General features: G+C 74.4%; 46 protein-coding genes and 1 pseudogene (1 of these 47 only partly in view). 20 read left to right on the top strand and 27 right to left on the bottom strand.

From position 1 onward, the window contains the following. Window positions 1-392 carry the 5' portion of a hypothetical protein gene (locus ACFW6A_RS11550; RefSeq protein ID WP_386640102.1) on the bottom strand. It extends 1,600 nt beyond the left edge of the window, so 392 of the gene's 1,992 nt are visible here — the first part of the coding sequence; the start codon lies at window positions 390-392; its stop codon lies beyond the left edge, outside the window. Window positions 393-570: 178 nt separating this feature from the next. Here ACFW6A_RS11550 and ACFW6A_RS11545 point away from each other — a divergent pair, with 178 nt between their 5' ends. Continuing rightward, complete coding sequence (locus ACFW6A_RS11545; RefSeq protein WP_386640099.1) at window positions 571-2,073, top strand: PP2C family protein-serine/threonine phosphatase; 1,503 nt, start codon at window positions 571-573, stop codon at window positions 2,071-2,073. Window positions 2,074-2,179: 106 nt separating this feature from the next. Here ACFW6A_RS11545 and ACFW6A_RS11540 read toward each other — a convergent pair whose 3' ends face one another. Beyond that, window positions 2,180-3,670: a hypothetical protein gene (locus ACFW6A_RS11540; protein WP_351843189.1), complete on the bottom strand. Its 1,491-nt coding sequence runs from the start codon at window positions 3,668-3,670 to the stop codon at window positions 2,180-2,182. Window positions 3,671-3,905: 235 nt separating this feature from the next. Between ACFW6A_RS11540 and ACFW6A_RS11535 the strand changes: the two genes are divergently transcribed. From ACFW6A_RS11535 to ACFW6A_RS11525, 3 genes are all read left to right on the top strand, one after another. Continuing rightward, entirely contained in the window at window positions 3,906-5,039 is a 1,134-nt protein-coding gene (locus ACFW6A_RS11535; protein WP_386640096.1) for an aminoglycoside phosphotransferase family protein, read from the top strand. Between the two features lie 307 nt (window positions 5,040-5,346). Next, the gene (locus tag ACFW6A_RS11530) at window positions 5,347-7,296 is read left to right on the top strand and encodes an N-acetylmuramoyl-L-alanine amidase (protein WP_386640093.1); all 1,950 of its coding nucleotides are present in this window, start codon (window positions 5,347-5,349) and stop codon (window positions 7,294-7,296) included. A gap of 161 nt (window positions 7,297-7,457) precedes the next feature. Beyond that, window positions 7,458-9,692, top strand: coding sequence for a germacradienol/geosmin synthase (locus ACFW6A_RS11525; RefSeq protein ID WP_386485112.1), 2,235 nt, complete (start codon window positions 7,458-7,460; stop codon window positions 9,690-9,692). 40 nt (window positions 9,693-9,732) lie between these two features. Here the strand turns inward: ACFW6A_RS11525 and ACFW6A_RS11520 are convergent, their stop codons facing one another. From ACFW6A_RS11520 to ACFW6A_RS11510, 3 genes are all read right to left on the bottom strand, one after another. Continuing rightward, window positions 9,733-10,098, bottom strand: coding sequence for an RNA-binding S4 domain-containing protein (locus ACFW6A_RS11520; protein ID WP_386640090.1), 366 nt, complete (start codon window positions 10,096-10,098; stop codon window positions 9,733-9,735). Between the two features lie 17 nt (window positions 10,099-10,115). Next, on the bottom strand, window positions 10,116-10,613 hold the full coding sequence (locus ACFW6A_RS11515) for a hypothetical protein (protein WP_030494979.1): 498 nt from the start codon (window positions 10,611-10,613) through the stop codon (window positions 10,116-10,118). 77 nt (window positions 10,614-10,690) lie between these two features. After that, window positions 10,691-13,720, bottom strand: a complete 3,030-nt coding sequence (locus tag ACFW6A_RS11510) for an ATP-binding protein (protein WP_386640087.1) — start codon at window positions 13,718-13,720, stop codon at window positions 10,691-10,693. A 313-nt stretch (window positions 13,721-14,033) separates the two neighbouring features. On the opposite strand from ACFW6A_RS11510, the gene ACFW6A_RS11505 reads away from it, so the two are divergent. Beyond that, window positions 14,034-16,295 (top strand): alpha-N-acetylglucosaminidase, encoded by a 2,262-nt coding sequence (locus tag ACFW6A_RS11505; protein WP_351843176.1) that lies wholly within the window; start codon window positions 14,034-14,036, stop codon window positions 16,293-16,295. Between the two features lie 37 nt (window positions 16,296-16,332). Here the strand turns inward: ACFW6A_RS11505 and ACFW6A_RS11500 are convergent, their stop codons facing one another. From ACFW6A_RS11500 to ACFW6A_RS11485, 4 genes are all read right to left on the bottom strand, one after another. Beyond that, the gene (locus ACFW6A_RS11500; protein ID WP_351843174.1) at window positions 16,333-17,499 is read right to left on the bottom strand and encodes a thiolase domain-containing protein; all 1,167 of its coding nucleotides are present in this window, start codon (window positions 17,497-17,499) and stop codon (window positions 16,333-16,335) included. Further along, window positions 17,496-18,554, bottom strand: a complete 1,059-nt coding sequence (locus ACFW6A_RS11495) for a thiolase domain-containing protein (protein WP_386640084.1) — start codon at window positions 18,552-18,554, stop codon at window positions 17,496-17,498. The genes ACFW6A_RS11500 and ACFW6A_RS11495 overlap by 4 nt, the downstream gene beginning before the upstream one ends. Continuing rightward, on the bottom strand, window positions 18,551-19,522 hold the full coding sequence (locus ACFW6A_RS11490; RefSeq protein ID WP_386640081.1) for a Zn-ribbon domain-containing OB-fold protein: 972 nt from the start codon (window positions 19,520-19,522) through the stop codon (window positions 18,551-18,553). The genes ACFW6A_RS11495 and ACFW6A_RS11490 overlap by 4 nt, the downstream gene beginning before the upstream one ends. A gap of 387 nt (window positions 19,523-19,909) precedes the next feature. Beyond that, on the bottom strand, window positions 19,910-20,710 hold the full coding sequence (locus ACFW6A_RS11485) for a crotonase/enoyl-CoA hydratase family protein (RefSeq protein WP_351843168.1): 801 nt from the start codon (window positions 20,708-20,710) through the stop codon (window positions 19,910-19,912). 165 nt (window positions 20,711-20,875) lie between these two features. Between ACFW6A_RS11485 and ACFW6A_RS11480 the strand changes: the two genes are divergently transcribed. Then, the gene (locus tag ACFW6A_RS11480) at window positions 20,876-22,513 is read left to right on the top strand and encodes an acyl-CoA synthetase (protein WP_351843166.1); all 1,638 of its coding nucleotides are present in this window, start codon (window positions 20,876-20,878) and stop codon (window positions 22,511-22,513) included. A gap of 117 nt (window positions 22,514-22,630) precedes the next feature. Here the strand turns inward: ACFW6A_RS11480 and ACFW6A_RS11475 are convergent, their stop codons facing one another. Both ACFW6A_RS11475 and ACFW6A_RS11470 read right to left on the bottom strand, forming a co-directional pair. Further along, window positions 22,631-24,085: a Mucin-2 gene (locus tag ACFW6A_RS11475; protein ID WP_386640077.1), complete on the bottom strand. Its 1,455-nt coding sequence runs from the start codon at window positions 24,083-24,085 to the stop codon at window positions 22,631-22,633. A 256-nt stretch (window positions 24,086-24,341) separates the two neighbouring features. Beyond that, window positions 24,342-25,589, bottom strand: a complete 1,248-nt coding sequence (locus ACFW6A_RS11470) for an alpha/beta fold hydrolase (protein ID WP_386640074.1) — start codon at window positions 25,587-25,589, stop codon at window positions 24,342-24,344. A 200-nt stretch (window positions 25,590-25,789) separates the two neighbouring features. Here ACFW6A_RS11470 and ACFW6A_RS11465 point away from each other — a divergent pair, with 200 nt between their 5' ends. Then, the gene (locus ACFW6A_RS11465; protein ID WP_386640071.1) at window positions 25,790-26,605 is read left to right on the top strand and encodes a pentapeptide repeat-containing protein; all 816 of its coding nucleotides are present in this window, start codon (window positions 25,790-25,792) and stop codon (window positions 26,603-26,605) included. A gap of 30 nt (window positions 26,606-26,635) precedes the next feature. On the opposite strand, the gene ACFW6A_RS11460 is transcribed toward ACFW6A_RS11465, so the two are convergent. Further along, window positions 26,636-30,052, bottom strand: coding sequence for a BTAD domain-containing putative transcriptional regulator (locus tag ACFW6A_RS11460; protein WP_386640068.1), 3,417 nt, complete (start codon window positions 30,050-30,052; stop codon window positions 26,636-26,638). A gap of 183 nt (window positions 30,053-30,235) precedes the next feature. Here ACFW6A_RS11460 and ACFW6A_RS11455 point away from each other — a divergent pair, with 183 nt between their 5' ends. After that, window positions 30,236-31,765, top strand: coding sequence for an MFS transporter (locus ACFW6A_RS11455; RefSeq protein WP_386640065.1), 1,530 nt, complete (start codon window positions 30,236-30,238; stop codon window positions 31,763-31,765). 107 nt (window positions 31,766-31,872) lie between these two features. Next, entirely contained in the window at window positions 31,873-32,328 is a 456-nt protein-coding gene (locus tag ACFW6A_RS11450; RefSeq protein WP_351843154.1) for a hypothetical protein, read from the top strand. A gap of 300 nt (window positions 32,329-32,628) precedes the next feature. Here the strand turns inward: ACFW6A_RS11450 and ACFW6A_RS11445 are convergent, their stop codons facing one another. Both ACFW6A_RS11445 and ACFW6A_RS11440 read right to left on the bottom strand, forming a co-directional pair. Beyond that, entirely contained in the window at window positions 32,629-33,024 is a 396-nt protein-coding gene (locus tag ACFW6A_RS11445) for a GNAT family N-acetyltransferase (protein WP_351843152.1), read from the bottom strand. 664 nt (window positions 33,025-33,688) lie between these two features. Next, window positions 33,689-34,228: a GNAT family N-acetyltransferase gene (locus ACFW6A_RS11440; RefSeq protein WP_386640061.1), complete on the bottom strand. Its 540-nt coding sequence runs from the start codon at window positions 34,226-34,228 to the stop codon at window positions 33,689-33,691. A gap of 429 nt (window positions 34,229-34,657) precedes the next feature. Here ACFW6A_RS11440 and ACFW6A_RS11435 point away from each other — a divergent pair, with 429 nt between their 5' ends. Beyond that, window positions 34,658-35,257: a TIGR04222 domain-containing membrane protein gene (locus ACFW6A_RS11435; protein WP_386640058.1), complete on the top strand. Its 600-nt coding sequence runs from the start codon at window positions 34,658-34,660 to the stop codon at window positions 35,255-35,257. Window positions 35,258-35,356: 99 nt separating this feature from the next. On the opposite strand, the gene ACFW6A_RS11430 is transcribed toward ACFW6A_RS11435, so the two are convergent. The 4 genes from ACFW6A_RS11430 to ACFW6A_RS11415 form a co-directional block, all read right to left on the bottom strand. Next, the gene (locus ACFW6A_RS11430; RefSeq protein ID WP_351843146.1) at window positions 35,357-35,698 is read right to left on the bottom strand and encodes a DUF5713 family protein; all 342 of its coding nucleotides are present in this window, start codon (window positions 35,696-35,698) and stop codon (window positions 35,357-35,359) included. Between the two features lie 63 nt (window positions 35,699-35,761). After that, window positions 35,762-36,538: a GNAT family N-acetyltransferase gene (locus ACFW6A_RS11425; protein ID WP_386640055.1), complete on the bottom strand. Its 777-nt coding sequence runs from the start codon at window positions 36,536-36,538 to the stop codon at window positions 35,762-35,764. Window positions 36,539-36,611: 73 nt separating this feature from the next. Continuing rightward, window positions 36,612-37,151, bottom strand: coding sequence for a cupin domain-containing protein (locus ACFW6A_RS11420; RefSeq protein ID WP_351843270.1), 540 nt, complete (start codon window positions 37,149-37,151; stop codon window positions 36,612-36,614). Between the two features lie 30 nt (window positions 37,152-37,181). Continuing rightward, the gene (locus ACFW6A_RS11415; RefSeq protein ID WP_351843142.1) at window positions 37,182-38,402 is read right to left on the bottom strand and encodes a cytochrome P450; all 1,221 of its coding nucleotides are present in this window, start codon (window positions 38,400-38,402) and stop codon (window positions 37,182-37,184) included. A 364-nt stretch (window positions 38,403-38,766) separates the two neighbouring features. Between ACFW6A_RS11415 and paaK the strand changes: the two genes are divergently transcribed. Beyond that, window positions 38,767-40,086 carry a phenylacetate--CoA ligase PaaK gene (gene paaK, locus ACFW6A_RS11410; RefSeq protein WP_386640052.1) on the top strand — a complete coding sequence of 440 codons (1,320 nt, stop codon included), beginning with the start codon at window positions 38,767-38,769 and terminating at the stop codon, window positions 40,084-40,086. 109 nt (window positions 40,087-40,195) lie between these two features. Continuing rightward, the gene (locus ACFW6A_RS11405) at window positions 40,196-40,813 is read left to right on the top strand and encodes a hypothetical protein (RefSeq protein WP_386640049.1); all 618 of its coding nucleotides are present in this window, start codon (window positions 40,196-40,198) and stop codon (window positions 40,811-40,813) included. Here ACFW6A_RS11405 and ACFW6A_RS11400 read toward each other — a convergent pair. After that, the gene (locus ACFW6A_RS11400; protein ID WP_386640046.1) at window positions 40,810-41,286 is read right to left on the bottom strand and encodes a DUF4345 domain-containing protein; all 477 of its coding nucleotides are present in this window, start codon (window positions 41,284-41,286) and stop codon (window positions 40,810-40,812) included. The two genes, ACFW6A_RS11405 and ACFW6A_RS11400, sit on opposite strands and share 4 nt — an antisense overlap. 82 nt (window positions 41,287-41,368) lie before the next feature. Here ACFW6A_RS11400 and ACFW6A_RS11395 point away from each other — a divergent pair, with 82 nt between their 5' ends. Further along, the gene (locus ACFW6A_RS11395; protein WP_386640043.1) at window positions 41,369-41,986 is read left to right on the top strand and encodes a TetR/AcrR family transcriptional regulator; all 618 of its coding nucleotides are present in this window, start codon (window positions 41,369-41,371) and stop codon (window positions 41,984-41,986) included. Window positions 41,987-42,008: 22 nt separating this feature from the next. Here ACFW6A_RS11395 and ACFW6A_RS11390 read toward each other — a convergent pair whose 3' ends face one another. The 3 genes from ACFW6A_RS11390 to ACFW6A_RS11380 all read right to left on the bottom strand — a co-directional run bounded on the left by ACFW6A_RS11390 (window position 42,009) and on the right by ACFW6A_RS11380 (window position 44,140). Beyond that, window positions 42,009-42,548: a MerR family transcriptional regulator gene (locus tag ACFW6A_RS11390; RefSeq protein WP_386640040.1), complete on the bottom strand. Its 540-nt coding sequence runs from the start codon at window positions 42,546-42,548 to the stop codon at window positions 42,009-42,011. Between the two features lie 18 nt (window positions 42,549-42,566). Continuing rightward, window positions 42,567-43,568, bottom strand: a complete 1,002-nt coding sequence (locus ACFW6A_RS11385; RefSeq protein WP_386640037.1) for an MDR family NADP-dependent oxidoreductase — start codon at window positions 43,566-43,568, stop codon at window positions 42,567-42,569. A gap of 215 nt (window positions 43,569-43,783) precedes the next feature. Further along, a complete protein-coding gene (locus tag ACFW6A_RS11380; RefSeq protein WP_386480681.1) occupies window positions 43,784-44,140 on the bottom strand; it encodes a winged helix-turn-helix transcriptional regulator in 357 nt (118 codons plus the stop codon). A 98-nt stretch (window positions 44,141-44,238) separates the two neighbouring features. Here ACFW6A_RS11380 and ACFW6A_RS11375 point away from each other — a divergent pair, with 98 nt between their 5' ends. After that, window positions 44,239-45,138 (top strand): NAD(P)-binding domain-containing protein, encoded by a 900-nt coding sequence (locus ACFW6A_RS11375; RefSeq protein ID WP_351843126.1) that lies wholly within the window; start codon window positions 44,239-44,241, stop codon window positions 45,136-45,138. 5 nt (window positions 45,139-45,143) lie between these two features. Here the strand turns inward: ACFW6A_RS11375 and ACFW6A_RS11370 are convergent, their stop codons facing one another. Next, the gene (locus ACFW6A_RS11370) at window positions 45,144-46,640 is read right to left on the bottom strand and encodes a fatty acyl-CoA synthetase (protein WP_386640034.1); all 1,497 of its coding nucleotides are present in this window, start codon (window positions 46,638-46,640) and stop codon (window positions 45,144-45,146) included. 172 nt (window positions 46,641-46,812) lie between these two features. Here ACFW6A_RS11370 and ACFW6A_RS11365 point away from each other — a divergent pair, with 172 nt between their 5' ends. Then, a complete protein-coding gene (locus ACFW6A_RS11365; RefSeq protein WP_386640366.1) occupies window positions 46,813-49,236 on the top strand; it encodes a penicillin acylase family protein in 2,424 nt (807 codons plus the stop codon). A 6-nt stretch (window positions 49,237-49,242) separates the two neighbouring features. On the opposite strand, the gene ACFW6A_RS11360 is transcribed toward ACFW6A_RS11365, so the two are convergent. Beyond that, window positions 49,243-50,343: an ionic transporter y4hA gene (locus ACFW6A_RS11360; RefSeq protein ID WP_351843266.1), complete on the bottom strand. Its 1,101-nt coding sequence runs from the start codon at window positions 50,341-50,343 to the stop codon at window positions 49,243-49,245. Between the two features lie 83 nt (window positions 50,344-50,426). Next, a complete protein-coding gene (locus ACFW6A_RS11355) occupies window positions 50,427-50,831 on the bottom strand; it encodes a MarR family winged helix-turn-helix transcriptional regulator (protein WP_351843264.1) in 405 nt (134 codons plus the stop codon). Window positions 50,832-50,953: 122 nt separating this feature from the next. Between ACFW6A_RS11355 and ACFW6A_RS11350 the strand changes: the two genes are divergently transcribed. Then, window positions 50,954-51,445, top strand: a complete 492-nt coding sequence (locus ACFW6A_RS11350; RefSeq protein WP_386640031.1) for a nitroreductase/quinone reductase family protein — start codon at window positions 50,954-50,956, stop codon at window positions 51,443-51,445. A 79-nt stretch (window positions 51,446-51,524) separates the two neighbouring features. Here ACFW6A_RS11350 and ACFW6A_RS11345 read toward each other — a convergent pair whose 3' ends face one another. Further along, a complete protein-coding gene (locus ACFW6A_RS11345; RefSeq protein WP_386640028.1) occupies window positions 51,525-51,935 on the bottom strand; it encodes a RidA family protein in 411 nt (136 codons plus the stop codon). Between the two features lie 78 nt (window positions 51,936-52,013). Between ACFW6A_RS11345 and ACFW6A_RS11340 the strand changes: the two genes are divergently transcribed. From ACFW6A_RS11340 to ACFW6A_RS11325, 4 genes are all read left to right on the top strand, one after another. After that, on the top strand, window positions 52,014-52,385 hold the full coding sequence (locus ACFW6A_RS11340) for a helix-turn-helix domain-containing protein (protein ID WP_351843118.1): 372 nt from the start codon (window positions 52,014-52,016) through the stop codon (window positions 52,383-52,385). Window positions 52,386-52,631: 246 nt separating this feature from the next. Continuing rightward, entirely contained in the window at window positions 52,632-53,552 is a 921-nt protein-coding gene (locus tag ACFW6A_RS11335) for a LysR family transcriptional regulator (RefSeq protein WP_386640025.1), read from the top strand. An 844-nt stretch (window positions 53,553-54,396) separates the two neighbouring features. Then, entirely contained in the window at window positions 54,397-55,215 is an 819-nt protein-coding gene (locus ACFW6A_RS11330; protein WP_386640022.1) for an inositol monophosphatase family protein, read from the top strand. Between the two features lie 42 nt (window positions 55,216-55,257). Beyond that, the gene (locus tag ACFW6A_RS11325) at window positions 55,258-55,854 is read left to right on the top strand and encodes an NADPH-dependent F420 reductase (protein ID WP_386640019.1); all 597 of its coding nucleotides are present in this window, start codon (window positions 55,258-55,260) and stop codon (window positions 55,852-55,854) included. A 147-nt stretch (window positions 55,855-56,001) separates the two neighbouring features. On the opposite strand, the pseudogene ACFW6A_RS11320 reads toward ACFW6A_RS11325, so the two are convergent. Continuing rightward, a pseudogene (locus tag ACFW6A_RS11320) lies at window positions 56,002-56,100 on the bottom strand (IS5/IS1182 family transposase); the annotation flags it as partial.

Here is a 56,100-nt window from a genome sequence, read left to right as displayed (position 1 = left end):
CAGGGCAGGGCCGTGTAGCGGAGGGCGGCCGAGGTGCTGCGGGCGAGGGCGAGGTGGGGCAGCTGCTGGCGGCGGTCCAGGTGGAGCTGGCCCGCGAGGTAGAGGACCAGCGGGCCGGGGCTCTGCGCGGCGGCGCGCAGCCGGGTGAGGACGGTCTGCGGGTCGACGGGGTCGGCGAGTTCGACGAGCGTCGCGGTCGCCGTGCCGGTGAGAACGCCGGGCGGGACCGCCGCGAGCGAGGGCAGCACGGAGGCCGCGTCCATCGCGCGGCCGCGCCCCGCGGGGGCCGCCGCGAGCAGCACGGCCGTGCCCGCCGCGGGGCCCGAAGTCACCGCCGTCTCCCCCGTGTCCGTGCCCACCGTGCCGGCCGTACCGTTCAGCTCGTCGCTCACCACCCGTGCACCGTAACCCGTGGGGGCGCGGCCGGTGACGGCCGGGCCTCGGGCATATGCCAGAAGCACCACCGGATCGAGTGTTGCCAAATCCCTTACGGCCGCTCGGACCCTGTGCCACAGTCGTCTCAAGGTCCGTTCCCACACGGGCCGCGCCGCGCCTGTATCGGAGTACGACATGCCGTCCCCTCTGTTCGCGGACCGTCCCGCCCAGCCTCCCGAGCCGGGTGCGGTGGACGCGCTGATCTCGCAGGCGAGTCGCCTGCGCGGTGAGGTCGACGCCGTCCGCCGGGACGCCGCTGCCCACGACGACGACCCCCGGCGGCGCTGGCAGCGCGCGCTCTGCGACCTGGCGGTGCATCAGCTCGACGAGCTGCGGGCGCAGTTCGGGCAGCTCCGCGACGGCGCCCCGGCCGCGACCCTGCCCGCCCGGCAGGTCCTCGGGCCCGAGGACGCCGCGCCCGAGGAGGACGACCTCCCCTTCGACGGATCGTTCACCAGTGACGCCGGAGCCGCCTACGGCGAGGCCCCGGCCCGCACCGGTTCGCTCCTCACCCGCGTCGGCAGCGCCGAGTGGAACCTGCTGACCGACGAGGTGAGCTGGTCCGAGGAGCTGTTCCAGATCTTCGGCCGCCCGCGCGAGCGGGGGCCCATGTCGCTCGACGAGATGCCGACCGTGGTCCACTCCGAGGACCAGCCCCTGCTCCAGGCGATGGTGACGGACTGTCTGATCGACGGAAAGCCGATCGACGGCGAGTTCCGGATCGTCCGCGCCGACGCCAAGGTCCGCACCGTGCACATGACCGGTGAGCCGGTGCTCGACGCCGACGGCTGCACGGCCTCCATGTGGGCCGTCCTGAGGGACGTCAGCGAACTGCGCCGCAGCGAGCGGGCCGTCCGCGAGAGCCGGGACCGCCTGGAGCACAGCCGGCAGGTCGAGCGCACCGAGCGCCGGGTCGCCGTCGAGCTCCAGGAGGCGGTCCTGCCCCCCTGGCGCGGATCGCTCCGCTTCGCCCACGACGGCCCCGCCCCGCTCGACGTCGCCGGACACTACCTCCCGGCCGCCTCCACCAACCTGATCGGCGGCGACTGGTACGACGCGCTCGCGCTGCCCGCCGGCGACGCCCTGCTCACCGTCGGCGACCTCACCGGCCACGGTGTGGCGGCGACGTCGTCGATGGCGATGCTGCTCGGCGCGCTGCGCGGCATGGCCGTGGCCGGAATCCGGCCCGGCGCCCTCATGGGCCACCTCAACCAGCTCCTGGAGACCTCCGGCCGGCCCGCGCTCGGCAGCGCGATGTGCTGCCGCTACGACCCGGTGGCGCAGACGCTCACCTGGGCGCAGGCAGGCCACCCCGCCCCGCTGCTCTTCCGCGGCGGGGCGGGCCGCCCGCTGCGCCGCCCGGAGGGCGTGCTCCTCGGGGCGACGCCGAGGACCGCGTACGAGGAGACCGAGACCCGGCTCCTCCCCGGCGACGTGCTCGTGCTGCACACCGACGGGCTGACCCGGACGGCGGGCGCGCTCGACGACGGGACCGGACTCGCCCGGCTGCTCGACCTCGCCCCCCGCCTGGCGGAGGCCCGGGACGCGCAGGAGTGCCTGCGCTCCGTCCTGGAGGAGTTCGGCGAGGAGGCGCGTGAGGACGACGCCTGCCTGATGGTCGTCCGCGTCGGCTCCTGAACCGGCGCGCCCTCCCGGGGCGGCGTCCGTCTGCGTCCGGGACTCCGGGACCGCGTGCGCTCCCCGGTCGGCACCGCGTGCCGCGTCCCGGGGCCGTGCCCCGCGCTCAGGCCTGGCCCGTTCTCGGGGCCTCCGGTGACCGGGGCAGCTCGACCTCCAGCTCGGCGCGCAGGTCCTCGATCTTCGAGTAGCCCGCGTACTGGCCGGTGAGCCGGTACATCTCGCGCAGCCGGTGCCAGGTGCGGTGCGAGGAGGTCTCGCCCATGGAGATGAGGGCGAGCCGGGCGTAGCGGTCGGCCTGCTCGGGGTCGTCGGCGATGAAGCAGGCCGAGGCCATCGAGATGCGGTCGAAGAGCTTGGAGCGGTCGTGCCCGTCGCGCCGCAGGTCCAGGGCGAGCTTCGCGTGGTGCTGCGCGGTGACCGCCGCCGCCGGGTCGTGGTCGGCGAGGGTGCGGTAGGCGAGGGCCTGCATGCCGTGCAGGTCGGCCTCGTCGAAGCTCTGCATCCAGTTCGGCGTCTCCTCGTTCTTGTCGGAGACGAAGAGGTCCTCGGCCTCGCCCAGGGTGCGGCGCATCGCCTGGCCCCGGCCCATCGACGCCTGCGCCCACGCCTCGATGGTGTGGAACATCGCCCGGGTGCGCGGCAGCAGCCGCTCGCCCGCACCGGACTTGGCCAGCTCCATCAGGTCGAGGGCGTCGTCGGGACGGCCCAGGTGGACCATCTGGCGGGCGGCGCGCGAGAGCGCCTCGCCGGCGCGCGGCCGGTCGCCGCTCTCGCGGGCCGCGTGGGCGGCGATGAGGAAGTAGCGCTGCGCGGTGGGTTCGAGGCCCACGTCGTGGGACATCCAGCCGGCCAGGACGGCGAGGTTGGCGGCGACGTCCCACAACCGCCGCTGGAGGTGGTCGGCGTGGCGGTAGGCGAGCATGCCGCCGACCTCGTTGAGCTGGCCCACCACGGCCTTGCGCTGGAGACCGCCACCCCGGGAGGCGTCCCAGGCGCGGAAGATCTTCACCGACTGCTCCAGCGCCTCGATCTCCTCGGAGCCGATGGGGGCGGCCTCGTAGCGGTCGAAGCCGGCGGGGTCGGCGTGGTACGGATCGGTGGCGCGGGGGACCGCGGCGGGGCGGGTCGGCTCGGTCCTGAGCCAGTCGTTCAGGGAGCTGTTGAGTGCGGATCCGGCGGTGAGCGCGATTCCCGCGCCCATCAGGCCGCGTCGGTTGAGCATGAGGTCCATTCCCGTGAATTCGGTGAGGACCGCAGCCGTACGGTCGGGAGCCCAGGGCATTCCGTCAGGGTTCTCTTCCTTGTTCCTGACGGCCTGCCGTGTTCCGGCACGCCCGCGTCGTACGAACCCGAGGTCCTCGATGGTCACGACACGACCGAGTCGCTCGGTGAACAGGGCGGCCAGCACCCGGGGGACGGGATCGCGCGGGGTCTCTCCCCTGTCGATCCAGCGCCGCACCCGCGAGGTGTCGGTCGACAGCTGGGGGTGGCCCATGGCCGCCGCCTGCCTGTTGACCAGTCTCGCGAGTTCGCCCTTGGACCAGCCGGCGAGGCCGAAGAGGTCCGCCAGGCGGGTGTTGGTCTGCCCTGTCACGTCTAAGCCCCCAGGTTCTCGGCTGAGTTGACAGTAGCCCGCTGTCATAGGGCTGGCGACTATTCGCCAGGGTTCGCCAGGGTGCGCTCGATGTTCCGCCACCCGCGCGCGGGTGTCAGGTAGGTATGCGCCACCCCGCCCCGTCGACCGGCCCTCATTTTCCCCAGGGTGCGGACCGGGGGCGGGCGGGGCGACGCACGCGATACGTCGGACCACGAAGGGATCTGTCACCTCCATGTACACAGCATCGTCCTCCGTGTCCGCCCCGCCCCGGCCGCAGACCCGCCTGGTGCCGGCCGGTGGGCCGTACCTCGCCCCCGCACCGCGGGCCGCGCGTCCGCGGTCCTGGGCGGCCGGGACCGGCACCGGACCCGGCACCCGGGTCAGCGGCAGGATCGACCTGTCCGGCCCGCAGGGGGCGCAGCTGAAGGCCGCCATCGCCTCGGTGCAGCGGATCTGCCCGGAGTTCAACCCGGTGCAGGTGCTGCGGCGCAGCGGCCGTTCCGTCCTGATCGTCGGGACGACCGGACGCACGACGGCGGTGGCGAAGTGTTTACTGGACCACTCCCCCGCGTGGGTCGAGCGGTTCCGGCACGAAATAGCTTCCTACCGCTCCTTCGTACGCCACCGTCCGCCGGTGCGCGCGCCGCGGCTGATCGCCGCGGACCCGGAGAACTGCACGCTGGTGATCGAGCGGATGTCCGGGCGGGCCGCGGCCCTCTCGCGCCACCCCGTGGAGGCCCCGCCGCGGGCCGACGTGCGGGCGGCACTCGGGGCGATCGCCCGGCTCAACGCCTGGCGGCCGCCGGCCGGGACCTTCGACGCCCCACTGGACTACGGCGCGCGGATCGCCCGCTACCACGAGCTGGGCCTCTTCACCGACCGGGACCGCGACGACCTGCAGAAGCTGCTGCACGGCCTGGCCCACGCGGGCGGCCGGCAGGGCATGGGGCAGTTCTGCCACGGTGACGCCCTGCTCTCCAACATCCTCCTCTCCCCCGCCGGTCCCGTCCTGGTCGACTGGGAGCACGCCGGCTGGTACCTGCCCGGCTACGACCTGGCGACACTGTGGGCGGTGCTCGGCGACGCGCCGCTGGCCCGGCGCCAGATCAGCCAGATGGCGCAGCAGCAGGGTCCGGCGGCCAGGGACGCCTTCCTGGTGAACCTGATGATCGTGCTGACGCGGGAGATCCGCACGTACGAGACGGCCGTGCAGCGGACCATCAAGGAGGCCCCGCCGGCGGGTTCGGTGCCGGCGGTCTCGGGGGCGCTGGCACCCGGGGAGGAACAGCGGCTGCTGCTGAGGCGGCTGCACGACGACTGCGCCATGGCACGGCGGGCCGTGCGCGCGGCGGTGGGGACGCGCTGAGCGTTCCCACCGCGGGACGGGGGTGTGCGCCGCGCACCCGGTGCCGACACACCGGGAGTGCGGCGCTTCGCCGTTCCCGGCGCCCTCCCGGGAGCGGCGCCGGGCGGCCCCATTGGTCGAGACCACCGACGCGTCGCCGGTGGGCGGGCCGTCACCGCGAAAGTCGGCCCGCGCGGCCCGCACGACCGCGCTGACGTGGGAACTCGCCTTCGGCGCGGGGTGATTGACGGATGGTCGGGGAGCGGCTACCCCTGTACGGGTCCGGTACCGCACGCCCCCGTGTCACCCCCCGTCCCAGGAGGCCGTCTTGCTCCGTACCGCGTCCCGAGGTCGCGTGCTCTCCGTCGCCGCGTCCGCCGCCCTGCTCCTCCCGCTGCTGTCGGGCGCGCCGCCGGCCGGTGCCGACGCGCCGGCGGCGGACTCGCTCCAGCGCCAGTTCGCGGCGGCGGCCGAGCGCCACGGCGTGCCCGAGAGCGTGCTGCTCGCCGTCTCGTACCTCCAGTCGCGCTGGGACGGGCACGCCGGCGCGCCCAGCGTGACCGGCGGCTACGGGCCGATGCACCTCACCGACGCGGCGACGGCGCTGGCCCGTTCCGTACCGCACCACTCGGAGGACGGCGAGGACGCGCGCGGCGACGGCGCCCGGCCCGCCAGGACCGGGGCCGGCACCCACCTGCCGGCGCCCGACGAGCTGCCGGCCCGGCTGCGGACCCTGGAGCGGGCCTCGGCGCTCTCCGGGATCCCGGCGGAGGAGCTGCGGAGCTCGACGGCGGCGAACATCGAGGGCGGCGCGGCGCTGCTCGCGGCGGCCCAGCGGGAGGCCGGGCGGGCGCCGAGCGCGGACCCGGCCGACTGGTACGGGGCGGTGGCCCGGTACTCGGGCGCCGACGACACGGCCACGGCGGCGGCGTACGCGAACGACGTCTTCGACGTGATCCGGACCGGCGAGGCGCGGGTCACGGACAGCGGGCAGCGGGTCGCGCTGCCGGCCGCCCCGGCGGTGGCGCCGGACACCGGGCAGGTGGCGGGGCTGGGGCTGCGCGCGCCGACGCGCGGTCCGGTGGAGTGCCCGACGACGGTGGCGTGCGAGTGGATCCCGGCGCCCTACGAGGAGTTCGGCGACGGCGACTACGGCAACCACGACAAGGCGGACCGGCCGGTCTCGCAGAAGATCGACTACATCGTCGTGCACGACACCGAGGCCACCTGGGACGTCACCCTGAAGCTGGTGCAGGACCCGACGTACGTCTCCTGGCAGTACTCGCTGCGCTCCTCGGACGGGCACGTCGCCCAGCACCTGCCGCTGAAGGACGTCGGCTGGCACGCGGGGAACTGGTACGTGAACGCCAAGTCGGTGGGCCTGGAGCACGAGGGCTTCCTGACGGCCCCGGACTCCTGGTACACGGAGGCGATGTACCGCAGTTCGGCCCGGCTCGTGCGGTACCTGGCGAAGCGGTACGACATCCCGCTGGACCGGCAGCACGTCATCGGGCACGACAACGTGCCGGGCACGGTGACGTCGTCGATCCGCGGCATGCACACCGACCCGGGTCCGTACTGGGACTGGGCGCACTACTTCCGGCTGCTCGGCCGGCCGCTGACGCCGAGCGCGGGTCCGCGGGCGGCCGTGGTGACGATCCGCCCGGAGTACGGCGGGAACCGGCCGGTGTACACGGGGTGCGCGACGACCGGGGAGGCGTGCGCGCCGCACGGCAGCGGCGCCGTGCGCCTGCACACCGCTCCGAGCGCCGACGCGCCGCTGGTGAAGGACATCGGACTGCGGCCCGGCGGGCAGGACTCCACGACCGGGGTCAACGACACGGGCGCGCGGGCGACGACGGGGCAGAGCTACGCGGTGGCGGAGCGCCGGGGCGACTGGACGGCGATCTGGTACCTCGGGCAGAAGGCGTGGTTCCACGACCCGGAGGCGGAGCCGACGGCGGTGGGCGCGCGCGGGCTGCTGCTCACGCCGCGGGAGGGCCTGACGGAGGTGCCGGTGTACGGGCGGGCCTATCCGGAGGCGTCGGCGTACCCGGCGGGGGTGCCGGTGCAGGCGGTGTCGCCGCTGCCGTACCGGCTGCTCGCGGGGCAGCGGTACGTGGTGGGGCACAAGACGCCCGGGGAGTACTACTACGCACCTGTGTTCGACAGCGCGAACCATCGGGTCGTGCGCGGCCAGGAGGAGTACTACCAGATCCAGTTCGGCCACCGGATCGCCTTTGTGAAGGCCGCTGACGTGCGGGTTCTCCAGGGCTGAGCGGGCTTGGCCGAAAGCTGCGGGGTGGCGCCGGGATTCCCTCCCGACGCCACCCCTTCCCGTGTTCGTACGACTATTCCCGAGCGCGGGTTCCCGGCCGGGGACAGGGGTAAGGCTGGGCCGGAACAGCACCCCTCTCCATCGGAAAGGCCCGCCCGCACATGCCTCAGCCCTTCGTCATGCCGGATTTCTACGTCCCGTATCCGGCGCGCCTCAACCCCCACGTGGAGGCCGCCCGGACGCACACCCGGGACTGGGCCCGCGCGATGGGCATGCTGGAGGGCTCCGGGGTCTGGGAGACGGCCGACCTCGACGCGCACGACTACGCGCTGCTCTGCGCCTACACCCACCCCGACTGCGACGAGGACGCGCTGAACCTGGTCACCGACTGGTACACGTGGGTCTTCTTCTTCGACGACCACTTCCTGGAGGTCTTCAAGCGCACCCAGGACCGGGCGGGCAGCAAGGAGTACCTGGACCGGCTGCCGCACTTCATGCCGGCCGACCCCGCGGCCGGCATGCCCGAGCCGGTCAACCCCGTGGAGGCCGGCCTCGCCGACCTGTGGCGGCGCACCGTCCCCGCGATGTCCGACGGCTGGCGGCAGCGCTTCGCCGAGGCCACCGAGGCCCTCCTCTACGAGTCCCTGTGGGAGCTCGACAACATCAACGACGGCCGGATCGCCAACCCGCTCGAGTACATCGAGATGCGCCGCAAGGTCGGCGGCGCCCCCTGGTCCGCCGGACTCGTCGAGTACGCCGCCGGGGCCGAGGTCCCCGACCGGGTGGCCCGCTCGCGGCCGCTGAGGGTGCTGCGCGACGCCTTCTCGGACGCCGTCCACCTGCGCAACGACCTCTTCTCGTACCAGCGCGAGGTCGAGGACGAGGGCGAGAACAGCAACGGCGTGCTCGTCCTGGAGCACTTCCTCGGCTGCTCCACCCAGGAGGCCGCCGACGCCGTCAACGACCTGCTGACCTCACGGGTCCAGCAGTTCGAGAACACCGCGCTCACCGAGGTGCCCGCGCTGGCCGTGCGGGAGGGCCTCGACCCCCGGGAGATCGCGGCCATCGGCGCCTACACCAAGGGGCTCCAGGACTGGCAGTCCGGCGGCCACGAGTGGCACATGCGCTCCAGCCGGTACATGAACGAGGGCATGGCCGACGCGTCCGCCGGAGCCCCGGCGCTCGGCATGTCGGTGCTCGACGTCCGGAGCCTGCTCGGCGGCCGGGCCGGCGAGGCGCGGCTGCGGAGCCTCACCCACACGCCCCACCGGATCACCGGCCCCTCGCCGCTGCCCGACTTCGACCTCCCCTACCCGCTCTCCCTCAACCCGCACCACCAGGAGGCCAAGCGGCGCTCCGAGGACTGGGCCGACGCGATGGGGCTGCTCGACGACATCTGGGACCGGCCGCTGATGGAGGGCTTCGACCTCGCCCTCTGCTCGGCCGGCCTCGACCCCGACGGCACGCTGGAGGAGCTGGAGCTCAGCGCCCTCTGGCTGACCTGGGGCACCTACGCCGACGACTACTACCCGATGGTCTTCGGCCGCCCCCGCGACCTGGCCGGGGCCCGGGCGCAGACCGCCCGGCTGAAGGCGTGCCTGCCGGTGGACGACCCCGCCTCCGCCCCGGAGTTCGCCGGGAACGCGCTGGAGCGGGCGCTCGCCGACGTGTGGGCGCGGACCGCGGCGCCGATGGGCCCGGAGGCCCGTGCGGAGCTGTGGACCGCGCTCGACGCGATGCTGGAGAGCTGGATGTGGGAGCTGCACAACCAGGCGCAGCACCGCGTGCCGGACCCGGTCGACTACGTCGAGATGCGCCGCAGCACCTTCGGGTCCGAACTCACCATGCTGATGGCCCGGCTGCGCCGGGACGGCACCCTGCCGCCGGAGGTGTTCCGCTCGGGCACCGCCCGCGCGCTGGAGAACGCGGTGGCGGACTACGGCGCGCTCGTCAACGACCTCTTCTCCTACCAGAAGGAGGTCGAGGTGGAGGGCGAGCTGCACAACGGCGTGCTCGTCCTGGAGAAGTTCTTCGACGTCGACCGGGACACGGCCGCCGGCATGGTGCACGAGCTGATGCGCGGGCGGCTGCGCCAGTACGAGCACCTGAAGCGGCGTGAGGTGCCGCTGATGTACGACCACTTCGGGCTCGACGAGGCCGGGCGGGCGGCCTTCGGGGCCTGGCTGCGGGAGCTGGAGGACTGGCTCGCGGGCGTCCTGCACTGGCACCGGACCGTACGGCGCTACGGTGCCGGGGACGTCCACGCGGGCGCCGGGACGCCACTGCTGCGCGACCGGTCCGGCACGGCCGCGACGGCACCGGACTGGACCGTGCCGCGCGGGCTCGGCACCACGGCGGCGCGCGTCGCGACCGCCTTCGCCGGCGCCCCGTCCTGACGCGCGCGGAGGGGCCGCACCGGAGCCCGGGGCGGTTCCCTCAGGGGCGGCGGCCGCGCAGCTCGTCCAGCTCGCGGCGTTCGCGCTTCGTGGGGCGGCCGGCGCCGCGGTCGCGGACGGCGGCGAGGGCGACGTGCTCGCGCGGCGGCGGGGGCGGGCTGTTGTCGACGTACGCCTCGGCGGCGGCCGGCGGGCCGACCCGCTTGGTCAGTGGCTCCTTGACCTCGACGATCCGCTCCCGGCCCGCCACGTAGACGCGGACCTCGTCGCCCGGCTTCACGGACTGGGCGGGCTTGGCCCGCTCGCCGTTGACCTTGATGTGTCCCGCCCGGCAGGCCGCGGCGGCCTGCGAGCGGGTCTTGGTCAGCCGGACCGCCCAGATCCAGGCGTCGACGCGTGCGCTCATCGGCCCCCGCCTCCCGGTCAGCCCTGCTGGAACAGCTCGGCGGGCAGCGGCTTGAGCAGCGCGTAGAGGTCGTCGGTGATCGGCCGGTCCCAACTGGCGATCGTCACCAGGACGTTGTCGCTGCGGTCGAACTGCACGCAGGAGATGCGGCTCTCGGAGAGCTTGAGGCGGCGCACGATGAGGAGGTTGTCGCCCTGCATGACGGGGACGTCCTCGGTGTCGAGGACCTCGACCGGCTCGTCGTTCTCGAGGGCGGCGAGGAGCTGGGCGACCTCGAAGGGGATCTGGCCCTCGGCGAGCTCCCGGGCCGGGGAGCCCTCCGGGAGGTTGCCGATGATCATCGCGGGGCCGCGGCCGCCGAAGAGGTCGTAGCGCAGGAAGACGCCCTGGCAGGAACCGTCGGGGGCGGGGAGCAGACCGGCGCCGAGATTGCCGGGCCAGTCGCCCGGGTCCATGGCGAGGACGTCGAAGTCCGGGCCAGCGGGAGTGGCGCTGCGGCGGCGGAGGAAGGACATACGGCCATGGTACGTGCCCGGGCGCGCGGTGCGGCGCCGGGCTCCGTCCTTCCGGCGCCGCTCCCGCCCTCCGGGGCTCAGTCCGCCGGGTCGGCCGCTCCGGGCGTCTGCTCCGGCCCGTCCGGCGCGGCGGGGTCGCCGAGGGCGTGGGCGAGGCCGGAGCGGTCGGTGCCCAGCTTGCGGTAGACGGCGGAGAGCAGCCGGGCGGCGGTGGCGGGGTCGACGCCGAGGACGGCGGCCGGGTCCAGGCCGCGGACGGCGGCCCCGGCGGCGGCCCGCTCACGGGCGGTGAGGGAGTTGCCGTCGGCGGTGTGCAGGGCGCGCGGGCGCAGGCCCGCGGCGGCCAGCTCGGCCCGGGCCTCCTCGACGAGGCCGTCGGCCCCGCAGTCCTGGGCGGTCTCCAGGCCCCGGTACAGGTGCTCGGCGGCCTCGGCGTGGCGCTCGGTCCGGCGGAGCGCCGCGCCGAGGGCGACCAGGGAGCGGGCCAGCTCGTACGCGGCCGGGGACTGGTCCAGCCAGTCGACGGACTCCTCCAGGAGCTTGATCCGGTCGGCGCCCTCGGAGACCTCGGCGGTCACCCGGAGCGCCTGGCCGATCGCGGAGGGCGCGCCGTACTGGCGGGCGCGGGCGACGGCCTCCTGGGCGGTCGCGAGCGCCTTGACCGGGGAGGCGGTGGCGGCCTCGGCGAGGGCCAGGTGGAGCTGCCAGGGGCTGCACGACGGGTTGCGCTTGCCGCGCGGCTCCAGACGGCGGCCGATGTCGGCCAGCGCGGCGGCGGCCTCCTCGGCGCGGCCGGTGGCGAGGAGCAGCTCGGCGTGGACGGTCTCGCAGTCGGGGATGGTGACGGTGGCCGGGAAGGGCTCGCCGAAGTCGTGGTCGCGGGCGACCCGCTCGGCCTCCTCCGTGCGGCCGCGGGCCAGGAGGACCTCGATCATGACGCCGGTGGCGTACCAGAGGGCGGGGGTGCGGGGGCCGACGCGCTCGGCGAGGCGCAGGCCCGCGCGGGCGAAGTCCTCGGCCTCCATGAGCCGGCCGCGGCGGAAGCGGATGTACCCCAGGAGGGTGTAGGCGAAGGAGAGGTGGGCCCCGCGCCAGCCCTGCTTCTCGAACTCCGCGGTGCCGGCGGCGAAGAGTTCCTCGGCGCGGCCGGGCCGGTCGGCGTAGAGGTGGATGAGGGCGACGAGGACGGGGACCTCGAAGCCGCGGCTCTCGTCGGCCCAGCTCAGGCCGCCTTCGAGGGCCCGCTCGGCGTGCCGGAGGGCGACGGTGGCGGGTTCGGCGCGCAGGGTGGCGTCCCAGGCGCGCAGCCCGATGATGTACCGCTCGGTGAGGTCGCGGCCGGTGAGCCGGTCGGCGAGGGTCGCGAGGCGGCGGGAGCGGGCGGGCGACTCCGGCTCGTCGGAGCGGAGCGCATCCCACATGAACCGCTCGGCCTGCATGCGGAGGCGGCTGCGGGAGTCGGTGGTCAGCCGGCTCTCGTGCTCCAGGAGCTCGGAGGCCTCGACCAGGCGGTCGCTGTGGGCGAGGACCTGGGAGAGGCGGTAGACGATGCCGTGGCGCAGGGCCTGGTCGGAGATCGGCTCCTCCAGGGCGGCGCGCAGGTGGTTGACCGTGGTGGCGGGCTCGGTGAGCAGCGAAGCGGAGCTGAGCTCGAAGAGGACGGCGGCGCGCTCGTCGGCGGTGGGAGGTTCGCGCAGGGCGCGGGCCAGGTGGCGGCGGGCGGCGTCGGGGGCTCCCGCGCGGAGGTTCTCGCGCGCGGCGGCGCGCAGCTGGGCGACGACCGAGGGGTCGCCCTCCGGGTGGGTCTCCAGGAGGTGGCGGGCCGCGGCGGCCGGGCCGAGTCCGGCGTCGATGACGCAGGCGGCGGCCTGGCCGTGGAAGGCGACGCGGATGCCGTCGGGGATGGCGCGGTAGACGGCGCTGGCGATGAGCGGGTGGACGAATTCGAGCGGGCCGTCGGGGTCGCCGGTGTCGGCGAGGACCCGGGCCTCGCGGAGGCGTGCGGCGCAGTCGGCCACGGCCTCGTCGCCCAGTCCGGCGAGGGATCCGGCGAGCGCGGGCGAGATCTCGGTGCCGAGGACGGCGCAGGCCCAGGCGAGCCGGACGGTGGTGGAGCCGAGCCGTTCGAGGCGGCTGATGAGGCCGCTGCCCTTGAGGGCGGCGGCGAGGTCGCGCAGTTCGTGGGCGCCGTCGGCGGTGGGGTCGAGGCCGCGGTCGCGGACCTTGGCGGCGAGTTCGACGGTCTCGAAGGGGTTGCCGGAGGTGACGGTCCAGAAGTCGCGGCAGAAGGCGTCGTCGGCGTGGGCGCCGATCCGGTCCCGGACCAGCTGGGCGACCGCTTCGGGGGTGAGCGGGGCGAGGCCGTGCGGGCGCTGTCCGGAGCGGTGGCCGGTGAACTCGGCGCCTTCTTCCGGGAGTTCGTCGGGCCGGTAGGCGACGACGAGGAGCATCGGGAGGTCCTCGGCGCGCGGGGCGAAGGAGGCGAGCCAGCCGAGGGACTCGGGGTCGGCCCAGTGGGCGTCGTCGAGGACGACGACGAGCGGGGCGCGCCGGACGGCGAGGTGGGTGAGGATCCAGTCGAGGCCGTCCCGCAGGCCCTGGGGGTCGGGCGAGGAGCCGGCGGTGGCGGCGCGCAGGCCGAGGGCGGGGCCGACGATGTCGTACCAGGAGCCGAGCCGTTCGCGGAGTTCGGCGTCGGAGGAGTGGGCGAGCTGGGGCTGGAGGAGCTGGCGGGCGACGTGGAAGGCCACGCGCTGCTCCTGGTCGCCGCCGCGGGCCGAGAGGACGGTGCAGCCGCGGGCGCCGGCCCGGCGGCGGATCTCGGCGAGGAGGGTGGTCTTGCCGAGTCCGGCGGGTGCGGCGTAGACGAGGACTCCGCCGCGGGCGGTGGGCGGTTCGGCGGCGCGCGGGGCCTCGGTGGCGGAGCGGGCGGCGTGGAGGGGGACGACGCGGGCGTCGCGCGGGGCGGGCACGCGCGCGGGCGGGGACGGGGGCTCGGGTGCGAGGCCGGTGAGCAGGTCGAGCGCCTCCTCGGCGGCGTCGAGCGCGGCCTCGCGTTCGAAGAGGCCGAAGCCCAGGCGGGCCGGCCTGCCGTCCTGTCGTGCCACGTTCCACCCCCACACAGGGGGCGCGCGCCCGGCGCACGGTCGGGGCGCCGGGGCGATCACCCCGCGAAAGGTCCAGCGTACGCCGGAACGAGCCCTGTGTAACGGCATTCTTCCAAGCAGTTCGGGTGGTCTTGGCGTGGTGGGCGCCCTCGGCGCCCCGCAGGTCGGGGGGTGTTCGACGGACAGATGTGCGGAGTCGGAGAGGCGGCGCGCGGCGCGTGTCGTCCTTGACCGGAATCCCTGCGAATACTCCCATATGACGGACGGTCAGTTCATGATCGTCACACGGTCCTGACGAGGGGATGAGCCGACCATGAGACCTCCCATTTCCCGTGCGCGGTCCTGGGCCGCGCGCTCGGTGTGTTCCCTCGCCCTGTGCGCCACGGCGCTGACCGCGCTGCCGACCTCCGGGCCGGCCTCGGCGGAGCCCGCCGGGACCGCCGCACCGGCGGCCGGCGCGGCGGGCGCCCCGGCGGCCGCGCCGTACTCGGTGAGCGCGGCGCGGGCCGCGCTGGCGCGGCTGCTGCCCCGGCACGCGAGCCAGTTCGAACTGGCGCTGGTCCCCCGCTCCGGCTCCGCCGACCGGTTCACGGTGTCGGGTTCGACGGGGCGGATCGTCGTCACGGGCTCCACGCCCGCGGTGCTGCTGCGCGGGGTGCACTGGTACCTCTCCTACACGGTGGGCGTGGACCTCGGTTCGCCCGGGGACAGCCTCGCGGCGCTGCCGGACCGGCTGCCCGGCCCGTCCGGCACGGTCAGCAGGTCGGCGTCGGTGCCGCACCGGTTCGCGCTTAACGACACGGACGACGGCTACTCGGGGGCGTACCGGAACTGGGACGCGTACGAACGGCAGATCGACCTCCTCGCCCTGCACGGGGTGAACGAGGTGTTCGTGCAGATGGGCGCGGAGGCGGCCTACCACGCGGCGTTCCAGGAGTTCGGCTACACGGGCGCGGAGCTGCGGGAGTGGATCCCCGGACCCGCGCACCAGCCGTGGTGGCTGATGCAGAACATGTCGTCCTTCGGCGGCCCGGTCACCGAACAGCTGATCGCCCGGCGGGCGGCGCTGGGCAGGCGGATCGTGGACCGGCTGCGGGAGCTGGGCATGACGCCGGTGCTGCCCGGCTACTTCGGCACGGTGCCGCCGGGCTTCGCGGAGCGCAACCCGCAGGGCCGGGTGGTGCCGCAGGGCCGCTGGATCGGCTTCGCCCGGCCGGACTGGCTGGATCCGCGCGGGCCGCTCTTCCCGCGCGTCGCCTCGGCCTTCTACCGGCACCAGGCGCGGCTGCTCGGCACCACCACGATGTACAAGATGGACCTGCTGCACGAGGGCGGGAACGCCGGTGACGTGCCGGTCGGCGAGGCCGCCGCACGGGTGATGGAGACCCTGGACGACGCGCGGCCGGGCGCGACCTGGGTGCTGCTCGGCTGGCAGCGCAACCCGAAGGCCGAACTGCTCGCGGGCGTCGACACCTCGCGGCTGCTGGTGGTGGACGGGCTCTCCGACCGGTACGACGGCCTGGACCGGGAGGCGGCCTGGTCCGGGACGCCGTACGCCTTCGGCACCATCCCCAACTTCGGCGGGCACACCACGATCGGCGCCAACACCTCGGTGTGGACGGACCGGTTCGAGGCGTGGCGGACCAAGCCGGGCAGCGCGCTGCGCGGCATCGCCTTCCTCCCGGAGGCCACCTCCGCCAACCCGGTGACCTTCTCGCTCTTCACCGAACTGGCCTGGCGGGACGCCCCGGTGGACCACCCCGGCTGGTTCGCGCAGTACGCGGCCCGCCGCTACGGCGCCCCCGACCCGCACGCGGCCCGGGCGTGGGAGTGGCTGCGGAAGGGGCCGTACGGCACCCGGTCGAACGGCTGGAGCGAGTCCCAGGACAGCCTCTTCACGGCCCGGCCGAGCCTGACCGTGCGGACCTCGGCCTCCTGGGGGCCGAAGGCGATGCGGTACGACGCGGCGACCGTGGAGCGGGCGCTGACCGAGCTGCTGCAGGTGGCGCCGGCGCTGCGGACCACCGACGCGTACCGCTTCGACCTGGTGGACACCGCCCGGCAGGCGCTCACCAACCGCAGCCGGGTGCTGCTGCCCCGGATCAAGGCCGCGTACGAGGCGAAGGACCTGGTGGCCTTCCGGGCGCGGGCGGCGGAGTGGCGGAGCTCCATGGCGCTGCTCGACGCGGTGCTCGCCACCGACCGGCGGTTCCTGCTCGGGCCGTGGCTGGAGGGCGCCCGCTCGTGGGCGCGTTCGGACCGGGAGCGGGCCGCCCTGGAGTTCGACGCCCGCTCGCTGATCACCACGTGGGGGCACCGGGCGGGCAGCGAGGCCGGGCTGCACGACTACGCCAACCGCGAGTGGTCCGGCCTCGTGTCGGGCTTCTACGCGCCCCGCTGGTCGGCCTACCTGGACTCGCTGGAGACCTCGCTGGTCACCGGGCGGGCGCCCGCCGCGATCGACTGGTTCTCCTGGGAGAACGCCTGGAACCTGCGGCGGGACTCCTATCCGGTGACCCCGAAGGGCGACCCGGTGGCGCTGGCGGTACGGGTGCGCGACAGCCTGCGCGCCTGACCGGCGGGGCCGGCGCGGCGCGTCGGTCCGGCCGGGTTCAGCCCGTCGGCGGTTCGGCGCCCACCAGCCACATGGAGAAGAACTGGGCGCCGCCGCCGTAGGCGTGTCCGAGGGCCCGGCGGGCGCCGTCCACCTGGTGCTCGCCGGCCTCCCCGCGCACCTGGAGGGCGGCCTCCGCGAAGCGGATCATGCCGGAGGCGCCGATCGGGTTGGTGGAGAGGACGCCTCCGGAGGGGTTCACGGGCAGGTCGCCGTCGAGTTCGGTGACGCCCGCCTCGGTGAGCTTCCACCCCTCGCCCTCGGCGGCGAAGCCCAGGTTCTCCAGCCACATCGGCTCGTACCAGGAGAACGGCACGTACATCTCGACGGCGTCGATCTGCCGGCGCGGGTCGGTGATCCCCGCCTGCCGGTAGACGTCGGCGGCGCAGTCGGAGCCCGCCCTGGGCGAGACGAAGTCCTTGCCCGCGAAGAGGGTCGGTTCGCTGCGCATGGCACCGCCGTGCACCCAGGCCGCGGGGCGCGGGGCCCGGCCGGCGCCGGCCCGGTCGGTGAGGACCATGGCGCAGGCGCCGTCGGAGGACGGGCAGGTCTCGGAGTACCGGATGGGGTCCCACAGCATGGGGGACGCCTGCACCTTCTCCAGGGTGAGGTCGTGCTCGTGGAGGTGCGCGTAGGGGTTCTTGAGGGCGTTGCGGCGGTCCTTGTAGGCGACGAGGGAGCCGATCGTGTCGGGGGCCCCGGTGCGGCGCATGTAGGCGCGGACGTGCGGGGCGAAGAAGCCGCCGGCGCCGGCGAGCAGCGGCTGCTGGAAGGGCACCGGCAGGGACAGGCCCCACATGGCGTTCGACTCGGACTGCTTCTCGAAGGCGAGGGTGAGGACCGTCCGGTGGACGCGGGCGGCGACCAGGTTGGCGGCGACGAGCGCGGTCGACCCGCCCACCGAACCGGCGGTGTGGACCCGGAGCATGGGCTTGCCGACGGCGCCGAGGGCGTCGGCGAGGTACAGCTCCGGCATCATGACGCCCTCGAAGAAGTCGGGCGCCTTGCCGATGACGACGGCGTCGACGTCCGCCCAGGTCAGCTCGGCGTCGGCGAGGGCCCGCGCGGCGGCCTCGCGGACGAGCCCGGCGAGGGAGACGTCGCGGCGGGCGGCGACGTGCTTGGTCTGGCCGATGCCGACGATCGCGACGGGCTCTTTGCTCATCGGGGGTCCCCTTCCAGGACGGCGACCAGGTTCTGCTGGAGGCAGGGCCCGGAGGTGGCGTGGGCGAGGGCGCGGTCGGAGTCGCCGCGGTGCACGGCGGCGGCGGCCTCGCCGAGCCGGAGGAGTCCGGCGGCCATGACGGGGTTGGCGGCGAGCGCGCCGCCCGAGGGGTTGATCCGGACGCCGTCGCCGAGGCCGAGGGCCTTGGCGAGGACGACCTCCTGGGAGGTGAAGGGGGCGTGCAGCTCGGCGGTGTCCACGGGCCGGTCGAAGGCGCCGGCGCGCTCGGCGGCGAGCCGGGTGGACGGCGAGTCGGTGAGGTCGCGGACGCCGAGCGCGTGGGCCTCGATCCGGTGGTCCATGCCGCGGATCCAGGCGGGCCGCTCGCACAGCTCGCGGGCGCGGTCGCCGGCGGCCAGGATCACGGCGGCGGCGCCGTCCCCGATCGGCGGGCAGTCGCCGGTGCGCAGCGGCGCCACCACGTAGTCGCCCTGCGGGCGGGCGCCGGTGACCTGGGCGTGCGGGTTGGCGGCGGCGTCGGCGCGGCGGCGGGCGGCGAGCGCCGCGAGGGCCGCCTCGTCGGTGTGCCCGGCGTCGACGAGGGCCTGGGCCTGGAGGGCGGCGAGGGCGACCGAGTCGGGCCAGAGCGGGGCCACGTAGTAGGGGTCGAGCTGGCGGGTCAGCACGTCGCGGACGGAGCCCGGCGAGGACTTGCCGTAGGAGTAGACGAGGGCGGTGTCGGCCTCGCCGGTGAGGAGCTTCACCCAGGCCTCGTAGAGCGCCCAGGCGCCGTCCGTCTCGACGTGGGACTCGGAGATCGGCGGCCAGGCGCCGACGCCGTCGAGGGCCATGGTGAACGAGAAGGCGCGGCCGGCGAGGTAGTCGGAGGAGCCGGAGCAGGTGAAGCCGATGCCGGAGGTCTTCAGGCCGGTCTGCCGCAGGACCTCGTGGAGCACCGGCATCACCATCTCGGCCTCGGACAGGTCGTCGGTGCGGCGGCGGTGGTCGCTCTGGGCGAAGGCGACGATCGCCACGTCGCGGCCGGGGGCGCTCATAGCAGCTCCTTGTACGTGTCGTAGTCGGCGTCCGGTTCGCCGGTGGGCCGGTAGTGGTCGGGGTAGCGTCCGTCGTCGCTCCACACGGGCTCGACGCGCAGGCCCATCCGGACCTGGTCGTAGGGGATGCCGCCGATCCGGCCGTGCAGCGCCAGGCCGGCGCCGTCGAGGGCGATGTGGGCGTAGACGTACGGGACCTCGATGTCGAGGTTCTTCGCCTTGATGTTGACGATGCAGAAGGTGGTGACGGTGCCGCGGGGGCCGACCTCGACCCGGTCCGTGGTGGCGACGCCGCAGGTCGGGCAGGCGCCGCGGGGCGGGACGTACACCTTCGCGCAGGAGGGGCAGCGCTCGCCGACGATGCGGCGCTCGGAGAGCGCGTGGAGGTAGCGGGTCTGGGCGCGGCCGGGGCTGTAGGTGTAGTCGAGGCGGGCCGGCGCGACGATGCCGGTGACTGGGTTCTCGAACTCTCCGCTGTGCGGGGCCGGTTCACCGACTCCGCCGCCTTCGGCGTCTCCCCCGTACGGCTCGAAGCAGGCGATGTCCGTGATGGCGCCGGCCCGTTCGGCCGCCCAGCGGATCCGGACGCGCATGCCGGTGCGGACGGCGTCCGGGCCGGGGGCGTCGAGGGCGTGCAGGAGGGCGGTGTCGGCGCCGTCGAGGCGGACGAGGACCCAGGCGAAGGGCGAGGCGAGGGGCTGGCCGCTGCGGGGCTCGGGGTTCCAGGCCCAGGTGGTGACGGTACCGGTGGGCGCGACCTCGACGAGTTCGCGCAGCTCGGCGGCGGTCTCGGGGTCGTACTCCACGGGCGGGACGAGAACCCGCCCGGCCTCCGTCCGGACCCCGAGGACGGTGCGCTCGCGCAGTCCGGTGAGGAAGGCGGACTGGACGGGGCCGAGGGAACGGGTGAAGGGGAACTCGACGACGAGGGGGGCGCGGAGGACTTCGGGGGGCGGGGTGAGGGTCATGGGCGGGGGCGCTCCTTGGGGGACGGGGGGTGCGGGCTCGCGGGGCGGACAGGTAGGGGTGGGTGTGGGGGTGGGTGCGGGTGCGCGGGTCGGCCGGGTACGGGTACGGCTCGGTGCGGGTGCGGGGTGGGCCGCCGCGCGGGGCTTTCCCCCACCCCGCCCCTTCCCGTAACCGGGGCTCCGCCCCGGGCCCCGGCGGCCTCCGGCCGTGTCCTCACACGCCGGACGGGCTGAAATCAGCCCCGCCGGCGCGTGAGGCGCGGGGTCCGGGGTGGAGCCCCGGGTCCGGCCCGCAGGCGTTCGGGGCGGGGGGCCGGGGGCGGAGCCCCTGGTTTCGGGAAGGGGCGGGGTGGGGGAGGCCCCGCGCAGCGGCCCGGCCCCCGCCCCTCACTCGCGTCGGTACACCGCCGGCCGCTTCTCCGCGAAGGCCCTCGCCCCCTCCTTCGCATCGGCCGTGTCGAAGATCGGCCAGCCCCGCTTGAGCTCCGCCGCCAGCCCCTCCGTCTCCGTCATCTCGGCCGTCTCGTAGACGGACGCCTTGACGGCCTCGACGGCGAGGGGCCCACAGGCGTTGATGCGTTCGGCCAGGTCGAGGGCGGTGTCGAGGGCGGTGCCGTCGGGGACGACCCGGCCGATCAGGCCGATGCGGGCGGCTTCCTCCGCGGTGTAGGGGCGGCCGGTGAGGAGCATTTCGAGGGCGTGGGTGCGCGGGATCTGGCGGGGCAGCCGGACGGTGGAGCCGCCGATGGGGAAGAGCCCGCGCCGGACCTCGAAGAGGCCGAACAGGGCGGAGGTTCCGGCGACCCGGATGTCGGTGCCCTGGAGGATCTCCGTACCGCCGGCCACGCAGGCGCCCTCGACGGCGGCGATGACGGGCTTGCGGGGGCGGTGGTGGCGGAGCATCGCCTTCCAGTGCAGGTCGGGGTCGGCCTTGAGCCGGTCCCGGTACCGCTCGCCCTCCATGCCCTTCCCGGCGAGCGCCTTGAGGTCCATGCCGGCGCAGAAGGCGCCGCCCGCTCCGGTGAGGACGATCGAGCGGACGCCGTCGTCGGCGTCGGCCTCGGTCCAGCCGTCGTGGAGGCCGACGAGCATCGGCAGCGACAGGGCGTTCTTCGCCTCGGGGCGGTTCAGGGTGAGGACGAGCGTGGCGCCTTCGCGCCGCACGGTGAGGTGTTCGGTGCCGGCCATGGGCATCTCCCGTCTCCAGTTCTGGAACAGGTTGCAGGAGTGGCGTGGGCAGTTCAATAGTTTTCTGACACTCAGTCAGATTCTTTGACGCGCCCCCTTCCCACCTCGGCCCGTCGGTGCTCTGATGACCGCCCGAGTCCGAACGCGCCGAGGTCAGGAGGAACGGTGGAGTACAACCTTGCCGACCTGTTCGAATCGGTCGTGGACGTGGTGCCGGACCGCGAGGCGCTGGTCTACGTCGACCACCCGGGGACCGGCGCCGAGCGCAGGCTCACCTACGCCGGACTCGACGAGGCGGCCAACCGGCTGGCCCACCACCTGCTCGACGCGGGCGTCCGCCCCGGCGAGCACCTGGGACTCCACCTCTACAACGGCGTCGAGTACCTCCAGACCGTCCTCGCCTGCCTCAAGGCGAGGATCGTGCCGGTGAACGTCAACTACCGCTACGTCGAGGAGGAGTTGGTCTACCTCTACCGGGACGCCGACCTCACCGCCCTGGTGTACGACGCCGAGTTCACCGACCGCGTGGCGGCGGCCCTGCCGCGGTGCGGGAAGCTGCGGCACCTCGTGCGGGTGGGGACCCCGCCCGAGGGCGCCGCGGCCCTCGGAGCCGTACCACTGGAGGAGGCGGAGGCGGCCGCGGAACCCGGACGCGGCTTCGCGCCCCGGTCCGGCGACGACCTCTTCATCATCTACACCGGCGGCACCACCGGCATGCCCAAGGGCGTGCTCTGGCGCCAGGAGGACCTGTTCTTCGCCGGGCTCTTCGGCGGCGACCCCTCCGGCGAGCCGGTCAAACGCCCCGAGGAGCTGGCCGAGCGGGTGGCCGCCGGCGGCGCCGGCCTGACCTTCTTCCCCGCGCCGCCGCTCATGCACGGCACCTCCACGCTCACCACCTTCATCGCCTTCAACTACGGCCAGCGGGTGGTGCTGCACCGCAAGTACGTGCCCGAGGAGGTGCTGCGGACCATCGAGAAGGAGAAGGTCTCCAGCATCTCCCTCGTGGGGGACGCGATGCTGCGCCCGCTGATCGACGCGCTCGCCGGACCGCTCCGCGGCACCGACCTGTCCGCGCTGTTCAGCCTCTCCTCCTCCGGCGCGATCATGTCGGAGACCGTACGGGCGCAGCTGCGCGAGCTGATGCCGAACGTCATCCTGCTGAACAACTTCGGCTCCACGGAGTCCGGTTCGAACGGGCGGGCCACCGACGACTCGGGCCCCGAGAAGGGCTTCCGGCTGCACGTCAACGAGCGCACGCAGGTCGTCGACCCGGCCACCCTCGCCCCGGTCGGCGCCGGCGCGATCGGCCGGCTCGCCCAGCGCGGGCACGTACCGCTCGGCTACTACAACGACCCGGAGAAGACGGCGGAGACCTTCTTCGAGCGGGACGGCGTGCGGTGGGTCCTGCTCGGCGACATGGCCACGGTCGACGCGGACGGCGTGGTGACCGTCCTCGGCCGCGGCTCCCAGTGCATCAACACCGGCGGCGAGAAGGTCTACCCGGAGGAGGTCGAGCAGGCCCTCAAGTCGCACCCCGACGTGTACGACGCGCTGGTCGCGGGCGTCCCGGACGCCACGTGGGGCAACCACGTGGCCGCCGTGGTGCAGCAGCGCGAGGGCTCCGCGCCGCTGGACCTGGCGGCCGTCCAGGACCACTGCCGCCGCCACCTCGCCGGCTACAAGGTGCCCCGGCAGCTGGTCCTCGCCGACCGCATCCAGCGCTCCCCGAGCGGCAAGGCGGACTACCGCTGGGCGAAGGCGGTGGCGACGGAGGCGGACGCGGAGGAGCGGGCACGGCCGTGACCGGCGGCCGCGCCGGACCGGTCCCGGCCGTCCGCCGTGTGCGCTGCGTGCGCCGTGTGCGCCGCGAGCGAGCGGCCGGCCGGTTTCGCCTTGTGTCCGGACGGTTCCGCCCGGCGGTCAGACGGTTGCGTCCGGCGGGCGGGCGGTGGTGCCCGGCGGGCGGGCGGGAACGCCGGCCCGGTCCAGGACGGCCGCCATCTCGTCCTCGGGGAGCGCCGGGTTGGCGCCCGCGCTGGAGGCCAGTTCGGTGTCGTGGAGCGCCTCGCGGAGCCGGCGGAGCGGGAGGCGCGGGTCACCGGCCGCCGCCTGCCGCGTCCAGACCGCGGGGTCGTGGCTGAGCCGTTCGATCAGCTCCGGCGTGGCAGCCGGGTCCCGGACGGCCAGCCGACGGTAGTTCCCGTCCGGGTGGTCGGCGTAGCGGGCGGCAAGACCCTGGCGGGGGAAGCGGGGGTGCGTCTCCGCCATCCAGGCGGAGAACGTCCCGCCGAGCCGCGCGAACACGCGCATCAGGACCTCCTCCGGGGTGTCGGGGTGGTAAATGCCCAGGAGGTTCTCGAGCACCGGGTCCTCGACGCGTGCCAGGACGCGCAGCAGGTCGGGCGGCAGGTGGGGGCTCCGGGCGGCGGCGCGCCGGAGCAGCGGGTGGGCGGAGGTCGCGGCCCGGCGCAGCGCCTCCGGGTCGCCGAGCCCCTCCCGTACCCACCGCACCCTGTCCCCCCGGTCGAACTCGGCGGCCGTGAAGTCGATCGCCATGCGCCGCGTCTCGTCCAGCTCGGGCCGAAGGGAGACGGCGAGTCGGACGGCCTCGTCGGGGTCGACGGCGAGTCGCTCCACGAGGTCGGCGGGCAGCGAAGGGTTCTCGGCGAGGGCCGGCAGGTGCGTCCGTTCGGCGACGCACCTCTCGGCGTCGGCTCGGGTGAGGAGTCCTCGGCGCAGCACCTCGGCGGCGGGCTCCGGCTCGCGGAGGAGTTCGGCGGTGAGGTGCGCGTCCCGTCGGCATTCCCCCAGCGCGGCGGCCCTCCTCACCTCCGGGTCGGGGTCGGCCAGCAGCGCCGCACGCTCGCCCGGCGCCAGGATCTCCCCCACGCGCACTGCGCTCCGGCGCGCCGCCGGATCGCGGTGCGCGGCCAGGGAGGCGAGGAACGACGGCGCGAGATGGGGCGATTCCAGCAGGGCCGACCGCACGAAGGGGGCGGGGTCGTCCAGCAGGCGGGCGCACACGTCGTCCGGCAGCGGCGCGACCGTCGTCCGCGGGTCGTACACCTCGGGTCCGTACGCGAGGGCGGCCCGCACCTTGGGGGAAGGGTCGTCCACGAGCCGGGCCCGCTGCGCGGGCTCCGCCCCGGCGCTCGTGGCGAAGCCGATCCGGGCGCCCGGGTTCGGGTGGGCCAGGATCACCGCGACGGCCGGCTCGGGGAGTCCGGCCCGCTGCAGGGCGCGGCGGGGCGGGCCGTGACCGTCGCCGTCGCCGTCGCCGTCGCCGTCGAAGGCGAGCAGGCGCAGCAGCAACGGTGTCGGCAGCGCCGGGTTGCCGGCGACTCCCTCCAGCGCGGACGCATGGAACGCGACCATGATTCCCCCTGCCCCCTCTGTGTCTCCGCCACGTCTCCGTCGGCTGGTCCGCCACGTCTCCGTGGGCCGGTCCGCCGCGTCTTCGCCGGACGGTCCACTGTGGCTTCGCCGGACGGTCCACTGTCTCTCCGTCGACTGGCCCTGACCGTGGCCCCCCGCCGTCAGGGCGTGCGCCGGACGGGCCGCCATGACCGGCCGGACAGCGTACAGCGCCCGCCCCACCAGCGGTGTCCGCCCGGTGTGGCGGTCCCCGCGCTCAGCCCGTGCCGAACTCCCTGACCGCGGCGAGGAAGGCGGCCGGGCGGGCCTCGTGGACGAGGTGGCCCGCCTCGACGGTGACCAGGCGGGCGTCCGGGATCGCCTCGGCGAGACCGGCCGGCTGCTCCTGCGGGATGTGACTGGACGGGCCGCCGGCCAGGACCAGGGTGGGGGCCGTGATCGCGGGGAGCCCGGCGCGCCAGGCCGGATCCGGGGCGTTGAGCTGGGCGTCGGTGGCGGGGACGATCCCCCAGTCGAAGGCGAGGCGTCCCTCGGGGCGCCGGGCCGGCGGGCGGGGCGGGTCGAGCGGCACGAAGGCCGGCGGCTCCTCCAGGACGAGCCGGCCGACGAGGGCGGGCTCGCGCTGGGCGAGGAGGCACGCGGCGCCGGCGCCCATCGAGTGGGCGACGACGGTCGCGCCGGTGAGGCCGAGGGCCTTGAGGAAGCCGCCCAGCTCGTCGCGGAAGACGTCGAAGCCGTAGCCGCCGGGCCGGTCGCTGAGGCCGTGCCCGCGCAGGTCCACCGCGTACACCCGGTGGTCGGCGGCCAGGTCCTCCATGACCGGGCCCCAGGTCGTGGAGGACTCGCCGCGCCCGTGGACCAGGACGAGGGGCCGGCCGTCCCCGGGTCCCGCGACCCGGTAGGCGAGCCCCACGCCGTCGACGGTGACCGTGCGGACGGCGGGGTCGAGGAAGGCGACGACCGCGCGGACGAGGGCGGCCCCGGGCGCGCGTTCCAGGACCAGGACCGGGGCGGTGGACCCGCCGAACGCCCGGCGGGCCCTCTCCGGGGCGTGGGCGGGGACGGGTTCCGGGGCGGGGCCGGGGGTGACGAGGACGAGCGAGCGGACGCGGTGGGGGTGCGCGGCGGCGTACCGGACGGCGAGGTCGCCGCCCGCCAGGTGGCCGAGGAGGTCGATCCGCTCCAGGCCGAGGTGGTCCCGGAGCGCCTCGACCACGCCGGCCGGGAGGAGCCGCCCGTCCGCCGTGCGGGCGGGCAGGACGACGAGGGTCCGGTGCGCGGCGAGCCCCTCGAACTCCTCCGGGCCCTCGGGCCCGCCCCGCAGGCCCCGCGTATCCGTTTCGCCCTTCCCGTCGTGCTCGCCCTTCCCTCCGGACCGGCCGGGCCGGCCGGGTTCACGGGGTTCACCGGGTTCGCCCGTCAGGCAGACCAGGGGCCGCCCCCGTCCCTCCCCCAGGATCCGGTAGGCGAGCGCGACTCCGTCGTGTGTCGTGAACGTCGGCATGCCGCCGATCCTCACCGGCCCCCGGGGGTGGTGCAATCGGTTTCGCCGGCGGCGTGACGGCCACGCCGGCGCCTTCGGTCGCGAGGCGCCATCGGTCGCAGGGCTGCTTCGGCGGGCCAGGCGGCTTCGGCTGCGGCCGGGTACCGGGGGCGCGATACGGTGGGGGGATCGTCTCCGAGCTGCTGAGGAACCGTTCCACCGTGCCCGAAACCCGGGATTCCGCCCTGCGCGGCGACTGCGCGCAGTGCTTCGGCCTGTGCTGTGTGGCGCTGCCCTTCGCGAAGTCGGCCGATTTCGCCGTGGACAAGTCCGCCGGCGATCCCTGCCGCAACCTCCAGGACGACTTCCGGTGCGGGATCCACGCGCGGCTGCGGCCGAGCGGTTTCCAGGGCTGCACGGTGTACGACTGCTTCGGCGCCGGGCAGCAGGTCTCCCAAGTGACCTTCGGCGGCGTGTCCTGGCGGGAGGCGCCGGAGACCGCCCGGCAGATGTACGAGGTGTTCCCGGTGGTGCGGCAGCTCCACGAACTGCTGCGCTACCTCACCGAGGCCCTGGAGCGGCCCGCCGCCCGCCGCCTCCACGGCGAGCTGCGCACGGCCCTCCGGCGGGTCGAGGAGCTGACCGCGCTGCCGGCCGCCGACCTGGAGAAGCTGGACGTCGGCCCGGTGCGCGCCGAGGTGAACCCGCTGCTGCTGCGGACCAGCGAGCTGGTCCGCGCCACGGCCGGCGGCAAGCCGCGCGGCCGGCGCGGCGCCGACCTCATCGGCAAGCGGCTGCGCGGCGCGAAGCTGCGGGGCACCGACCTGCGCGGCGCGCTGCTGATCGCCGCCGACCTGACGGGCGCGGACCTCACGCTCACGGATCTGATCGGCGCCGACCTGCGCGACGCGGACCTGTCCGGAGCGGTCCTGACGGACGCCCTGTTCCTCACCCAGCCGCAGCTGAACTCGGCGCGCGGCGACGCCGCGACCGTCCTCCCGCCGGGCTTCGACCGCCCCTCGCACTGGACGTCCTGAGCCCTGCGGGGCCGGCCGGCCCGACCGGGTTCAGACCGGCTCCTCCGGCGCCGTCACCGTGCCGCGCCCGTACTCCGCCTCGTACTCCTCCGGGCCCAGTGCCGCCCGGACGCGGGCGGTGACGCGGACGACGTCGTCCTGCTCGCCCTCCGGGAGGGGCACGCCGACCCCGGCGCGGGCGGTCGCCGCCGCGCCGAGGAGCCGGGCCGCGCGGGCGGCGTCGCCGGCCAGCGAAACGGCGCCCGCGAGGCCCTCCAGGCCGAGCGCGAGCGCGCGGGGGTCGCCGGTCGCCCGCGCGGCGGCGAGACCCGAGCGCTGGAGTTCCAGGGCGCGGTCGGCGTCGCCGCGCAGTTCGGCGGCGAAGCCCAGCTCGGCGAGGATCAGCGCGGGCATGCCCGGCTCGTAGCCCATCCGCCGGTGGGTGTCGAGGACGTTGCGCATGTGGGCCTCCGCGGCGTCGAGGTCGCCCTCCCTGCGGGCGCCCATGCCGAGGCCGATCTCCGCGTACTGCTCGCCGAAGCTGTCGGTCTGCTCGACGGCGATCCGCCGGGCCCGCTCGTGGAAGTCCCGTGCCCGCCCGTACTCCCGGGTGAGCAGCGCGATCCGGCCGAGCCCGGAGAGCTGGAAGGAGACCTCCCGGCGCAGGTCGAGCCGGACCGCCATGTCCAGGCAGATGTGGTGGAGTTCGCGGGCGTGGTCGTACTCCCCCACGATCTCGGCCCGGGTCTGGAGCGGCACCATGGCCTGCAACTGGCCCCACTCGTCGCCGAGTCCGCGGAAGAGCTCCAGGCTCCGCTCGCCGTCCCGCAGCAACGCCCCGAAGTCGCCGCGCAGTTTGGCGTGGAAGGAGCGGGTGGCGAGGGCCGCCGCCACGCCCCAGGAGTCGCCGATCTCCTCGAAGCGGGCCAGGGCTCCGTCGACGAGGGCGGCGCTCGCGGAGGCGTTCTTGATGCCGTAGAGGTGCGAGCCGAGGAACCACGCCGCGCGGGCCTGTTCCAGGGGGTCGTGCACGTGCTCGTAGGCGTGGAGGGCCGAGCGGTAGTCGGCGGCCGGGTCGGCGCTGCCGCCCGAGGCGAGCCGTACGCCGCCGAGCCAGGCCGTGGCCCGGGCGGCCGGCCCGGCGGGCGCCGGGCCGGGGACGGCGAGGGCGGCGGCCAGGGAGCGCTCGGCTTCGGCGTTCCGGCCGCGCAGCCGCCAGTACCAGCAGAGGGAGGTGGCGAGCCGGAGCGCGGTCCCGGCCTCTCCTGCGGAGACGGCGGAGTCGAGGGCGCCGCGCAGGTTCGCGGTCTCGGCGTCCAACCGGCGGAGCCAGTAAGCCTGTTCGGCGCCGCGCAGCAGCGGTTCGGCCCGCTCGGCGAGCCGGAGGTAGTACGTGCGGTGTGCCCTGCGGACGGCCTCCGTCTCGCCCGCCTCGCGCAGGCGCTCCTCGCCGTAGGCGGCGACCGATTCGAGCAGGCGGTAGCGCACGGTGCCGTCGGTGCCGTCGGGCGCGGCGACGACGAGGGAGGCGTCGACCAGCCGGGCGAGGAGGTCGAGGACGTCGGCGGGTTCCACGGCGTCGGCGGTGTGCGGGGCGTCGCTGATGTGCGGGGCGCCGTCGGGGCGCGGGGCGCCGGCGGGGTGCGGGACGTGTGTGAACGGGGCGCAGACCTCCTCCGCCGCGTCGAGGGAGCAGCCGTCGGCGTGGACGGCGAGGCGGCGCAGCACGGCCTGCTCGCCGGGGCCCAGAAGGTCCCAGCTCCAGTCGAGGACCGAGCGGAGGGTCCGCTGGCGGGCCGGGGCGTCCCGGGCCCCGACGGCGAGCAGGCGGAAGCGGTCGTCGAGCCGGGCGGCCACCTCGCGGACGCCGAGGGCCCGCACCCGGGTGGCGGCCATCTCCAGGGCAAGCGGGATGCCGTCGAGCCGCCGGCAGATCGCCACGACGGAGGCGGCCGTGGCCGCGTCCAGGACGAAGCCGGGCGCGGCGGCCCTGGCCCGGGCGACGAAGAGCTCGACCGCCCCGAAGCGGCCCACGTCCTCCGGGTCCGGCCGCTCCCCCGCCTCCGGGCGGGGCAGCGGCGGGACCTCGTGGAGGTGCTCGCCGGTGAGGCCGAGCGGCACCTGGCTGGTGGCGAGGATCCGCAGCGCGGGGGCGGCGGCGAGGAGCCGGGCGACGAGGGCGGCGACGGGCTCGACGACGTGTTCGCAGTTGTCGAGGACGAGGAGGACGGGGGCGTCGCCGAGGGCGCGGGCGATCCGGTCGACGAGCGACGGGGGCTCGGTGCCCGGGGCGGGCGGCACGTCGTCGCGCACTCCGGCGGCGCGCCCGACGGCCTCCCGCACCTCCGCGAGCGCGGTCGCCCGGCGCCGCCCGTCCCCCGCTCGGTCCAGCGAGGCCAGCTCCACGAGCCGTACCCCGCCGGGGAAGGCGCCCGCCGCGCGGGCGGCGGCGGCCAGGGCGAGGCGGGTCTTGCCCACCCCGCCGGAGCCGGTCAGGGTGACGAGCCGGCTCGTACGGAGCAGGGCGCCGATCTCCTCGACGGCGGCGTCACGGCCGATGAGACCGGTGAGCGCGGCGGGGACGGGGGCGAGGACGGGCGCAGGCGCAGACTCAGACGCGGATGCGGATGCGGAGACCGGCGCGGGCGCGGAGACCGGCCCGAGGGCAGGTGCGGGCGCGGAGGTGGGGACGAGTGCGGGGGTGGGGCGGGGCGCGGGGGTCAGTTCGGCGGACTGGGTGAGGATCGCCCGGTGCAGGGCGGCGAGTTCGGGTCCGGGGTCGACTCCCAGCTCCTCCGCGAGCCGGGTCCGCACCTCCTCGTACCCGGTCAGGGCCTCGCTCTGCCGGCCGGCGAGGTAAAGGGCGCGGAGGTGGACGGCGCGGAGCCGCTCCCGGAGCGGGTGGAGGGCGACCGGGACACCCAGTTCGTCGGCGACCTCGGCGTGCAGGCCGAGGGCGAGGCGGGCTTCGGCGCGCTCCTCCAGGGCGGAGAGCCGCTGTTCGTCGAGGCGGGCGGCGGTGGCGCGGGCGAAGCCCTCGTCGGCGAAGTCGGCGAGGACGGGGCCGCGCCACTCGGCGAGCGCCTCGCCGAGGAGGGCGGCGCGGGCGGCGGGGTCGGCCTCGGTGCGGGCCCGTTCGGCCAGGGTGCGGAAGCGGTCGGCGTCCACGCTGCCCGGGGGCGCTTCGAGGACGTAGCCGGGCGGCCGGGAGACGAGGAGGCGCCGGGCTCCGGGCTCGGCCTCCTCCAGGGCCCGGCGCAGCCGCCACACCTTGTTCTGGAGGACGCCCGCCGGCCTGGCCGGCGGGTCGTCGGGCCACACCCCGTCGACGAGCCGGTCGGCGGGCACGACCTCCCCCCGGTGCGTCAGGAGGCAGGCCAGCAGGGCGCGGACCTTCGCCTCGGGGACCGTGACCGGCGTCCCGTCCTCCGTCCACACGGCCAGCGGCCCCAGCACTCCGAAACGCATGCCCGTCACCCTAGATCACGACGCCGACGGCGCCCCGGGAGAGAGCCGGCGGGAGGGGCCGGCGGAAGGGACCGGCGGCGGACCGGGAGAGAACCGAGAGGGGGCCGAGAGCGCCGCCCGGCAGGGTCGTCCCGAAGTCACCGACGTCGGCCGACGTCACCGACACCGCACGAAGGGACGACCATGTCCGTCATCTCACCGGTGGGCGCCGACCGGTTCGCGGGGCGCCGGGAGTGGGCGGGGCTCGCCGTGCTGGCGCTGCCCACGCTGCTCATCTCGCTCGACCAGAGCGTGCTGTTCCTGGCCCTGCCGCACCTCGCGGAGTCGCTGCGGCCGACCGGCACGCAGTCCTTGTGGATCATGGACGTGTACGGGTTCCTCATCGCCGGGTTCCTCATCACGATGGGGGCGCTCGGCAACCGCGTCGGGCGGCGCCGGCTGCTGCTCGTGGGGGCCGTGGCCGTGGCGCTGACCTCGCTGCTCGCCGCGTACGCGAACAGCGCGGAGACGCTGATCGCGGCCCGGGCGCTGCTGGGGATCGCGGCGGCGACGCTGATGCCGTCGACGCTGGCGCTGATCAACAGCATGTTCCACGACCCGGGGCAGCGCGGGCGGGCGATCGCCGTCTGGGCGGGCTGCTTCATGGCGGGCACGGCGCTCGGGCCGGTCGTCGGCGGGCTGCTGCTCCAGCACTTCTGGTGGGGTTCGGTCTTCCTCATCGGGGTTCCGGTGATGCTGGTGCTGCTGGTCGCGGCGCCCCGGCTGCTGCCGGAGTACAAGGAGCCGGGCGGGGGCCCGCTGGACCTGTTCAGCGTCGTCCTGTCGCTCGCGGCGGTGCTGCCGGTGATCCACGGTCTGAAGGAACTGGCCCGGAACGGCTGGTCGTTCGGCGCGCCGTCGGCGATCGCGGCGGGCGCGGTGGCGGGCGCGGCGTTCGTGGCGCGGCAGCGGCGGCTCGCGCACCCGCTGCTCGACCTGCGGCTGTTCCGCGGCCGCGGCTTCACGGCGGCCCTGGCGATCCTGCTGGTCTCGATGGTCGCCACCGGCGGCAGCTACCTCTTCATCACCGGTTACCTCCAGCTGGTGGCGGGCCTGTCGCCGGCGGAGGCGGGCCTGTGGATGGTGCCGTCGGCGGTCGCGTCGATCGTGGCGGCGCAGCTGGCGCCGACGCTCGCCCGGCGTTTCCCGGTGCGGCTGGTGGTCGCGGGCGGTCTGCTGGTGGCGGCCCTGGGGTACGGGCTGCTGGTCCTGGTGGGGCCGGTGGGCGGAATGCCGCTGCTGGTGGCCGGTTTCGTGGCGGCGTTCTTCGGCGGCGGTCCGATCGGCGCGCTGGGCACGGCCCTGGTGGTGGGTTCGGCGCCGCCGGAGCGGGCCGGTTCGGCGGCGGCGCTCTCCTCGGTCTGCGGGGACCTCGGAGCGGCGCTGGGCATCGCGGTGCTCGGCAGCCTCGGCACGGCCGTGTACCAGGGGACGGTCTCGGTCCCCGGAGGCCTGTCGCCGCGCCTGGCGGACGCGGTCCGGGGCGGTGCGGACACGGCGGTCGTCGCCGCGCAGGGCCTCCCGGCGGAGGCGGCGGAGACGGCGGCCCGGGTGCTGGGCGCGGCGCGCGAGGCGTACACGACCGGCCTGAACACCGTCGGTGCCGTCTGCGCGGTGATCGCCGTGGCCTGCGCCGCGATCGCGGCCACGGCCCTCCGCCGGACGCCCTCCTGACTCCCCTCCCCCCTCCCCCCGCGCGGGCGGCCCCGGGCCGCCGCGGCCGCCCGGTCTACCCTCACCGCTACGGATCGGGCGGTACGTCGACGAGGTGGGCGGGGCGAGTGAACGAGGCGGGCGTCGCTCGGCGGGAGCCGGTCTGGCTGGTGGCGGCGAACGTCGTGGCCTGGCGCCGGTGCGGAGCCGGCGGCCGGGAACTGCGCCCGGGGACCAAGTTCTTCAAGGGCGGGGCGAAGGTCTACGTGACCCACGTGTACTGGGGCCCCGGCGGTGAACGGCTCACGGCGATGGGACGTGAACGGCACACCGGCCGGTGGATCGCCATCGACACGGCGACCCGCCACCTCCACGGCTTCCGCCCGAAACTCGTCCACACCCCCCGCGTCCTGGAGCTGCTGCATCCGGCAGGAGGGGGCGGCAGCGGAGGAAGCGGCGCGGAGCACGCGGCGGACGTCGCCACGACGCTGGAACGGTACGCGCGCCAGTACCGCGCCAGGATCGCCCCGCACTCCCCGCATCCGGACCGCTGCCTGTGCCACGCCTGCCTCACCGGCGAATGAGCGCGAAGCGCGCCCCCGACCGGCCCGTACAGGCGGTTCCACCGTCGCCAGGGCCCGTCGACACGCCCTCGTCGCTCGAACTCGGCGGCGGTGCGCTCGCCGGGGCTCTGACGTGCCGCAGGGGCGTCGAGCATGCGGGTGCCGGCGTGAAGCGGCTGTCCGGACTTGTCTTTCGGGCGGCGGAGGGGACGAGGATCCAGAACCGCTTGCCGGAACGGCCCGAGCACACCCGAGCGTCTCGGGGTGCCTGTCTCCCACCGGTGGGCGGCCGGCAGGCGGACGGTGCGTGGCGAGGCCGGATCAGAGCGCGAGGAGACCTGCCGTGGTCGTCGTGAACCCGCACGCGTCGAAGTAGAACGGCCGCAGGTCGTCCTCGAAGTCGACGTGAAGCCATGCGCATCCGGCTCCGCGGGCCTGCCGGGCGGCCTCGGCGACGAGTTCGGCTCCGATCCCGGACCGGCGGCGGCCCCCCGCGACCACGGTGTCGAGGAGGAACGCGTGCACGCCGCCGTCCCACACGACGTTGACGAAACCGACGAGGTCACCGTCCTCACGGGCACAGACCCAGCCGAGGCTGTGCCGTTGCACCCGGGTCCACCAATCGACGTCCAGGGGCGGACGGTCGAAGCCCTCCGCGTGCAGCGCGTTGACCGCGACGTCGTCGAAGTAGCCGCGCCACTCATAGGTGATCGTCATGGCGCGAGCGTAGACCGCCGTCCTTGCCCGTTCCTCCTCGGCGGGCAGGATCACAGGTGATCACCATGGGGAAAGACTCACGGACGATCGCCCGGGTCAGAAGGCCGAGGGCCTGCTCCTCCCGCGGAAACCGTGCCCACCTGCGTCGCCGAGGAACCCGATGTGCCGTCCCCGGCAAGGCCGACCGGGCACGCGACCGCCAGAAGCTCGGCTGCCGCGGCGGCCGGCTTCCGCGTTTCGCCCCGACCGGCCGCCGCGAGCGCCACGCTGTCGCGTGCGGGATCAACCGCCCCGAGCGACATCGCGCGGTCGCCACGGCATACGACAGGCCTGCCGTCCGCCCTGCGGGCGTCGTGCCGGCCGCGGCCATCGGAGAGTGGCTGCGACCAGCGTCCTGCCGCCCCTCGACCACTCCGGCTTGCCGACTCGGACGAGGTGCTTGCCGAAGAACTCGAACAGCTCGGCAACGGTAGGAGTCACGAACCGATCGCGGTCGTACAGGTCGACGCGGGTGTCCTGCTCCCTGTGGCCCGCCAAGAACCGAATGCCGCGGGCTCCGTCGCCCTGCCCTTCCACGGACTTGTGCGGGCCGGTGCCGCTGAAGTCGATCGGGTGGTGTCGGGGCCGTTCACCTGACGGTGACCAGTTCGGTTCGAGTGCACCGTTACGCGGGATGTGCCCAGGGTGAGGCGACGAGGGCCAGGTGGTGTCGGGTGTAGGTCTCGAAGACCTCCGCGACCTTGAAGCCGAGCCGGGTCAGCACGGCGCCGCTCTTGCCGTTGCCGTGGGTGACGCCCGCGAACACGTCGGTGGCGCCCAACGCAGTGGCTCCGTACTCGATCAGCGCACGGCAGGCTGCAGTGGCGTACCCATGGCCCGTGGCGCCGTGGTCGAGCCAGTATCCGAAGCCGTACTTGGGTGGGTTGACGGCCACGAGGTCGACGCGGCCGATGAGGGCGCCGTGAAGGAGGACGCCGCAGCGGAGGGACGGGCCGGGGTCGTCGAGCAGTTCGGCACGTGCCGTCCTGTAGTCCGATGCGGCCAGCGCCCGGTAGTCGCCGTGCCGGGTGAGGTGTTCGCGATTCCGGTCGATGAGCGCGTAGTATTCATCGGCTTGCTCGGCAGTGAGCGCACACAACGTCAATCCGCGCACTCCGGTTCCGAGTTCGGGAAAGACGTGCTTGTCGTGATGACTACCGGCCATGTCGGCTGACCCTACGACGGGGGCTGGGCCCCTGCCATGGCTTTTCGGCGGCGTGCGGTGACGGAACGCCGGTCGGCTGTCCATGATCGGGCCGGCACCGGTGGGACACCCCGAGCCTCGTCCTCGGAGACGATCCAGCCGCCGCATGCCGCCGCGGTGCCCTTACCCGTGGCCAGACCTCCTTCTTCCGCAGTTCCACGGCCTCCAGCCGGATCCGCTCCCGCGTAGCCCTCCCCCGGCGTTGGCCGGCCCGCCGCCCTGCGCGTATCCCACGCCCTCGGAGGCCGCTGTCTCCGGCGCCTTGAAGCTCAGAAGAAGCTCTGAACGTACCTAAGGGCTCGCCGGAGCGGCAGTGCCGGCGGGAACATACGGGCGAGGGCCGTCCGACGGAACGGCATGGGAGACAGAGGGGGGCGCGGGGTGGCACGGATGCTCCGGCGCAGAGGCGCGGACAGCGGCGGCGAGGACCTGGACCTGTACCAGTACGCCTACCTCGCCGGCGGGAGTCCACGGGTCGCGGAGAGTGCGGTGGTACAGCTCACCGAGCGCGGGACGCTGTCCCTGGGGACGACCCGCCTGCGCGTGATCGGCGAGGAACGCCCCGAACATCCGGTGGAGATCGCCGTCGTCGTCGCCTGCCCGCGGAGCAAGCCGGTTCGGGAGGTGATCGAGGCCGTCAGAAACTCCCCCGAGGTCGACGCAGTCGCTCGCCGCCTCGTCTCCCTAGGGCTGGTGCGCCGCTGGCGGGGGAAGCCCACCCGAGCCGGGCGGCGGTGCCTCGCGGACGCGGCGGCGGCGGGACGGGTGCCCGCGTACGCGCTTCACGGCCCGGCCGCACTCGTTCCCGGCTCCGCCCGACGCGGGCCGGCCGACTCCCACCCCGTACCCGACGGACTCGGGCGCGCCCTGATCCGCATGGGCAAAGCCCTTGACGACGGCCGCGGTCACGACACGGACAGCAGTGCGGAGGGAGGGGGATCCGATGGATTCGGCGGAGGCGGAGGCGGTGGCGGTGGCGGCAGTGACTGACCACCGGACGCAGGCGAAGCACTTCACCGGGGCGGGCTCGGGGAGGCCGGCCTCGGGGCCCTCGGCCGGGCCTGAGGGGGTGCGGTGGGGGGCCGCGGGTCACCACTCCCTGGTGGCGATCAGTTCCTCCGGGTCGGCGTCGGCGAAGCCGTAGGCGGTGGCGACGAACCGGAAGTCCTCGCCTATCTCCTCGCGGGCCGTGGTCTCGATCTCGCTGCCGGCGGCCTCGAACTCGGCCTCCAGGGCGTTGAACTCCTCCGTGGCGGCGTGGGTCAGGGCGTACAGGGCCGGGAGGTCGGCGGGGCGCTCGGCCTCGACGCGCTCGCAGAGGCGGAGGAGGATCTCGCGGCCCTTGTCGACCACGTGGTCGGGGAAGTACCCGTCCTCGTACAGGCCGCGCAGGAACGGGTGCTCCTCCACCTTCCGGTTCGTGATCGCCATGGCCGTGCCCCTCCCGTGTGTGCTCACTTCTCCCGATGATGCACCGGGGCACTGACAACGCCCTCAGTCGTGGACGTACGGGGTGGTCGTGGTGAGCGGGACGAAGCCGAGGCGCCGGAGGATGGGGCGGCTGGTGGGGGCCGCGTCGACCTGGAGCCAGCGGTGGCCGTGGGCCGCGGCGACGCGGGCGCGGTGGGCGACGAGGGCGCGGTAGAGGCCCCGGCCGCGCCACGCCTCGACGGTGCCGCCGCCCCACAGGCCGGCGAAGTCGGTGCCCGGGTACAGCTCCAGGCGGGCCGCGCTGACGGGGATCCCGTCGGCGACGGCGAGGACGGCGGTGACGGTGCCGGGGTCGGCGGCCAGCCGGTCGAGGAGACGGCGGCCGAGGTCGGAGCTGTCGGTGCCGAAGGCGCGTTCGTGGACCTCGACCACCTGGCGCACGCCCTCCGCGTCGGTGACCTCGCGGAGTTCGACGCCGGCCGGCAGCGCCACCGCACCGGCCTGCGCGGAGGCGTCGGCGGCCAGCAGGGTCTCCGGCTCCTCGGCCCGGAATCCGGCCGCGACGAGCCGTGCGCCGAGGTCGGCGGGCCCGTCGTGGCCGTACAGCTTCCACTCGAAGGGGACGCCCCGCGCGCGGTAGTGGTCGAGCTGCGCGGCGATGGCCGCGTCGGCGGTGTCCGCGTCGAGGGCGGACCAGAGGACGCCGTTCCAGGCGTGGGCGGGGCCGGTCTGGCGGACGACGGCGCCGGCGCGTTCGACCCGGCAGCCGGGGCCGTCGGGGCGCGCCTCCCGCCGCAGCTGGGCGTCGTACAGGTCGAGGAGGTGCTGTGCGAGGTTCATCGGGATCATTGAAGGCCGCCGCCCCGGGGCCGGGCAACGCCTTTTCCCGCTGGTCGGGGCCGCTTCCGCCGGTTCAGGCTCCTTTCCCGTGCCGCAGGGGCGTGATCTGGTCGATGTCGTAGCGGACGCGGAGCCGTTCGATGGCGGCGTGGTCGACCTCGCCGCCCTCGCCCGTGTCCGCCAGGATCTCCATCAGGTCCTCGAAGTACCGCTCGTGGTCCGGCGGCGGGGAGGCCTGGAAGAGCATCCGGGCCGGGGCGTCCGTCGGATTCGCGAAGGCGTGCGGGCAGCCGGGGGGCACCAGGATGAGGGTGCCGGGGGTGGCCCGGACCGCCCGCTCCCCGGAGGCGGACTCCCACTCCCGCCAGCTGTCGCGGGTGCGGACGAGCGGTTCGAAGGCGAGGACGTCGAGTTCGCCGTCGAGGAGGTAGAACAGTTCCTCGCTGTGCCCGTGGGCGTGGGCGCCGACGTCGAAGCCGGGCGGTACGACGACCTCGAAGGTGGAGGCCGTACGGGAGTGCTCACCGGTCACCTTGAAGGTGACGTGCTGGGCCTCGGTGTTCAGGGTGCGGCCGTGTCCCGGCGGTACGACGAGGCCGCCGGCGGCTCCGATGGCGATGGCTGTCACGGGGCGCCGCTCCCGTCACCAGGTCACGGGGAGGGTCTCGGGGCCGCGGATGAGCGCGCCGCGCTGCCAGCGCAGGTCCTCCTCGGGGACCGCGAGCCGCAGTCCGGGGAAGCGGGTCCACAGGGAGCCGAGGAGGATCTCGGACTCCAGGCGGGCGAGCGTGGCGCCGGGGCAGTAGTGCGGGCCGTGGCCGAAGGCGACGTGCGGGTTGTGGGCGCGGTCGAAGTCGAGGCGGTCGGGCTCGGGGAAGACGTCCGGGTCGCGGTTGGCCGCCAGGTACGAGACGTAGACGGCGTCGCCGGCGGGGATGCGGATTCCGCCGACCTCGACGTCCTCCATCGCGATCCGGGAGAGGCCGACGGCGTTGCGGTGCGGGATGTACCGCAGCAGTTCGTCGACGGCCTGCGGGATCAGTCCGGGCTCGGCGCGCAGCCGGGCGAGGTGCTCGGGGTGGGTGAGCAGCGCGAAGACCATGTTGGCGCTGTTGTTGCGGACGGCGTGGGCGCCGCCGATCTGGATGAGGACGGCGAGCCCGACGGCCTCGTCCTCGGTGAGGGTGCCGTCGGCGACGGCCTCGGCGAGGACGGCGGCGAGCTGGTCGCTGTCGGGGGCGTGGTCGCGGGCGATGAGGTCGGTGAAGTACGCGCCCATCTCGTCCTTGGCCCGCTCGCTGGCCTCTCGGCCGGCGCCGGCCGAGATGATGGTGTCGGACCAGTGGGCCATGAGGGCGTGGTCGGTCTCGGGGACGCCCATGAGCTCGCTGACCATGGCGAGCGGGAACGGCCGGTTGACCGCCTCCATGAGGTCCACGGCGGGGCCCTGCTCCGCCATCCGGTCGAGGAGGCCGTCCATGACGCCCTGGGCGTGGGTGCGCAGCGAGCGCAGGGCGCGGGCGCTGAAGGCCTTGGCGACGACGCGGCGCATCCGGGTGTGGTCCGGCGGGTCGGCGAAGCCGACGGCGTCGGCCATCGGGATGAAGTGGGGGGCGAGCCGGGTGACGGGACGGCCCCAGACGGCCTCGCGGCTGAAGCGGGGGTCGACGGTGACGAACTTGACGTCCTCGTAGCGGGTGACGAGCCAGGCGTGGCCCTCGCCGTGCGGGAGGCGGACGCGGGTGACCGGTTCCTCGTGGAGGAGCCTGGCGAGCATCGGGTCGAAGTCGAGGCCGGTGAGGTCGGGCACGGCCCAGAAGTGCACCTGGGGGGTGTCGGCGGTTCCGGGGGCGGTGGTGGTCACAGCGGCACCCCCGCGGGGGTGGGCGGATGCGGGACGGGCATGGCGTTCGCTTTCCTCCGGGCACGCGGGCGGACCCGCCGGTCCCGGGTGCCCGGGGGCGGGGTGCGGGGCCGCGGGGGCCCCGGACGGTCCCACGGGTCCCCTGGCCCCCGTGCCCGTATGCGTACGGCTCCGGGAACCCACCCCATGGGGTGACGGCGGCGCGTCCACTCGCCGGGGGCCGCCGCGGCGCGGAAAGCCCGCTCCCGCCCCTTGCCAAACCCCTCCCCCGGAAGGTTTAACTGGCCCCCACACGTATCTACCGAATGATCGGTCGTCCGTTTTCCCGCGGGCACGGCCGGCGAGTGCGGAGGAGTGGCGGCGCATGACGGAACTGCTGGACGGCGGCGAACGGCTCGGGCGCGAGGAGCTGGCGGCGCTCCAGCTGGAGCGGCTGCGGCGCACGCTGCGGCACGCGTACGCGCACGTGGACTTCCACCGGCGGGCCTTCGACGCGGCCGGGGTGCACCCGGACGACTGCCGGTCCCTCGCCGACCTGGCCCGCTTCCCCTTCACTACCAAGGCGGACCTGCGCGACCACTACCCCTTCGGGATGTTCGCCGTCGACCGCTCGCGGGTCCGCCGGATCCACGCCTCCAGCGGCACCACCGGCCTGCCGACCGTCGTCGGCTACACGGAGGGCGACCTGGAGGTGTGGGCCGACGTGGTGGCGCGCTCGCTGCGCGCGGCCGGCGCCCGCCCCGGCCACCGGGTGCACGTGGCGTACGGCTACGGCCTGTTCACCGGCGGCCTCGGGGCGCACTACGGGGCCGAGCGGCTCGGCTGCACGGTGATCCCGGCCTCCGGCGGCATGACCGCCCGTCAGGTGCGGCTGATCCAGGACTTCGAGCCCGAGGTCATCATGGTGACGCCCAGTTACATGCTCACGCTGCTCGACGAGTTCGAGCGGCAGGGGGTGGACCCGCGCTCGACCTCCCTCAAGGTGGGCGTCTTCGGCGCGGAGCCGTGGACGGAGGCGATGCGCAAGGAGATCGAGGAGCGCTTCGCGATCGACGCGGTCGACATCTACGGCCTGTCGGAGGTGATGGGGCCGGGCGTGGCGCAGGAGTGCGTGGAGACCAAGGACGGACTCCACGTCTGGGAGGACCACTTCTACCCCGAGGTCGTGGACCCGGTCACGGGCGAGGTGCTGCCGGACGGCGAGGAGGGCGAGCTGGTCTTCACCTCGCTCACCAAGGAGGCCATGCCGGTGATCCGTTACCGCACCCGGGACCTGACCCGTCTCCTCCCGGGCACCGCGCGGCCCGCGTTCCGGCGGATGGAGAAGGTGACGGGCCGCAGCGACGACATGATCATCCTGCGCGGGGTGAACCTCTTCCCGACCCAGGTCGAGGAGATCGTGCTGCGGACCCCCGCCGTGGCTCCCCACTTCCAGCTCCGGCTGACCCGTGAGGGCCGCCTCGACGCCCTGACGGTCCGGGCGGAGGCCCGCGCCGACGCGACCCCGGAGGAGCGCGAGCGGGCCGCGCGGGCCATCCGCCAGGGGGTCAAGGACGGGATCGGCGTCTCGGTGGAGGTCGAGGTGGTGGACCCGGAGACGCTGGAACGCTCGGTCGGCAAGCTCAAGCGGATCGTCGACCTGCGGCGGGACGGGGGCGGGGGCGGGGGCGCCTCTTCTTCCTGAGCACCTCGCGGGGACCGCCTCACGAGAACCGCCTCGCGGGGGGGCGGCTCGACGGGGGCGGCGCGACGGCCGGCGGGGCGCTGTCGCAGGTGCGGGCTAGCCTGTGGCCATGAGTGACGTGACGTGGGACGCCCTGGCGGCGACGCCCCTCCTGGAAGTGCGGCGCCGCGCGGCCGTCGTGGACGACCTGACCGGGATCGAGCCGGTGCGGGTGCCCGGCGCGCACCGGTCGGCCTGGAACGACGGCGGCGGCCAGTCCGCCGTCTGGTACTTCGCGGAGGACGGCCGCGCGCTGCTGCTGACGTTCGACCACGAGTCGGAGCTGAACCTGTACGCGGAGGACGACTTCGCCCTGCAGGAGTCCTTCTACGAGGGTGTCCCCGAGTCGCGGGTGGCACTGGTCCGCGACCGTCCCGAGAACTACGAGTCGCTGAACCTCACGGACCCCGCTACGGGCCGGACGATCCACTACGCGGGCGGCGTCTTCTGGTACGACGGCACCCGCTGGCACGTGGCGGACGGCTTGGCGGAGCACTGCCGCGAGGAGGGCGTGGACCTCTTCGACGAGTCCGGCTTCGCCTACTGCCTGGCCGTCTACCGCTTCGGCCAGGACTTCGCCCCGGAGACCCTCGCGGCCCTCCGGGACGCGAACGGCCGGTACGGGGACGAGAAGGAGAAACAGGCGGACCTCTCCGCCCTCCACGAGGTCTTCGCCCGGCACGGCTAGTGCTCCGGCGTGACTTCGCGGTCCGTCCGCGGAGCCGCCGGTCCGGTCGGGCATCGCCCCTCGCCCGGCTTCCCGTGTGCCGCGTACGTCGCACCGTCGGCGCCGGCCAGCCAGAAGTAGACCGGCGGCAGCACCAGTTCGAGCGCCATCAGCACCAGCTGGAACCCCTGCGGCCGGCCCGCGACGGCGATCGACAGCAGCCGGCCCAGCCCGCCGAGCAGGAACACTCCGGCCAGCACCCGTACCGCCGCGGCCGGGACGGGCGTCTGGCGGGCCGCCCGGATCCAGGCCAGCCCGTATCCGGCGAAGATCGCGCCGAAGAAGCGGCCCAGGCTGTCGATGGTCGCGCCGGCGTCCTGCGCGCCGGGGATCACCGCGTTGCCTCCGAGGACGTGGAGAAGGCCGATCGCCACGGCCGCGATCCCCATGGCCCAGCACAGCGCCCTCAGCGTCTTGCCCCTGACCGTCCTCACCCGTCACCCCGTCCACTAGTTGACACCCGTCTACTTAAGCTAAGAGTCACTGGTAGACGCGTGTCAAGTAAGATGGGGTTCCGTGCCTTCCGATCCTCCGCGGCGACGCCTGAAACCCGCCGACCGCCGTGCCCAGCTCCTTGCCGTCAGCGCGCAGCTCTTCGCGGCCAGGCCGTACGAGGAGGTGCTGATGGAGGACGTCGCCGAGCGGGCCGGAGTGTCACGCGCGCTGCTCTACCGGCACTTTCCGAGCAAGCACGACCTCTTCGCGGCCGTCTACCGGCAGGCGGCGGACCAGCTGCTCGCCGAGACCCGGTTCGACCCGGGAGACACCCTGGTCGACCAGCTGATCCAGGGGCTGGACACCCACCTCGACTACTTCATCGCCAACCGCAACGCCGTCCTCGCCGCCAACCGGGTGCTCGCCGGCGACCCCGTCATCCAGACGATCATGACCGACGAGCTCGACGCCCTCCGCGCCCAGCTGCTCAACGTCCTCCCGCTCGCCGACGAGGAAGCGCGCGAGGCGGTCTCCGGGGTGCTCCGGAGCTGGCTGGTCTTCGTGCAGACGCTCTGCGTGGACTGGCTGACCAGGCAGACCTGCACCCGCACCGAACTGCGCGACGTCTGCGTCGGCGCGGTGCTGGGCGCGATCCGCCCCCTCCTCGCCGACGACCCCGCGCCCGACTGGCCGCGCTGACGCCACGGCCCGGGGCGGTGGATCAGCACTCCCCGCCCGGCTTCGTGCTCCTGGGCCGAAGCCGAGCGGGAGGGGATCGGCGCCGGGGCCCGGGCGCAGGCGGACCGTCCTCACAGGGCGCACCGCCCTCACAGGGCGCACTGTCCTCACAAGGCACACCGTCCTCATGGGGCGCACCGTCCTCGCAGGGGGACGGCGATGACCCCGACGCGGCGGCGGCGAGGTTCTGCCGTAGGCGTGTGAGGCGTGCGATCTCCGCGTCCAGGGCGGCGAGGCGATCGGCCACGACGTCGCTGAACCCGCCGGGGCCGCCGGTGCAGGAGGCCGGCGGCCGCTCCTGGGCGAGGGCGTCCAGGCGGTGGGCGCGGCGGCGGATGTCCTCCAGGGTGAGGCCCAGGGCCAGCAGGCCGCGAATGAGGCGGACGCGGGCCACCTCGGCCACGCCGTACTCGCGTTGGCCGGACGCGGTGCGCGGCGGAGGCGGAAGCAGGCCGCGCGCCTCGTACAGGCGCAGCGCGCGCGGGGTGGTTCCGGCGGCGTCCGCCGCCTCGCCGATCCGCATGTCCGCCCCCGGTCCGTCCTACAACTCCACGATGGACGCTCCGAAGGAGCGGCCCGCGATCAGTTCGGGCAACGCGCCCGGAGCGTGCTTCATTCCGCGGACCGCGGTGTACGGGAAGCGGATGTCGCCCGCCCGCAGCCAGTCCCCGAAGCGGGCCTCCCACTCCGCCTCGACGTCCGGGTGGTCCGCGCCGCTGTAGCCCGCGATCGTCATGCCCCCGGTCAGCAACCGGAAGGTGTCGAGCACGGCGGGCGCGCTCCCGCCCGCCCGGTCCGGGGACAGCTGCCCGTCCAAGGCGCCCACCAGGGCGATCCGGGCGCCGTGGTTCGCCGCGTGGACGGCGGCCGTCAGCTGTTCGCCGCCCACGGTGTCGAGGACGACGTCGATGCCGTCCGGCGCCACCCGGGCGAGTTGCCCGCCGACCGGGTCCGCGCCGCGCAGGACGGTGGCGTCATAGCCGAGTTCCCGCTCCAGCCGGCGGGCCTTGTCCGGTGAGCCGGTGCTGCCGACGACCCGGGCGGCACCCAGCAACCGGGCGATCTGGCCCGCCATCGTGCCCACGGCACCGGCGGCGCCGGTCACGAACACGGTGTCGCCCTCCCGGACCCGGGCCAGCCGGGTCAGGGCACCGTACGCCGCGGAGCCTTGGGCGAGGTGGCCCACCGGGTCGGGGAGGGTGCCGTCCAGCAGCCTGCACTCGGCGGCGGCGGGCGTCGCGTACTCCCGCCAGCCCTGGAGGTGCAGCACCAGCCGCCCCTTCCCGAGGGGGCCGTCGACCACCTCGCCGATCGCGGGGCCGAACAGGGCGTCGCCGGGGTGCAGCGGTGGCAGCGGGACGTCGCGGGTCTCGCCCCCGATCAGGGTGCGCAAGCCCGGGAAGACGAGGAAATGCGTGTTGCGGACGAGCACCTGGCCGGCCCCGGGACGGGGGACGGGCGCGTGCGCCAGGGTGAAGTCGTCCGGAGTCGGCAGGCCGTCGGGGCGGCGGACCAGGCGTACGAGACGGTGAGTCGCATGCATGGCCGGACGCTAAACCCTGCCCCGTGGGGCAGGGTCAAGGCCCGGCGCCAGGAGGTTTCCGTACACCGTCCGGACGGCGCTCCCGCGTCCGCTTCCGCGGTGGCGGTGGCGGTGGCGGATACCCACTTTTTAGTGGGTACTTGTCGCCTTCCGGGGGCCGGGAGAGAGTGAGGGCGTCGACAGGGACGGCGCCTCACGGACCCGGAGGGAGTACATCAGGAGGCGACGGCCCGCGCCTCGGCCAGGCGGTCGAGGTGGTCATGGCCCCAGTCGGAGAGCGGAGCCAGCACCAGCGAGAGCGCCAGGCCGTGCTCGGTCAGCGAGTAGACGGTCTTGGGCGGCACGACGTCGTGCGTCTCGCGGTGCACGAGTCCGTCCTCCTCCATCTCGCGCAGGGCCTGGGTCAGCACCTTCTCGCTGATCCGCGGCACCTTCCGGCGCAGTTCGCCGGGCCGGTGCGGCCCCGATTCGAGCAACCACAGCAGCGTGGTCTTCCACTTGCCGTCGAGCACCGAGATCGCGGCGGCCACGCCGCAGATCCCCTCGCCCCCGTCGAGGCGGACACGCGCCATCGTCGTCCCCCTTCTTCCGTCGTCCGTGCGCGGCCGGTCCGCCGCGCCGCCCTACGCGTCCACCCTAATCCGCACTCTCTGCACAGGAGTTCCCACGCATGTCCGTCACTCCGGAGTCCACCCCGCAGCAGCCCTCCGTCACCGTCCTCGGTCTCGGCCCGATGGGTCGCGCCCTGGCCGGCGCCTTCCTCGCGGCCGGGGTGCGCACCACGGTGTGGAACCGCACGCCCGGCCGGGAGGGCGACCTCACCGAGCGGGGCGCCGTCACGGCGGCGAGCGCCGCCGAGGCGGTCGCGGCGAGCCCGCTGACCGTCGTCTGCCTGGTCAACTACGACGCCACGGACGCGGTGCTGCGGCAGGACGCGGTGGAGGCCGCGCTCAAGGGCCGCACCCTGGTCAACCTCTCCGCCGACACCCCCGGCCGCGCCCGGGACACAGGGGCGTGGGCCGGGGAGCACGGCGTCCGCTACCTCGACGGCGCCATCATGACGCCGGCCGGCACGATCGGCTCGCCGGCCGGGGTGTTCCTGTTCAGCGGCCCCGCCGACACGTACGAGGAGCACCGGCCGGTGCTCGACGCCCTCGGCGGCACCCACACCCACCTCGGCGAGGAGGTCTCCCGGGCCGCCGCCTACGACATCGCACTGCTGGACGTCTTCTGGACGTCCATGGCCGGTTACGTGCACGCGCTGGCGCTGGCGGACGCGGAGGGCGTCTCGCCGCGCGAGCTGGCGCCGTTCGCGGCGGGCATCGCGCAGATCCTGCCGCCGCTCTTCGAGGAGTTCGCCGGGGACGTCGAGGACGGCACCTACTCCGGCGCGATCAACCCGCTGACGTCCGGGGTGTCGACGATGGCGCACGTCGTGCACGCCGCCGAGGACCACGCCATCGACTCGGGCGTGATGCGCGCGGTCGAGGGGCTGGCCCGACGCACCGTGGCGCTCGGCCACGGCGCGGACGGGTTCTCCCGGATCGCGGAGGTGCTGCGCCGGCGCTGAGCGGGTCAGGCGTAGCGGTCCCGCAGCTCCCGCTTGAGGATCTTTCCGCTGGCGTTGCGGGGCAGGGCGTCGGCGAAGACGATCCGCTTCGGGGCCTTGAAGGAGGAGAGCGACCGCCGTGCGTGGGCGAGGAGTTCGTCCTCGGTGACCTCGGAGCGGGGGACGACGACGGCGGTGACCGCCTCGATCCAGCGGTCGTCGGGAAGGCCGATGACGGCCGTCTCGGCGACCGCCGGGTGGGTGTAGAGGGCGTCCTCGACCTGGCGGGAGGCGACGAGCACGCCGCCGGAGTTGATGACGTCCTTCACCCGGTCGACGATGGTCAGGTAGCCGTCGGCGTCGCGGACGGCGAGGTCGCCGGAGCGGAACCAGCCGTCGCGGAAGGCGGCCGCGGTCTCCTCGGGCTTGGCCCAGTACCCCTCGCAGAGCTGCGGGGAGCGGTAGACGATCTCGCCGGGGGTGCCGTCGGGGACGTCCTCGCCGTCCTCGTCGACGACCCTCGCCTCGACGTGCCGGACGGGCCGGCCGCAGGAGTCCATGCGGCCCTCGTGCTCGTCGGGGCCGAGGACGGTGGCGAGCGGGCCGATCTCGGACTGGCCGAAGCAGTTGTGGAAGGCGAGTCCGGGCAGGCGGGCGCGCAGCCGTTCCAGGACGGGCACGGGCATGATCGAGGCGCCGTAGTAGGCCTTGCGCAGCGCGGACAGGTCCCGGCCGTCGAAGCCGGGGTGGTTGGCGAGGGCGATCCACACGATGGGCGGGGCGAAGAGGCTGTCCGCGCGTCCCGCCTCGACGAGGCCGAACAGCGCCTCCGGGTCCGGCCCTTCGAGGATCGTGCTCTCCGCGCCGACCGCCAGGTAGGGCAGCAGGAAGACGTGCAGCTGGGCGGAGTGGTAGAGCGGCAGCGCGTGCACGGGCCGGTCGTCCTCGGCGAGGCCGAGCGCCTCGATGGCGCTGGCGTACTCGTGCACCAGGGCCCGGTGGGTCATCATCGCGCCCTTGGGCAGGGCGGTGGTGCCGGAGGTGTAGAGCAGCTGCGCGAGGTCGCGGGGGTCGCTGTCGGAGTCGTACGGTTCCGGTTGCGCGAGCGCGTCGAGGAGGGAGCCCGGCGCGTCCCGCAGGGGCCGGGTCCGTACGCCCGCGGGGATCCGGTCGGCGAGCCCGGGATCGGCGAGGACCAGCGAACTCCCCGACTGGTCCAGGAGGTAGGCGAGGTCGTCGCCGGTGAGGTGGTGGTTCACGGGGACGTGGACGAGGCCCGCGCGGGCGCAGGCCAGGAAGGCGATCAGGTACGCGTCGGAGTTGTGGCCGTAGGCGGCGACCCGGGCGCCGGGCACGAGTCCGGGCTCGCGGCGCAGGACGGCGGCGGCGGTGGAGACGGCGGCGTCCAGCTCGGCGTAGGTCCAGGCGCGGTCGGCGTACCGCAGGGCCGTCCGGCCGGGGACGCGCTCGGCGGTGGCGCGCAGCACGCCGTCGACGGTCCGGGTGAGGAGTCCTCGTTCCATGGCTGGATCCTCGGCGCGGTGTCGCGGCGGGTCAAGTACCCGGACCGGAGCGCACGCCTCCCCGCCTCGGATACCGAACGGCATGTTGACAGGGCGGGCGGGTGCTGACTGGATGGCCCGACCGGCTTCGCCCGCACGCCCGTTGGGAGGCACCTTGCCCGTCCGCACCCTCATGCCCCGCCGTCCCCGAGGACGGCTCGCCCTGGCGGGCGCCGCGCTCGCCGCCGTCACCGCGGGGCTGCTGCCCGGCGCGGCGGCGGCCGATCCGGGTGGACGGGACCGGGAACACCGGCCGTCCGAGCGGGGGTTGAGCGCCGTCATCCGGTACACCGAGTACGGCGTGCCGCACATCCTGGCCGGGGACTACGCGGACCTGGGCTTCGGCACGGGCTGGGCGCAGGCCGCCGACCAGGTGTGCGTGCTCGCCGACGGCTTCGTGACCGTGAACGGCGAGCGCTCGCGGTACTTCGGCGCCTCCGGCGCGCCGGACGGCTCGCTCTCCTCCGCGACCACGAACCTCGGCAGCGACCTGTACTTCCGGGGCGTCAGGGAGGCCGGCACGGTCGAGGCCCTGCTGCGCACCCCGGCCCCGGCGGGTCCCAGCCGCGACCTGAAGGAGCTGATGCGCGGGTGGGCGGCCGGGTACAACGCCTGGCTGCGGAAGAACCGGGTCACCGATCCGGCCTGCGCGGGCGCCGGCTGGGTCCGTCCGGTGACGGCCCTGGACGTGGCCCGGCGCGGCTTCGCCGTCTCCGTGCTCGGCGGGCAGGGGCGGGCGGTGGACGGGATCACGGCGGCCCGCCCGCCGGCCGCTGCGACGGGGTCGGCGGCGCGGGCTGCGGCGGGCGCCGAAGGGGCGCCGGAGGTCGATCCCGAGGCCGCGGCGGAGGCGGCGCGGGCGCTGTTCGCGCCCGAGAACGCCACCATGGGATCCAACGCGGTCGCCTTCTCGGGCGCGACGACGGCGAACGGGCGGGGGCTGCTGCTCGGCAACCCGCACTATCCGTGGCAGGGCGGCCGCCGGTTCTGGCAGTCGCAGCAGACGATCCCCGGTGAGCTGAACGTCTCCGGCGCCTCCCTGCTCGGCACCACCGTCGTCAACATCGGCTTCAACGACAAGGTCGCCTGGAGCCACACGGTGGCCACCGGCGTGCCGATGAACCTGCACCAGCTGACGCTGGTGCCCGGCGACCCGACGGCGTACCTGGTGGACGGGAAGCCGGAGCGGATGACGGCGCGCGAGGTGACGGTGGCGGACCGGGACGGCGCGCCGGTGACCCGTACCCAGTGGTGGACGCGGTACGGGCCGGTGACGAGCGGGCTCGGCGCGAGCCTCCCGCTGCCGTGGACGGCGACCACCGCGTACGCGCTGAACGACCCCAACGCGGCGAACCTGCGCGGCTCCGACACGGCGCTGGGCTTCGCCAGGGCGCGCTCGACCCGGGACGTCGCCGAGGTGCTGCGCCGCACCCAGGGGCTGCCCTGGGTGAACACGGTGGCGGCCGACTCGGCCGGGCACAGCTTCTTCGGCCAGTCGCAGGTGCTGCCCCGGATCACCGACGAGCTGGCGGAGCGCTGCTCCACCCCGCTCGGCCGGGTGGTCTACCCGGCGTCGGGCGTCGCGGTCCTGGACGGCTCGCGGACGGAGTGCGCGCTCGGTTCGGACCCGGACGCGGTGCAGCCGGGCGTCTTCGGACCGTCCCGGATGCCGGTGCTCCGGGACGCGCCGTACGCGGTGAACTCCAACGACAGCGCCTGGCTGACCAACGCGGAGCGGCCGCTGACCGGGTACGAGCGGGTCTTCGGGACCCTCGGGACGCCGCGCTCGCTGCGGACCCGGGGCGGGATCGAGGACGTGGCGGGGATGGCGGAGCGGGGGCGGCTCACGGTGGCCGACCTCCAGCGGCAGCAGTTCGCCAACCGGGTGCCGGCCGCCGGTCTGGCGGCGGCGGACGTGGCCGCGGCCTGCCCGGCGGTGCTGCCGGACGATCCGGAGGCGTGCCGGGCGCTCGCCGCCTGGGACGGCACGATGGACTCGGACAGCCGGGGCGCGCTGCTCTTCGACCGGTTCTGGCGGAAGTTCACCGGCTCGGTGCCGGCCGCGCAGCAGTGGAGGGTGCCGTTCTCGGCGGCGGACCCGGTCCGCACCCCGCGCGGCCTCGACACCGGCACGGCAGGGTTCGCGAAGGCGCTGGCGGACGCGGCGGCGGAGCTGCGTGCGGCGGGGATCGCGCCGGACGCGCCGCTGCGGGACCACCAGTTCGTGGTGCGCGGCGGGGAGCGGATCCCGGTGAGCGGCGGGACGGAGTCGCTGGGCGTCTGGAACAAGACGGAGGCGGTGTGGAACGCGGCGGGCGGCGGTTATGTCGAGGTCGCGCACGGTACGAGCCACGTGCAGGCGGTCGGCTGGGACGGCGGGCGCTGCCCGGTGGCCCGCACCCTGCTCACGTACTCCCAGTCCTCGAACCCGGCCTCGGCGCACTTCGCCGACCAGACGAGGCTGTACGCGGGCGAGCGCTGGGTGACCTCCCGGTTCTCCGAGAAGGACATCCTGCGCTCGCCCGCGCTGAGGGTGGTGCGGGTCGGGGAGCGGTGACGCCGGTCAGGGACTGAACGACAGGAAGACGAAGGCGGCGAAGATCGCGAGGTGGACGCCGCCCTGGAGGAGCGTGGCCCGTCCGGGCACCACGGTCAGGGCGCTCACCACACCGGTGAGGGCGAGCAGGACCATGTGGAGGGGGCCCAGGCCGAGGACCAGGGGCCCGGACAGCCAGATGGAGGCGAGCGCGATCGCCGGGATGGTGAGGCCGATGCTGGCGATCGCGGAGCCGTAGGCGAGGTTGAGGCTGGTCTGCACCCGGTTGCGGCGGGCGGCGCGCACGGCGGCGAGCGTCTCGGGCAGCAGGACCATCAGGGCGATGACGACGCCGACGACGGCCTTGGGCAGTCCTGCGGACTGGACGCCGTCCTCGATGGTCGGGGAGATCACCTTGGCGTTGCCGACGACGGCGACGAGCGCGACGAGGAGCAGGCCGAGGCTGGTCCAGGTGAGCGCCGTGCTCGGCGGGTCGGCGTGCTCCTCCTCCGAGGACTCCTTGCCCTCGACGGGCACGGGGAGGAAGTAGTCGCGGTGCCGGACGGTCTGGACGGCGACGAAGACGCCGTACAGGCCGAGGGAGGCGATGGCGGCGAAGGCGAGCTGGGCGCCGGAGAACTCGGGGCCCTGGTGGCTGGTGGTGAAGGTGGGCAGCACCAGGGTCATGGTGGCGAGGGTGCAGACGGTGGCGAGCGCGCCGCCGGAGCCCTCGGCGTTGAAGACCGCGACCCGGTTGCGGAGCGCGGAGACCAGGAGGGCGAGGCCGACGATGCCGTTGCAGGTGATCATGACGGCGGCGAAGACGGTGTCGCGTGCGTAGGTGGCGGTCTTCTCGCCGCCGCCCGCCATGAGGCTGACGATGAGTCCGACCTCGATGACGGTGACGGCGACGGCCAGGACGAGCGACCCGAAGGGTTCGCCGACCCGGTGGGCGATCACCTCGGCGTGGTGGACGGCGGCGAGGACCGCGGCGGCGAGGCAGAGCGCGACGAGGGCCACGGCGACGCCCGGGAGGTCCCGCCCCCAGGCGAAGACCAGCGCAAGCAGGGCCACCACCGGCCCCCACGTGGTCCACTCCCGGGTCAACGCCTTGGTGCTCGAACTCATCATCTTCTTTCCTGCCTCGGGGGCCGCGGCTCCCGCCGTGGGGAGCCGCGGCCCCGCCGTGGGCGGGCCGTGGCCCGTTTCCGTCATTGTTCTGCTTCGGCCAGGGCGTGCTCGTACGCCGCGAGGGTGTCGATGAACATCCGCCGTTCGGCCGGTCCCAGGGGGGCCAGGGCGGCCCGCCAGGCGCCGGCGCTGCGGCCGAGCCAGCCGTCGATGGCCGCCCGGCGCCCCTCCGCGATCGAGACGATCTTCCGTCTGCGGTCGGCGGGGTCCTCGTGGCGCTCCAGGACCCCCTTCTTCGCCAGGTCCCCCGCCATCAGGCTGACGGTGGTGGGCGCGACGCCCAGCCGGGCGGCCAGTTCGTTGACGCTCTGGGGGCCGTCGAAGAGGAGGTAGGCGAGCAGGGAGAGGTGACGGGGCGCCAGCGTCAGCGACGCCAGCTCCTCCGGCACCTTGATGCGCTTGGCGCGCCCCACCATGCGGGGCATGAGCAGCAGCAGCGTACGGACGGCGTCGTCGACGTCCGGTCCGGCGGCCCCGCTCCCCTCGCGCTCGGTCGACACCCTGAACCCTCCGGTTTGACTTTGCTTTCAAAGCAAATAGATCTGTCGTGTCCGATATTACCGGAGGGCTCCGTCACGTCCGCGTTCAACCAGCAGGTCATCGAGGAGTTCCGGGCCCACGGAGGCCGCGCGGGCGGCGCGTTCGAGGGCGCGGACCCGCTCGTGCCCACCACCCGCGGCGCCCACAGCGGACGGGACCGCACGCCGCCCGTGGTGTACGCACGGGACGGGACCGCACGCCGCCCGTGGTGCACGTACGGGACGGGGCGCGGCTGCCGGTGTTCGCGTCGAACGGCGGCTCGCCGCAGCATCCGGACCGGTACCACAACGTGCGGGCCGACCCGCGCGGCACGCGGCGATCGCCGCGCATCCGGTCACGGCGCGATGCGGTCCGCGATGCGGGAGTTCCCCACGTCGCGGGTCGCGAACACGGCGACCTCGCCCGCAGCGGGCCCCTTGAACCGGCGGAGACCAGAGCGGGCCCCCGGGACTCACCGCCCGTGCCGAGCGGTGAGAAGCCCGACGAGCGGCACGCCTGACGCGGCCCCCCAGGCGTGACCCTTTCGGTCACCTCGGCCGGGGTGACGTTCGGTCGCCCGCCGATGCCCGCGCGGACGGTCAGTCCAGGAGGGCGGTCGCCTCGACCTCGACGAGGACATCCGGCTCGAAGAGGTGGTCGACGCCGATGAGCGAGGCCGGGGGAAGCGGCACCGGAAGGCCGATCTCGCCGGCGACGGCCTCCACTCCGGCCATGAAGTCGCCTATCTTCTCGGGAGCCCATCGGGTCACGTAGAACGTCAGGCGCAGCACGTCCGAGAAGGTCGCGCCGGCGCCCGCCAGCCCCACGGCGGTGTTGCGCAGCGCCTGGGCGACCTGCCCGGTCAGATCGCCGGGCGCGACGGCGGCTCCGTCGGGCCTGCGCGCGATCTGGCCGCTGACGTGCACGTGCCTGGTCCCGGTGCCCACGGCGACGTGGTGGTAGGGAACCGGCTGGAGCATGCCGTGCGGAGTGAAGTGGTCAACAGCCATGGGTCTCTCCTCTTCCGTTATCGGTATCCTGAAGATACTTAGTAGGGGAAAGACACTTCAACGAGACCAGGTTTCGCCATGGATACCGCCGACGAAGTCCGCATCGACGCCCCGCACCGTGAACTGCTCGACCAGATCCTCGACAAATGGTCACTCGCAGTCCTCAACGAACTCTGCGAACGCCCGTGCCGCTTCAACGAACTCCGCCGCGCCATTCCGCAGGTCACCCAGAAGTCGCTGACCGCGACGCTCCGCCGCCTCGAACGCAACGGCGTCATCGAGCGCGAGGTGGTCTCCACCCGCCCCGTGGCGGTCAGATACCGGATCACGGAACTCGGCAAGACCCTGCGGCACCCCATAGACGTACTGCTCGCCTGGACCTCGCGGCACATGCCCGCCATCGAGCGCGCACGCGACGACTTCGACGAACGCGAGGAATCCCGCCCGTGAACATGACGAGGCGTGCTCGCGCACCGGCCGCCGGTCCGCCGCCGCACAACCGGCACGTGCCACACCGGCCCACGGACGCCATCTCGCCGAGCTCCAGGCTCGCACCCCGGGCCTGGCGGTCATGACGCTCCCCGAACTCGACCGAGGCGGGCGGGAGTTGAGCACCCCTCCCGGCCCCGTACACCCAGGGCAGGAGCTTCAACGGTTACCAGCAAGTGCATGCTTTTCGGCAGTACGATTACCGGCATGCAACTGGATCTGAACCTGCTCACCGCCCTGGACGCACTGCTGGAGGAGGGCAGTGTCGCCGGAGCCGCTGCGCGGCTTCACGTCACCGCGCCGGCGATGAGCCGCTCGCTGGGCCGTATCCGCAAAGCCACAGGCGACCAGATCCTGGTCCGCACCGGACGCCACATGACGCCCACCCCCCGCGCGATGGCCATGCGCACCGAGGTCCACACCCTGGTGCAGCAAGCCCAGCAGCTGCTGTCCAGCCGCACCGAACTCGACCTGGCGGCCCTGGAAAGGGTGTTCACCGTCCGCTGGCACGACGCCCTCACCACCACCTGCGGGACCGCACTCGTCGCCGCAGTGCACCGCCAGGCCCCGGGGGTGAAACTGCGTCTCACCGTCGAGCCCGGCTACGACACCCCCGAGCTGCGTCGCGGCGAGGTCGATGTGGCCTCCAGCGCCGAACCACCGTCGCAGCCCGACATCCGTCACCGTCTCATCGGCCAGGACAGGATCATCCTGGCCGTCCGGGCCGGTCATCCGCTCACCGAAGGGCCGGTGACCGTCGAGAGATACGCGGCGGCCGATCACGTGACCGTCTCCCGGCGCGGAAGCCTGAGCGACCGGGTCGACGAGGTCCTCGCCGCCCTCGGCCACGAGCGCCGTGTCATCGTCTCCGCCCCCGCGACGGACACCGCACTGCAGCTCGCCCGTGACGCCGACGTCGTGGCCACCCTCCCCGACGCGGTCACTCGTTCCGCCCGTCACCACCTGGGCCTGACCGCGCTGCCGCTGCCATTCGACTTGCCACCGGTACCTCTCCATCTCCTCTGGCACCAGCGCTACGACAACGACCCCGCCCACACCTGGTTGCTCAACCTGGCGACCCGGACCCTCCAGACCCTGTTCACCACCCCACACGCCCCCGACCAGTAGCATTCCGACACCTGCGGGGCGGGGCCGGCCGTCAAGGGCGACTCCGCTCCTCAACCGACCGCCCGGCAACGGAGAGGCGAGGCCGTCATGTGGCTCCGCCGTGGCCGAAGGAGAGGTCGAAGGGATTGCCCGGCCGGACATCGCGCCGGGGCGGTCCGGTACCGCTCGGCGCGGCGTCGGCAGGACATGGAGGATGCCGGCCTCGGCGTCCCGCTCTGCTCCAGCCTGACGTAGCACTCGGTGGAGATGTACGGGAGGGTCGCCGCCACCTCCCGCCGAGACCCGCCGTCCGGAACCTTGAGCCCGAGGAAAAACCAGTGTCCTACGGGGCGGATCGGCTGCGGAGGAACGCCCCGGGTTCCTTCTCGTCCGCACCTCCGATCCGTGCGCCGCACGGCGGCGGTCGTCCGGCGCGGCCCGTGCCCGTGCCCGTACTCGGCGGATGGCCGGACGGCGTCGGCGTGGCGAACCACACGAACAACGCGACCTCCATCAGCCTGTCGCGATCACCGACTCGGCCACCCGCGGTGACCGACATGTCGAAGCCATGACCGTCGGCCAGGATCTACCCCCTCGTCGCGCGCCGGAGACGCCCGAGGCCTCAGGCCTGCGAGGGCGCTGGCGTGCAAGGCCCTCAGGCCCTCCAGCGACGCCACTTCCTCCCGAGAGCGCATCAAGCACGATGGGGGGCTCACATCCCATTGACCAGGAGTCATCCCAGCAGTGTTTTACATGCACTTGATGTTATCTATCGGCCCTTCTACCTTCGGGAACAGAGCGCGGGACGGAGCGGACAGCTCGTCCCGATCACCTCAACCCACCTTCACTACAAGGGAGTTCACCCATGTCCGAAACGCTTCAGACCGTCGGCGTCACCGTCTCCGACTCCCATTTGCTCGATCAGACCGCGATCGCCGTGCGCGAGGCCGGCTCGGCGCTCGTCGCAAGGTTCGGCGACGTGGTCTCCTACCGCACCCGGGAGGAGCTCATGAGCGCGCTCGCCGGCAACGACGACACGGCTCTCGCCATCCTGCGCCCCGCCCTCACGCGTCTGCGCCCGGACGCCGGCTGGGTGGAGGACGAACTGGACGGCGGGGAACTGCCGTCCGGCGAGTGGTGGGTCGTGGATCCGGCCGAGGGCAACGTCAACCACCTGCACGCCCTGCCGGAATGGGCGGTGACCGCCACCCTCGTACGGGAGAACCGACCGGTGCTCACCGCGGTCCACGTGCCGCTGACCGGCGAGACCTACACCGCGCTCGCCGGCGGGGGCGCCCGCCTCGACGGCCGCCCGCTGCGCGTCTCCCCGACCACGGACCTCGGCCTCGGCCTCGTGGCCACCAGCCAGGCCCGGCCGGACGAGGACGAGAAGGTCGTGCGGCGCGTCGGCTCCTCGATCACCGCGATGCTCTTCGACGCGCTCGTCGTCCGCACCTCAGTCCCCGCGACCCTGCACCTGCTGAACGTGGCCGCCGGCCGGATCGACGCCTTCTGGCAGTTCGCCGGAGCCCGCGCGGACCTGCTGCCCGGAGCCCTGCTCGTCGCCGAGGCCGGTGGACGGATCTCCGACACCGAGGGCCGTCCCTGGACTCCCCGGAGCGAGAGCTTCCTGGCCGCCGCCCCCGGCGTTCACGCCCAGGCCGTCAACACCCTCTCCCTCTGACCGCACATCACCCACCGCACGCACAAAAGGAGCCCGATCACCATGACCACGATCGCCGTTCTCGGAAACGGCCGCGTCGGCGGCAACCTGGCCACAGCCCTCACCCGGGCAGGACACGAGGTGACCGCAGTGGGCCGGACGCCGGGGGCCGCCTCATACGCCGCCCGGACAGCCCAGATCATCATCAACGCCACCCCGGGCGTCGGCTCGCTGGACCGGCTCACCGCGCTGCGCGAGGAACTGCGGGGCAAGATCCTCGTCGACGTCTCCAACGCCACCCTCGACGGACCGGACGGACTGCCCGGCGACCTGATCCACCCCGGTTCCAGCCTGGCCGAGCAACTCCAGGAAGCGCTCCCCGACACACGCGTCGTCAAGACCCTCAACACGATGCTCTTCCCCGTGATGACCGCACCCGCGACGCTCACCCAGGCGCCGACCGCCTTCCTCTCCGGGGACGACCCGCAGGCCAAGCAGGCCGTCCGTGAACTGCTCATCGGCCTCGGCTGGCACGAGGAGTGGATCACGGACCTCGGCGGAATCCGGACCGCCCGCGCCACGGAGGCCGCGATCCTGTTCGTCCCGCACGTGATCCGGTCGAGCGGATTCACGCCCTTCGCCATCTCGGTCGCCCGCTGAAAGCCCGGGGCGATTCGCCGGAGTGCCCGAGCACCCGCCAGTTCGGCAAGCGCGCCCAGTTCGAATCCCCTCCCATACCTAAGGGCTGTCCCGTAAATGATCTCCGAGTCGTCTCGGGCATGGTTGGCCAGAGTGCGGCCCGCTGACCTATCCGGCGAGGGCGAGGTTGTGCATCCGGGCGATGCCGAGCATGGCGTGGTGGACTCCGTCGCCTTTGAGTCGGCAGTCACGGAGGATCTTCCAAGT

This window comes from Streptomyces sp. NPDC058758, from assembly GCF_042746075.1.
GTDB lineage: Bacteria > Actinomycetota > Actinomycetes > Streptomycetales > Streptomycetaceae > Streptomyces.
Note: the sequence above shows the minus strand (reverse complement) of the source record. Positions and strands in the feature narration are given on the sequence as shown.

What these genes read in the sequence shown, in the direction of transcription:
- ACFW6A_RS11545 (WP_386640099.1), top strand. Translation starts at nt 571, where the DNA reads ATGCCGTCCCCTCTGTTCGCGGACCGTCCCGCCCAGCCTCCCGAGCCG.
- ACFW6A_RS11535 (WP_386640096.1), top strand. Translation starts at nt 3,906, where the DNA reads ATGTACACAGCATCGTCCTCCGTGTCCGCCCCGCCCCGGCCGCAGACC.
- ACFW6A_RS11525 (WP_386485112.1), top strand. Translation starts at nt 7,458, where the DNA reads ATGCCTCAGCCCTTCGTCATGCCGGATTTCTACGTCCCGTATCCGGCG.
- ACFW6A_RS11520 (WP_386640090.1), bottom strand. Translation starts at nt 10,098, where the DNA reads ATGAGCGCACGCGTCGACGCCTGGATCTGGGCGGTCCGGCTGACCAAG.
- ACFW6A_RS11515 (WP_030494979.1), bottom strand. Translation starts at nt 10,613, where the DNA reads ATGTCCTTCCTCCGCCGCCGCAGCGCCACTCCCGCTGGCCCGGACTTC.
- ACFW6A_RS11505 (WP_351843176.1), top strand. Translation starts at nt 14,034, where the DNA reads ATGAGACCTCCCATTTCCCGTGCGCGGTCCTGGGCCGCGCGCTCGGTG.
- ACFW6A_RS11500 (WP_351843174.1), bottom strand. Translation starts at nt 17,499, where the DNA reads ATGAGCAAAGAGCCCGTCGCGATCGTCGGCATCGGCCAGACCAAGCAC.
- ACFW6A_RS11495 (WP_386640084.1), bottom strand. Translation starts at nt 18,554, where the DNA reads ATGAGCGCCCCCGGCCGCGACGTGGCGATCGTCGCCTTCGCCCAGAGC.
- ACFW6A_RS11490 (WP_386640081.1), bottom strand. Translation starts at nt 19,522, where the DNA reads ATGACCCTCACCCCGCCCCCCGAAGTCCTCCGCGCCCCCCTCGTCGTC.
- ACFW6A_RS11485 (WP_351843168.1), bottom strand. Translation starts at nt 20,710, where the DNA reads ATGGCCGGCACCGAACACCTCACCGTGCGGCGCGAAGGCGCCACGCTC.
- ACFW6A_RS11475 (WP_386640077.1), bottom strand. Translation starts at nt 24,085, where the DNA reads ATGGTCGCGTTCCATGCGTCCGCGCTGGAGGGAGTCGCCGGCAACCCG.
- ACFW6A_RS11470 (WP_386640074.1), bottom strand. Translation starts at nt 25,589, where the DNA reads ATGCCGACGTTCACGACACACGACGGAGTCGCGCTCGCCTACCGGATC.
- ACFW6A_RS11460 (WP_386640068.1), bottom strand. Translation starts at nt 30,052, where the DNA reads ATGCGTTTCGGAGTGCTGGGGCCGCTGGCCGTGTGGACGGAGGACGGG.
- ACFW6A_RS11455 (WP_386640065.1), top strand. Translation starts at nt 30,236, where the DNA reads ATGTCCGTCATCTCACCGGTGGGCGCCGACCGGTTCGCGGGGCGCCGG.
- ACFW6A_RS11445 (WP_351843152.1), bottom strand. Translation starts at nt 33,024, where the DNA reads ATGACGATCACCTATGAGTGGCGCGGCTACTTCGACGACGTCGCGGTC.
- ACFW6A_RS11440 (WP_386640061.1), bottom strand. Translation starts at nt 34,228, where the DNA reads ATGGCCGGTAGTCATCACGACAAGCACGTCTTTCCCGAACTCGGAACC.
- ACFW6A_RS11435 (WP_386640058.1), top strand. Translation starts at nt 34,658, where the DNA reads ATGCTCCGGCGCAGAGGCGCGGACAGCGGCGGCGAGGACCTGGACCTG.
- ACFW6A_RS11430 (WP_351843146.1), bottom strand. Translation starts at nt 35,698, where the DNA reads ATGGCGATCACGAACCGGAAGGTGGAGGAGCACCCGTTCCTGCGCGGC.
- ACFW6A_RS11425 (WP_386640055.1), bottom strand. Translation starts at nt 36,538, where the DNA reads ATGAACCTCGCACAGCACCTCCTCGACCTGTACGACGCCCAGCTGCGG.
- paaK (WP_386640052.1), top strand. Translation starts at nt 38,767, where the DNA reads ATGACGGAACTGCTGGACGGCGGCGAACGGCTCGGGCGCGAGGAGCTG.
- ACFW6A_RS11405 (WP_386640049.1), top strand. Translation starts at nt 40,196, where the DNA reads ATGAGTGACGTGACGTGGGACGCCCTGGCGGCGACGCCCCTCCTGGAA.
- ACFW6A_RS11390 (WP_386640040.1), bottom strand. Translation starts at nt 42,548, where the DNA reads ATGCGGATCGGCGAGGCGGCGGACGCCGCCGGAACCACCCCGCGCGCG.
- ACFW6A_RS11385 (WP_386640037.1), bottom strand. Translation starts at nt 43,568, where the DNA reads ATGCATGCGACTCACCGTCTCGTACGCCTGGTCCGCCGCCCCGACGGC.
- ACFW6A_RS11380 (WP_386480681.1), bottom strand. Translation starts at nt 44,140, where the DNA reads ATGGCGCGTGTCCGCCTCGACGGGGGCGAGGGGATCTGCGGCGTGGCC.
- ACFW6A_RS11375 (WP_351843126.1), top strand. Translation starts at nt 44,239, where the DNA reads ATGTCCGTCACTCCGGAGTCCACCCCGCAGCAGCCCTCCGTCACCGTC.
- ACFW6A_RS11370 (WP_386640034.1), bottom strand. Translation starts at nt 46,640, where the DNA reads ATGGAACGAGGACTCCTCACCCGGACCGTCGACGGCGTGCTGCGCGCC.
- ACFW6A_RS11365 (WP_386640366.1), top strand. Translation starts at nt 46,813, where the DNA reads ATGCCCCGCCGTCCCCGAGGACGGCTCGCCCTGGCGGGCGCCGCGCTC.
- ACFW6A_RS11360 (WP_351843266.1), bottom strand. Translation starts at nt 50,343, where the DNA reads ATGAGTTCGAGCACCAAGGCGTTGACCCGGGAGTGGACCACGTGGGGG.
- ACFW6A_RS11355 (WP_351843264.1), bottom strand. Translation starts at nt 50,831, where the DNA reads ATGCCCCGCATGGTGGGGCGCGCCAAGCGCATCAAGGTGCCGGAGGAG.
- ACFW6A_RS11345 (WP_386640028.1), bottom strand. Translation starts at nt 51,935, where the DNA reads ATGGCTGTTGACCACTTCACTCCGCACGGCATGCTCCAGCCGGTTCCC.
- ACFW6A_RS11340 (WP_351843118.1), top strand. Translation starts at nt 52,014, where the DNA reads ATGGATACCGCCGACGAAGTCCGCATCGACGCCCCGCACCGTGAACTG.
- ACFW6A_RS11335 (WP_386640025.1), top strand. Translation starts at nt 52,632, where the DNA reads ATGCAACTGGATCTGAACCTGCTCACCGCCCTGGACGCACTGCTGGAG.
- ACFW6A_RS11330 (WP_386640022.1), top strand. Translation starts at nt 54,397, where the DNA reads ATGTCCGAAACGCTTCAGACCGTCGGCGTCACCGTCTCCGACTCCCAT.
- ACFW6A_RS11325 (WP_386640019.1), top strand. Translation starts at nt 55,258, where the DNA reads ATGACCACGATCGCCGTTCTCGGAAACGGCCGCGTCGGCGGCAACCTG.